A 52704-nucleotide genomic window follows, 5' to 3' on the forward strand; every position below is an offset into this window, starting at 1 on the left:
CAGCAAATCCGCCGCCGTACGTGCCGTCACGCCAGCCACAAAAAACTCAGCCAGACGATCTTGCTGTTTTTCCGTTAAACGACAGTACCTTAGGTCCATAAAACCATCCTAGATCCGCTCAGGATCTGGGACAGCCCCAAAGTTTTTGCGGCGCTTTTTTCAAAAAGCGCCTGCTTTCTTCAAATGCTTACCGAAAATCGCTCGATGTCCCGCATCCCGTCTTCCCCCGCGCGCCAAGTTTGCAAGGTCCAGACCACGGAGGGGAAGGCGATCTCCGTCCAAGGGATTTCCTCCCAGGCGAAGAGCCTGGTCTCCAATGTCTCATGTCCGGCGCTGAAATCGGGCGGGCCCTCGAAGCGGGCGCGGAAGAACATCTGCACCTGGGAGATGTGGCGGACGGTGTAGATGCCGATCAGCCCTTCCAGGGTGATGCGCGCCATGGCCTCCTCGAGCGCCTCGCGGCGCGCGCCCTCCTCAGGCTGTTCATGCGCCTCGAGAAACCCAGCCGGGAGGGTCCAGAAGCCGGCGCGCGGCTCGATGGCGCGGCGGCACAGCAGCACTTTGCCTTCATGCGCCACCACCGAACCGGCGACGATCTTCGGGTTGTCATAGGCGATGTAGCCGCACTGCGCACACACATCGCGTTCATGCGTGTCGCCTTCGGGGATCTGTTTCACGAAGTCCGCCATGGCGGAGAAAGTAGCCGCTTTTTGAAAAAAGCGGCGCAAAAACTTTTTGTTTACGCTGGGCCGGCGGCGTTGAAACCAGCACGGCCCAGTTTTTTTGCTTCTTTTTTTCAAAAAAGAAGCGCTGTCTTACCTACCCCATATTGGACAAGCCGGCGCTCAGCACTTCCACCCCTGGCAGGATCTTGCCTTCCATCCATTCCAGGAAAGCGCCGCCGGCGCTGGAGAGGTAGCTCATCCGGTGGTGCACGCCGGCTAGTTTCAGGGCTGAGACCGTGTCGCCGCCGCCGCCGACCGAGACGATCTTGCCTTCGTCGGTGGCCTTGGCGATGGCTTCGGCCAGTTCGTTGGTTGCGGCGTCGAAAGGCTTGGTCTCGAACGCGCCGAGCGGGCCGTTCCAGATGATGGTCTTGATCTCCGGCAGCCGCTTGATGAAGGCGGCGACGGTGGCGGGGCCGACATCGAGCGCCATGGAATCGGCCGGGATGGCGTCCACCCCGACCACTTCGGTCGGCACGTTGGCGGCGAAGGTTTTGGCGACCACCACATCCTGGGGCAGGATGATGTCGCAGCCTTTTTCCTTGGCGGTCTTCAGGATTTGCAGCGCGGTGGCGTGCAGGTCCTTCTCCTGCAGCGACTTGCCGACGTCATGGCCTTGCGCCGCGAGGAAGGTGTTGGCCATGGCGCCGCCGATGACCAGGATGTCCACCTTGCCGACCAGGTTGGTCAGCAGTTCGAGCTTGGTGGAGACTTTCGAGCCGGCGACGATGGCGGCGACCGGGCGGGCCGGGTTGCCGAGCGCCTGTTCCAGCGCCGTGAGTTCCGCCTGCATCAGCCTTCCGGCATAGGAGGGCAGCAGCTTGGCCACGCCCTCGGTGCTGGCATGGGCGCGGTGCGAGACGGAGAAGGCGTCGTTCACATAGATGTCGGCAAGCTGTGCCAGCGCCTTGGCGAATGCCGGGTCGTTCTCTTCTTCGCCGGGGTGGAAGCGGGTGTTTTCCAGCACCGCCACGTCGCCGCCTTGCATGGCATCGACGATTCGGGCGGCTTCCGGGCCGATGCAATCCTCGGCAAAGCCGACTGGTCTGCCGAGCACCACGCCCAGCGCCTGGGCGATGGGGCGCAGCGAGAGTTCCGGCACGATCTTGCCTTTTGGCCGGTCGAAATGGCTGAGCACGATCACCCGCGCGCCCTTGTCGGAGAGCTCGCGGATGGTGGGGACGAGGCGCTCCAACCGGGTCAGGTCGGTCACCTTGCCGTCGCGGACCGGCACATTCAGGTCCGCGCGGAGCAGCACGCGCTGCCCCGCGACTTTAAGGTCGTCGAGCGTCTGGCTCACAGCGACCCGAACAACGCGGCCGTATCGGACATCCGGCTCGAGAAGCCCCATTCATTGTCATACCAGCCCATCACCCGGGCCAGCGCGCCGTCGACCACCGTGGTCTGCGGGGCGTCGAAGCTGCAGGAGAAGGCGACGTGGTTGAAGTCCGCGCTGACCAGCTTGGCGGTGGAATAATCCAGGATGCCCTTGAGCTCGCCTTCGGAGGCAAGCTTCATCGCCGCGTTGATCTCTTCGGCCGTGGGCTGCTTCTTGAGATTCACGTCGAGCGAGACCAGCGACACGTTCGGGGTCGGCACGCGGATGGCGGTGCCGTCCAGCTTGCCCTTGAGCTCAGGCATCACCAGGCCCACGGCCTTCGCGGCGCCGGTGGTGGTCGGGATCATCGACAAAGCGGCGGCGCGGGCGCGGTGCAGGTCCTTGTGCAGCGTGTCCACGGTCTTCTGGTCGCCGGTATAGGAGTGGATGGTCACCATATAGCCGCGTTCGATGCCGAAATTCTCGTGCAGCACCTTCGCCATCGGGGCGAGGCAGTTGGTGGTGCAGGAGGCATTGGAAATGATCGTCATGTCCTTGGTCAGGATCTTCTGGTTGACGCCGTAGACGATGGTGGCGTCCACCCCTTCCGCCGGCGCGGAAACCAGCACCTTGCGCGCGCCGGCGATGAGAAGCTGGGCGGCGGCTTCACGCTTGGTGAACAGACCGGTGCATTCCAGCGCCACGTCGACGCCGCCGAGCGGCACTTTCGGCGGGTCGCGCTCGGCCGTGACCTTGATCGGCGCATAGGTGCGGCCGGCATGGGTAATGATCAGGGAATCGCCCCGCACCTCTACGGTGCCGGGGAAACGGCCATGCACGGAATCGTAGCGGAACAAATGCGCGTTGTCTTCGACGCTGCCCAGATCGTTGATCAGCACGGGCTCGACATCGGTACGGCCGCTCTCGATCATGGCGCGAAGCACCAGACGGCCGATGCGCCCGAAACCGTTAATCGCGATTTTCACTGCCACGTTTCAAATTCCTTTCGTTTTTACGGCGGCCATGATGGCCGCTTCGGTAATACCGAAATGCTCATATAGGGCGTCCGCCGGCGCACTGGCGCCGAACCCCGTCATGCCGATGAAAATTCCGTTAGGTCCCAGCCAGCGTTCCCAGCCGAAGCCAGCGGCGGCCTCGATGCCGATGCGCGGTGCGTCGCCGAGCACCGCGTTCTGATAGCTCTCATCCTGCTGCTGGAACAATTCAAAACTCGGGGCGGACACCACCGCGACCTGGATGCCCTCCTGCGCCAGCTTGGCGCGCGCCGCCATCGCCAGGGCGACTTCGGTTCCGGTGGCGATCAGGGTCGCGGCCCGTTTGCCCTCGGCCTCGGCCAGCACATAGGCGCCGCGCGCGCTCTTGCAGCCATTGGCCTGCAGGCGCAGCGCCGGCACCGCCTGGCGGGAGAGCACGAGCAGCGAGGGGCCGGAGCTGTTGCGCAGCGCCAGCTCCCAGCATTCCGCGGTTTCCATGGCGTCGGCCGGGCGCAGCACCAGCACGTTCGGCATGGCGCGGAAGCTGGCCAGATGCTCGACCGGCTGATGCGTCGGTCCGTCTTCGCCGAGGCCGATGGAATCGTGGGTCAGCACATGGATGACGCGCACCCGCATCAGCGCCGCGAGGCGCAAGGAGGGGCGCATATAGTCGGAGAAGACGAAGAACGTGCCGCCATAGGGGATGAGGCCGCCATGCAGCGCGATGCCGTTCATCGCCGCGGCCATGCCGTGTTCGCGCACGCCGTAATAAATGTAGCGGGCGGCGAAATTCTCGGCGCTGGCGCCGGCCATGCCCTTCACCAGGGTGAGGTTGGAACCGGTAAGATCGGCGGAGCCGCCGACCAGCTCAGGAATGGCGGGGGCCAGCACTTCCAGAGCCTTCTGGCTGGCCTGGCGCGTGGCGAGCTTGGGTTTCTGCTCCGCCAGAGCGGCCTTGTAGAGGGCCATGGCGTCGACCCAGCCTTCCGGCAACTGGCCTTCCATCACGCGCTCGAACTCGGCGCGTTGTGGGTGCTTGGCCAGTCGTTTCAGCCAGGCGCGGCGGGACACGGCGCCGCGGCTGCCGGCGGCGCGCCAGGGCGCATAAACCTCGTCCGGCACGGTGAAGGGCAATTGGTCCCAGCCCAAAGCGCGTTTCGTCGCCTCAGCCTCGGCGCCGCCCAGAGCTGCGCCATGGACACCGGCAGTGCCAGCCTTGCTCGGCGCGCCGAAGCCGATGATGGTCTTGCAGGCGATGATCACCGGCTTGCTCGACTTCATCGCGAAATTCAGCGCCGCCTGGAGCTGGTCGAAATCATGCCCGTCGATGCGCCGTGTCGCCCAGCCATAGCCGGCGAACCGCTTCAGCGGGTCTTCGGAGACGGAAAGGTCGGTGCCGCCGTCGATGGAAATGCTGTTATCGTCGAACAGCACCACCAGCTTGTTGAGCTTGAGATGGCCGGCGAGCGCGCCGGCTTCGTGGCTGACGCCCTCCATCAGGCAGCCGTCGCCGGCGATCACCCAGGTGCGGTGGTCGACCAGGCTCTTGCCGAATTTCGCCGCGAGGAGGCGCTCGGCGAGTGCCATGCCGACGGCGGTCGCCAGGCCCTGGCCAAGCGGGCCGGTGGTCATTTCGATCGCCGGGTGCTCGCGGTATTCCGGGTGGCCGGCGGTCACGGCATGCAGCTGGCGGAAGGATTTGAGGTCGTCGATGGCCATGCGCTCGTGCCCGGTGAGGTGCAGCAGCGCGTAGAGCAGCATGGAGCCGTGGCCGGCCGAGAGCACGAAGCGGTCGCGGTCCGCCCAGCTCGGGTTGGCGGCGTCGAATTTCAGATATTTGCGCCAGAGCGTCGTGGCGGCATCCGCCATGCCCATCGGCATGCCGGGATGGCCGGATTTGGCGGCTTCGACCGCATCGATGGCGAGGGCGCGGATGGCGTTGGCCATGATGCGGTCTTCGGTGAGGGGACGCGCCAATATCTCAGCCTGCCGTGCCAGAGCTGCTTCGTTGCCTGAAATGTCTGCCAAACTCGCCATCTTACGCCTGTTCCGTCGTGTCTGCGGCGTGCATAAAGCCAGTGCATTGAAGCGGCAACCCGGAGTTTTTCTTTTCCATGACAGTACGAACGAACCAGCGGATTGACGGCACCAGGCTGTGGGACAGTTTGATGGAGATCGCCAAGATCGGCGCGACGCCGAAAGGCGGCGTGAAGCGCCTGACGCTCAGCGAGGAGGATCGCCAGGGGCGGTTGTTGTTCCAGAGCTGGTGCGAGGCGCTGGGGCTGAAGGTCAGGGTCGACAGCATGGGCAATATGTTCGCAAGGCGCGAGGGGCGTGACCCGACGCGGCCGCCGGTGCTGATGGGTTCGCATCTCGACAGCCAGCCGACGGGCGGAAAGTTCGATGGCGCACTTGGTGTGATCGCCGGCCTGGAGGTGATGCGCACGCTGCACGACCTGAACATCGTGACGGAAGCGCCGATCGAGCTGGTGAACTGGACCGATGAGGAAGGTTGCCGCTTCGGCCGGGCGATGATGGGCAGCGCCGTGTGGTCGGGGCTGGAGCGGGAAGAGTCGATGAAGGCGCGGCGCGACGAAGACGGCGTCATCGTCGCCACGGCGTTGCAGGAGATCGGCTTCGCCGGGCCGGAGCCCTGCGCTTCCTTTCCGGCGGATGCGATGTTCGAGCTGCATATCGAACAGGGTCCGCTGCTGGAGGCGGGAGGGGAAAAAATCGGCATCGTCACCGGGGCGCAGGCGCAGATCTGGTACGAGGCGGAAGTGACCGGCTTCGATTCCCACGCCGGCACCACACCCCCGGTGGCGCGCCGGGATGCGTTGCTGACGGCGGCGCGCATCGTCGAGCTGGTGGACGCCATCATGCGCGAAGAGGGCGATACCAAAGTGACCGATCCCGGGCGCGGCACGGTCGGGCGGTTCACTGTTTACCCGAACTCGCCGAACGTGATCCCCGGCCGGGTGCGCTTCAACGTGGAGTTCCGCAATGTCTCGGAGGCGCGGATTGCCGAGATCGCGGCGACGTTCCCGGCGCGTGCCCAGGCGCTGGCCGAAGCCAACCGCACAAATCTCACGCTGAACACGGTGTTCCGCGTGCCGGCGCAGCCTTTCGATGCGGACTGCGTGGCGCTGGTGGAACAGGCCGCGGCGAAGCTCGGCTACCCCGCGCGCCGCATGGTCTCGGGCGCCGGGCACGATGCGGTGCACACCGCCTCATGCATCCCGACCGCGATGATCTTCACCCCGTGCAAGGACGGGCTCTCGCATAACGAGGCGGAATCGATCGCGCCCGATGAGGCCGAGGCGGGGGCGCAAGTCCTGTTCGAGGCGGTGCTGGCGCGGGCGAACCGGGCCATCAAATGAGGGAAGAAAGGCTACTTTTTGTGAACAAAAAGTAGCAAAAAAACTTTGATTACTCTGGGCCCGTGCGGTTTCATCGCCTCAGGCCCAGCGTAAACAAAAGTTTTTGCGGCGCTTTTTTCAAAAAGCGCCTGCTTTCTTCCTTTTCCCACGCCGCTTCCCATATGCGAGAAAAGCGAGGAGATTCGTCATGGCGAAAATCCATTATCGCGTTGTCCGGCATGACGGCGGCTGGGCCTATAAGCTGGGCGACGTGTTTTCCGAGGCATTCACCACCCGTGAGCGGGCGATGGCGGCGGCCCGGCGCGTGGCCGCCGAGCAACAGGTACCAGGCGAGAGCGGGTATATCGAATACCAGACCGAGGACGGAAAATGGCATATCGAACTCGCCTCCGGGAGCGACCGGCCGGAGGCGGATGTGGTCGAATAAGGGTTAAGCGCTAGGCGGCGCGGAGAGGTCGACTTCCACGGGCGGGACGGGGCGGCGGGCCTCGGCTTCGGCGGCGAGGCGGCGGTAGCTGCGCAGGCTGAAGGGCAGCATGATCATATAGGCCAGGCCGAGCAGCGCGCCGGCGGCATACGGGTCGGCGAAAATAATCGCCGCGAACACCACCACGCCGAGCAGCAGAGGCAGAATGCTTGGCGCCGGGATCTTGAAATTCTTGAAACTCCAGACCGGCAGCGTCGAGACGCAGAGCAGCGCCACGATGACCAGGACGGCGCCGGTGAAAAGCGGGAAGCCGGCGGCGTCGCTGAGCCAGAAGAGGTGCATCTGGTCCGCTTCGAGGCCAAGAAAAAGCGGGAACAAGGCCAGCCCGGCGCCGGCCGGAGCGGGTACGCCGGTGAAGAAATTATACGCGAAGGCGGCCTTGGGCGCGCTGTCGAGCGCGGCGTTGAAGCGCGCCAGGCGTAGCGCCATGGCCGAGGCATAGATCAGCGGCGGCAGGAAACCGATGGCGCCCCATGGTTGCAGCGACCAGACATAGATGACGATCGCCGGGGCGATGCCAAAGCAGAGGAAATCGGCCAGGCTGTCGAATTCGGCGCCGAAGCGCGAGGTCGCCTTGAGCAGGCGCGCCAGCCTTCCGTCCAGCCCGTCGATCACGCCGGAAACGGCGATCGCGATGACGGCATTGCCGAATTTGCCGTCCAGCGCCAGGCGGATGGACGACAGGCCGATGCACAGGCCGAGCAACGTCATCAGGTTCGGCAGCATGCGGTTGAAGCTTTGGCCGGAGAACCGGTGTCGGCGCGGCAGCCGCCGGGGCAGCCGGTTCATTAGAAGGCGGACGCCGGCACGGGGCGGAGCTCGGCAATGACCGTTTCGCCGCCGATCATGCGCTGACCGGGGGCGACCAGCGGCAGCGTGCCTTCCGGCAGATACAAATCGGTGCGGCTGCCGAAGCGGATGATGCCGATGCGCTGGCCGGTGACGATGGATTGGCCTTCATGAATGTCGCACAGAATGCGCCGCGCGATCAGCCCGGCGATTTGCACGACCACGACCTCCTGCCCGGTGGGCAGGCTGAGCAGGATGCTGTTGCGCTCATTGTCGTCGCTCGCTTTTTCGTCCGCGGCGCTGAGGAATTTGCCGGGGTGGTAGGCGATGCGGCTGACCAGGCCGGAGATCGGCGCGCGGTTGACGTGGACGTCCAGCACCGAGAGAAAAATCGCGACGCGCATGCGCGGCGTCTCGCCGAGGCCGAGCTCCGCCGGCGGCACGGCGGCTTCCACGCCGACCACGAGCCCGTCCGCCGGGGCGACGAACACGTTGGGGCGGGGCGGCAGAACGCGCTCAGGATCGCGGAAGAAATACAGGCAGAACAGGGTGAAAAGCAGGCCGAGCCAGGTTAGCGGATGCCACAGCAGCAGGCCGAGCACGGCCACGGCGATGCCGCCCGCAATGAAGGGGTAGCCAGCCTTATGCGGCGGCGCCAGCACCGATTTGACGCTCTCGACGATGTCCATGGATTCAGCCTTGCGGTTTCGGCAGGGCAAAGCCCTGGCCGGGGAAAATCAGATTGGGGTCGCGGATCTGCTTGGCGTTGGCATCGTAAATCACCGTGTACAGCGTGCCGCGACCGTAAACATGGCGGGCGATCAGCCAGAGATTTTCGCCCTTGGTGATGACGATATGGCCGGCGGCGAGCGCATTGGGAAGGGTTTCCAGCGCGAAGGGTGCGGTGACCGGCGGCAGCATCGCGCCGTTGGCGGCGGTGGCGGAAAGCGCCAAGGTGCCGTTGCCTTCCGGCACGCTGGCCGTGAAGCGCCAGGTGCCGTTCTGGCCGGCGGTGGCGCGGCCGATCTCTTTGCCATTGAGCGCGAGGTCGATGCGCGCGCCGGCGGGCGCGGTGCCGGAGAAGATCGCATGGCCGTTGGCGTCATAATCGACGGTGCCGATGCCGAGCGTGCCCGGGTGCGGCCCCTGACCGGAGACGACCGAGCTGCCATTCGGGCCGGACAGCACGGCCAAAGCTGGCCCCTGGCCCGCGGGCACGTTGACCGAGGCGGTTTCGCCCCCGGCGATCACGGTGCCGTTGGGCAGGGTCTCGGTGAGGGAGAGTTCCTGCGAACCCGCCGGGAGCGGCTTCGTGGGCAGGATCGTGAAAGACCCTTGGGCATCCGCCGTCGCCGTGCCCACCACCACATCGCCGCTTTTCGCGGTGATGGTGGCGCCGGGGGCGGCGCGGCCGGCGAGCACAACATCGCCATTGGGGGCGACACGGACGACGTCGAAGCGGGGCGGGCTGATCACAGGGGCGACGGCGGGCGGCGGCGGTGCGGGCGGCGTCGGCTGCAATTGCGGCCGCAGGCCGAGATAGCTCAGCCCGGCAATGGCGCAGAGCGCGAGCACGCCGAGCGCAGCCATTCCACTATATTTACGCGTCGTTTCAGCCATTTAGGCGCCCCTGTCGCATTGCCTGACGGTTGCTTGCTATGTGGCGCGTAGCCTGCCACGAACAGGGTTATACAGGAAGCGAAGCGAAACCGACACTATGGCACCTTTTTCAGTCACCGTCTTTTGCGGCTCCTCTCCAGGGGGCGATCCGGCCTATGCGGAGGCGGCTTCCGCTCTCGGGCATGGAATCGCGTCGGCGGGCATGGCGCTGGTCTTCGGCGGCGGCCATGTCGGGCTGATGGGGATCACGGCCGAAGCCGCTTTGGCCGGCGGCGGACATGTGACCGGGGTCATCCCGGACTTTTTGCGACACCGCGAGGTCGAGTTTCCGGGCCTGTCGGAATTGATCGTCACGGACTCGATGCACACGCGCAAGCGGCGGCTGTTCGCCCTGGCGGATGCGTTCGTGGTGATGCCGGGCGGGCTCGGCACGTTTGACGAGACGATCGAAATTCTCACCTGGAAGCAACTCGGCCAGCATAACAAGCCGATCATCCTGGTGGATATTCTCGGCTGGGCGCAGCCCTTTATCACGCTGGTCGAGCAGGCGATCGCCCGCGGCTTTGCCCATCACACGGCCCGCAACCTGTTCGAGGTTCGGCCGTCGGTCGAGGGGGCGCTGGCGCGGTTGGAAGAGCTGCGTCAGGCAGAAGGCAAGTAAAAAAGAAAGGCTACTTTTTGTGAACAAAAAGTAGCAAAAAAACTTTATGAATCTAGGCCTTGGGCGTTGTCGCCGACACAGCCCATGGCCCAGCGTAACAAAAGTTTTTGCGGCGCTTTTTTCAAAAAGCGCCTGCTTTCTTACTTAACTTTCCTCGTCGTCCTCGGATGCGGGGCGCGCAGGGACGACATAGCTTTCCGTCAGCCAGCGGCCGAGATCGATATCGGCGCAGCGTTTCGAGCAGAACGGGCGGTGCTGCGGATCGGTGGGTTTCTTGCAGATCGGGCAGACATTCATCGGGGGAGAACCTCGTGCAAGGGCGGGCGGATGCGCCGGCGCGTGAGTTCCGCGAAGCCAAGATGGGAAAAACCCAGAAGTTCGGGTTTCAGCGGGTCGGCTGCAAGGGCGGTGCGCAACGGGGCGGCCAGTTTGGCGCGGGCGGAGGATTTCATGCCGGCGAAATCGATCAGAATGCCGCCGGAGAGGTTGCGCAGCACGATCTGCCGGGCGATTTCCGGCAGGATCGTGGTGTTCAGCGCCAGTGCCGAGACCCCGCTGGCGGCTTTGGCGTCGAGGTCGATCAAGGTTGCCGCCGGCGCCGGGGTGATGTGCATGACCGCGCCCAGAGGCAGGGGGGCGGAAAGCTCGGAAAGGCCGGCCACCTCGTCTTCCAGCACCGCGTCGAACGCGGCGGCGTCGAAGCGCATGCGGCCTTCCAGGGCCGGGCGGAGTTCCGCGATCAGCGCGTAATCGTCGAGCAGGACCGGTTCGGCCGGGTGGCGGGCGCAGAGATCGAGCAGCGGGCCGGGGCCGCGGCGCAACAGGCCCGGGCGGTCGGCGGGCGTGCCCCCGGCGGCCGCGAGGCGCGGGCCTTTGTCGCCTTGCGCGGCGCGGGTGACAATGAAGGTGGCGAAGCTGCCTTCGGGGAGGGTTTTGCCGCCGGCGCTGTCGGGGAGAAAGCCGCTCACGCCGCCCAGCTCCACGAAACGCCCGGCCAGAGCCGGCATCACCGCCTCGACGCGGCCGGTATAGACATCGCCGACGCCGTCGGGACGGGCCCGGTCCCAGATCCAGAACTCACGCAGCACATCGCCGGCCAGCAAGGCGATGCGGACCTGTTCGGCGCGGCGGGAAACGGCAATCATGCTCTATGGTAGCCGAGGCCGCGCAGCAGGCGGGAGGTCTCACAAAGCGGCAGGCCGACCACCGCGGAATAGGAGCCGGAGAGGAAATCGATGAAGGCGGCGGCCCGGCCCTGGATGGCATAGCCGCCGGCCTTGCCCTGCCATTCGCCGCTGGCGAGATAGGCCTCGATCTCGGCATTATCGAGAGGGGCGAAACCGACCACGGACGCCACGACCCGGGAGGCGACACGGCCATCCGGCGCGCGGATGGCGAGGCCGGTAAAGACGCGGTGCCGGCGGCCGGACAGCAGTTTCAGGCATCGTTCCGCCTGCGCCGGCGTTTCCGCCTTGGGGAGAATGCGCCGCCCGGCGGCGACCACCGTGTCGGCGGCGATGGTGAAGCCATCGGCGGGGCGGAGTTTCGCGGCTGCCATGCGCGCCGCGTAGGGGCGGGGGAGTTCGGCGGGAAGGGGCGTTTCGTCGATGTCGGGCGCGAAAATCTGCGCGGGCTCGATGCCGATCTGGCGTAACAACGCCAGCCGCCGCGGACTTGCGGAGGCCAGGATCACATTCGCGGAATTCGTCATGTCGCCCTGTCGTGCCCGGCGCCGGCGTGAGGGCGCGTTATTTGAAGCGGAATGTGATCCGGCCCTTGGTCAGGTCATAGGGGGTCATCTCGACATTGACGCGGTCGCCGGCCAGGACGCGGATGCGGTTCTTGCGCATCTTGCCGCTGGTATGGGCCAGAATCACATGCTCATTGTCGAGCTTCACGCGGAACATTGCGTTGGGCAGCAGCTCGGTGACCATGCCGCTGAACTCGATCATATCTTCCTTGGACAAACAAACCTCATGAAAAGGGGGAATCAACGCCGCTCACATGGGCCGTGGCGCGGTTTTGGTCAAGTTTTACGCAAGCGGGCGGACACAGAGCGGGCATGCGCGGTGAGGCTTTCCGCCTCGGCCAACGCCACGGCGGCCGGCCCGATGGCGGCCAAAGCGCGCGGCTCGAGCGCGACCCAGCTGGTGCGCTTGAGAAAATCATACACCGCGAGTCCGGAGGCGAAGCGCGCCGTGCCGGAGGTGGGGAGCACATGGTTGGGGCCGGCGACATAATCGCCGATGGCCTCGGGGCAGTTATTGCCCAGGAACACCGCGCCGGCATGGCGGATCTTGGCGAAGAGCGATTTTGGCGCGGCGGTCATGATCTGCAGATGTTCCGGCGCGATGCTGTTGGCCAGCGCGGCCGCTTCGTCCCAGTCGCGGACCACGATGATGCCGCCATGGCGGCGCCAGCTCTCGCCGGCGATCGCCGCGCGGGGCAGGGTTTTGAGCGCCTCCGCCACCGCCTGGGCGACGGACTCGGCCAGAGCCGGGCTGTCGGTGATGAGCAGGGCCTGGGCATCCTCGTCATGTTCGGCCTGGGCCAGCAGGTCGAGGGCCAGATGCGCCGGGTCGTTCGGCGCGTCGGCGATGATCAGCACCTCCGAAGGGCCGGCGATGGAATCGATGCCGACCCGGCCGAACACCTGGCGCTTGGCCTCCGCGACATAGGCGTTGCCGGGGCCGACGATCTTGTCGACATTCGGGATCAAGGCGGTGCCATAGGCCAGGGCGGCCACGGCCTGGGCGCCGCCGATGCGGTAGATTTCGGTGACGCCGGCCAGCGCGGCGGCGGCCAGAACCAGCGGGTTCAGCACGCCGTCGGGGGAAGGAACGCACATGGCGATGCGTGACACGCCGGCGACCCTGGCCGGGATCGCGTTCATCAGCACCGAGGACGGGTAGGAGGCTTTGCCGCCGGGAACATAGATGCCGACCGCATCCAATGCGGTCCAGCGCAGGCCGAGCTCGGCGCCGGCGGAATCGGTGAACGCCAGGTCCTGCGGCAGTTGCGCGCGGTGAAAGGCTTCGATGCGGGCGGCGGCGAGCGCCAGCGCGTCACGCAACGCGGCCGGCGTGGCGGCGGTGGCGGCTTCGATTTCCGCCGCGCTCACGCGCAGATCGGCCAGACCGCAATTCACGCGGTCGAACCGGTTGGTGAGGTCGAGCACGGCCGCATCCCCCTCGTCCTGCACGCGGCGGAGAATGTCACGCACCGCGTCGGCCAGTTGTGGGGCCGTGACGGAACGCGAGAGCAGGCGCGAAAATTCCGCCTCGAATTGCGCGTCGGCGGTGGAGAGGCGACGGCTCATGCGGCCAGCGCCTTACGGAAACTCTCGATCCAGCCAGCGATTTCGTCCGGCCGGGTCTTCAGCGCGATGCGGTTGACGATCAGGCGCGAGGAGACATTGGCGATGATGTCGGTTTCCACCAGCCCATTGGCCTTCAGGGTGCTGCCGGTCTGCACCAGGTCGACGATCAGCCGAGAGAGGCCGAGGCCGGGCGCCAGTTCCATGGAGCCGTTAAGCGCGACGATCTCCGCCTGCACGCCGCGGGCGGCGAAATGCTTGCGCGCCACGTTGGGGTATTTGCTGGCGACGCGGATGCGCGACTGGGCGTTGAGGTCGGTCTGGCCGACCTCGTCGCGCGGTTCGGCGACGGAGATGCGGCAACGGCCGATATCGAGGTCGAGCGGCGCGTAGATTTCCGGATAGTCGAATTCCATCATCACGTCGCCGCCGCAAATGCCGATCTGCGCCGCCCCGAAGGCGACAAAGGTGGCGACGTCGAAGGAGCGGACGCGGATCACGTCGAGGCCCGGATGATTGGTGGGAAAGCGCAGGCGCCGGCTGGATTCGTCGGCATAGTCGGCGGCCGGCTCGATGCCGGCACGGCTGAGAAGAGGGCCGCATTCCTCGAGAATGCGGCCTTTGGGGAGCGCGAGAACGATCGACATGGCCGGGGCTTACCATCCGGGGGATATGGCGGCTAGAGCCATATTTGGCCGGGCTGGAAGTGCCCGAAACCGCCCCCATATGTCTGAGCCGAGGGAGATGAACCCATGTCCAGATACGTGATGTTCGCCTTCGGGATGGTTTTGCTGGGGGCCGTTCAGGCGCACGCGCAGGCCAGCCCCTATGGCGCGATGCCGCCGGCGCAAACCGGGCAGCCGGCGCAGACGCCCTATATGGCGGCGCCGGTGCCGGCGGCGCCGAGCGTCCAGGCGCCGGTGAATTTGCCCCCGCCGGTGGCGACGCCGAATGCCGTGCCCCTGAATCTACCGCAAATCCCTGGCTATACGGCGCCCGGCATGCCGGTCCAGCAAGGCGGGCTGAATGCACCGGCGGGCGGCGGGATGACCAGCCCAGGCACGGCGCGGCCATAAGGCAGGCGACTTTTTGTAAACAATCTGGGCCGTGCTGGTTTCACGGCCGCAGGCCCAGATTCGCGAAAATTTTTGCGCCGCTTTTTTTAAAAAAGCGGCTTCTTTCTAGCCTTAAGCGACCCGTTCGATCCGCGCGCCGCAGGCGGCGAGTTTCTGTTCCACCGCCTCGTAGCCGCGGTCCAGATGATACACCCGGTTGATGGTGGTTTCGCTTTCGGCGGCGAGGCCGGCGAGGACCAGCGAGACCGAGGCGCGCAGGTCGGTGGCCATGACCGGGGCGCCCGAGAGTTTCGGCACGCCGCGGATGATGGCCGAGGAGTTATGTGCGTTGATACGCGCTCCCATGCGGTTGAGTTCGGGCACATGCATAAAGCGGTTCTCGAAAATGGTCTCGGTGATCATGGAGGCGCCTTCCGCGACCGCCATGAGGGCCATGAACTGCGCCTGCATGTCGGTGGGGAAGCCCGGAAAGGGCTCAGTCATCACGTCGACGCCGTTCAGCCGGCCGGTACGGGTGACGCGGAAACCGTTGGCTTCCGGGGTGATGACCACGCCGGCCTCCTGGAGTGAGGCGAGCACGGCGCCGAGATCTTCGGCGCGCGCGTTCTCAAGCAGCACGTCGCCGCCGGTGATGGCGGCGGCGCAGGCATAGGTGCCGGTTTCGATGCGGTCGGGGAGAATCGCGTGGTTGGCGCCGTGCAGCGCTTTGACGCCTTCGATGACCAGCGTGTCGGTGCCGATGCCCTCGATTTTCGCGCCCATCGAAGTGAGGCAGCGGGCGAGATCGGAGATTTCCGGCTCACGCGCGGCATTTTTGAGGGTGGTAACGCCGTCCGCGAGGGTGGCGGCCATCAGCAGGTTCTCCGTGGCGCCGACCGAGACGAAGGGAAACACGATGGACGCGCCGCGCAGCCCTTGCGGCGCGGCGGCGTCGACATAGCCGCCATCGAGCTTGATGGCGGCGCCCATGGCTTCCAGCCCCTTGAGGTGCAGGTCGACCGGGCGGGTGCCGATGGCGCAGCCGCCGGGCAGGGACACCCGGGCTTCGCGGCACCGGGCCAGCAGCGGGCCGAGCACGAGAATCGAGGCGCGCATCTTGCGGACGATGTCGTAGGGCGCCTCGGTGTTGGTGATGCGGCCGCCGAGGGACAGGCTGCGGCCGTCCGGCTCCACGGCCAGGCCGTGTTGTGCCAGCAGTTCGGCCATGGTGGCGAGGTCGGCCAGTTTCGCGACATTGGAGAGCACCAGACGCTCGTCGGTGAGCAGGCCACAGGTCATCAGCGGCAGGGCGGCGTTCTTGGCGCCGGAAATGCGGATGGTACCGGAGAGCGGCACGCCGCCGACGATGCGAATCGAATCCATGGCTACATCCTCGGCAGGGCGACGCCGCGCTGGCCCATATATTTGCCGGCTTTGTCGGCGTAGGAGATCTCGCACGGCGTATCGCCACGCAGGAACAGGAACTGGCAAATGCCCTCGCCGGCGTAGATTTTGGCCGGCAGCGGCGTGGTGTTGGAAATCTCGATGGTCACCTGGCCTTCCCATTCCGGCTCCAGCGGCGTCACGTTCACGATGATGCCGCAGCGCGCGTAGGTGGACTTGCCGAGGCAGATCACCAGCACGTCGCGCGGGATGCGGAAATATTCGACCGTGTGGGTGAGGGCGAAGCTGTTCGGCGGGATGATGCAGACCGGACCGGTGCGGTCGACAAAGCTCGCCGGGTTGAATGATTTCGGGTCGACAATGGCGCTGTCGACATTAGTGAAGACCTTGAAATGATCGGCGCAGCGGGCGTCATAGCCGTAAGATGACAGGCCGTAAGAAATCACGCCGTCACGCTTCTGCGTTTCGACGAAGGGCTCGATCATCCCCGCTTCGGTGGCCTGCTGGCGGATCCAGTGGTCGGGCATCACTGGCATGAGTCGGGGGTCTCCTGTTTCTCGGCCGGGCGTTCGGCGGCGGCGCGGGCTTGCTGTTTACGGCGCAGCAGATTGGCGCGCAAAGCCGCGGCCTCGCGGGCGGCGCGTTGCGCCTGACGGGCAGCGGCCGCGAGTTGGGCCTTGGTGGGGATCTGCTGGTCTTTCATGGGAAACCACTTGAAGCCGGGGCAAGGGCGCGGCGTCAAGGCCTGTAATGTCAAGGGCGCGAATTATGCGGGGGGAGGCACGTTACCTGTTGCACATGTCGCGCAGCGGCGATATAGGGCCGACAGCCACGCGGCGCTGTCATAGCTCAGGGGTAGAGCACTTCATTGGTAATGAAGTTCCAGCCCCTTAAATTTTCCCGACAATTCAATCTGTTAGACGATTTTCGCCCGGATCCTGCACGCATGGTGCACGGATGCGATTTTCGTTGGTCTGCCCCCGCGCCAAAGCGCGGGGGCTAAGCTGCGTCAACAGCTTGAGCCGCGAGCTCGCACTCGCACGGATGAACCGCCCCGCACCTCCGGCCGGAGGCGGGGTCACAAGACTGGAAACTCTGATGGAGTCAATTCGCGCCACCACGCCCGTCGCCCCGTATCTGGGCGGCAAACGCAAGCTCGCCGCCCGTGTCATCCAGCGTCTCTCGGAGATCCGCCACGAATGCTATGTCGAGCCCTTCATCGGCATGGGTGGCATTTTTCTGCGCCGGCCGTGGCGCGCGGACATCGAGGTGATCAACGATATCAGCACCGACGTCGTGACCCTGTTTCGCATCCTGCAGCGCCATTACGTCGCCTTCCTCGACATGCTGAAATGGCAGCTAACGAGCCGAGCGGAGTTCGAGCGGCTGCGCCTGGCGGCGCCCGACACGCTGACGGATCTGGAGCGCGCTGCGCGCTTTCTCTATCTGCAGCGCACCGCCTTCGGGGGAAAGATCGCCGGCCGCACTTTTGGCGTCACCTTGAGCGGCGGGGCGCGGTTTGACATCACCCGGCTCGCCGCAGTGCTGGAAGACGTTCATGAGCGCCTCGCCGGCGTCGTCATCGAGCGCCTGCCCTATCACGAGCTGATCGCGACCTATGACCGGCCCGCGACCCTGTTCTATCTGGATCCCCCGTATTGGGGCTGCGAGACCGATTATGGCGAAGGGGTGTTCGCGCCAGCGGATTTCCAGCGCCTGGCCGAGATCCTCGCGGGCATCAAAGGCCGTTTCTTGCTCTCCCTCAACGATACGCCGGAGATTCGGGCGATCTTTGCCGCCTTCACGATCGACGCGGTAGAGGTGGGCTATTCGGTCAACGGCAAAGCCCAGAGCGTGGCAGGTGAGGTCTTGATCAGCAATCAGGGTGCCGGCGGCTCGTTATTTGGGTGAGTGCGTCCCCTTGGGTGGTTGTTGCAGATTCTGCAACAACTCATTTGGCGACCATCTCCCACTGGTCCGCATCAATGTCCGGCTTCTTCCATCCGATCACCAACCCATCGCCGCCGATCTTCATGATGATATAGTCGCCGTACCCGTTATCGTTGACGCACAGAATGGAGTTAGGGACATAATATCCCTTCCACTTAGCCAGACCTGCGCCAGAGGCATCAAGCAACCAATACCGGCCGTCGTCGCAGACCTTATAGTGAATATCCGCCGTGGTTCCGGGCGGCCAGTCGATAACGCGCCCCGTTTCCAATTCGATGACCGGGCACCATGCATCTCTCTTGCGGCGAGGTATGTTGCCATCCTCGTCAACTTCACCGTTTAGAGTGGAGCCCTCCCAGTAGCGCACGCCAGCCTCTACCTCGATATAGCGGGCTCTCTCGATGCTCATGGTGTGGACTGCCTCTCCTTGATAGCCTCGTTCAGCAGATCGCGTATCTGGACAAGATCATCTCCCGTCACGATCACAGAAGCATCCTCATTGTAGGCGAAGGTCACGCCGAAGCGGCCTATGCGAGAGACGACGAGAGTTTCGCGCTCTCCGCTCATGTTGCACGGGAAACTGAGTTTCGTTGATGTTTCGCTCATGGTATGGACTGCCTTTCATCGAGCATGACTATCTTGCAACCTTCCCTCTGCGGTGCGCGGGCGACCCAGCTCTGCTCGAACTCGGCGATCTCCTCCGGCGTCAGCCGGCGCGCCATTACGACCGCCATCTGTGGCGGAAGCACCGTACCATATAGCGCTTTCGTATAGGCGGCGATGGCATTGGCTATACGCTCTGATTTGGTCGGTTCGCTGTAGCGCTCCAGATCAAAATCGCAATCGAAGGCTTCCTCTGCCAGGCGCAGCGCCTCGGTATGCATTTCCTCGGGCGTCATGCTCAATTCTGGACCTCATTTGTCACCTGGCGCTCGATGATACGAGCGAAGTAATAGGGCACCTGTTCGATTGCGATCGTCGAGGTAACTATGGTTCCACCCCCATCCCGGCCGACCACGGGATCTGCGTCGATTATCTTGGTCGCCTCGACGGCTTCTTGCAGTGAAACGTCGCTCAGGTCAGGCATCGTGAAGCAGCCGAGCCCGTTGATAACGAAATAGCCGGCGCACAGGCGCCGATTGATATCTAGGGCACGCTTGCGGGTCATGCTCATGTGATGTCCTTTGTGTCAGGGATAATCGCATCAACCCAAGTCACAAAGCGCGCTATGCATTCATCGCGATCTTTGCGCCATTCGTCGGCAGTGAAGCCGGTAAACCATTTCTTGGTTCCATCCGGGCTTTCGGCCTGGACGGAGATGGATTTTGGGCGCTTGTCGCTTTCACTCATGATACGGACTGCCTCTCATGTTTTTGGGCCTCAAGCCCGGTCGCGAATAGAAGGCCGACATCCAGCTTCCCGGTTGCTTCGAGCATGCATTGCGCCATGACTTTCATGGACTCGTACACTCGCTCTCCGGGCTGCGGGACTTTGATTTCTTCCTCTGGTGCCGCCCACCCCATCAACTTGTGCTTAAAGAAGTCGCCCATCCTGGCCGCTACGGAACAGTTGGCCTTATCCTTGCCGTAGGTTGTCACATGCTCGCCGTGCGGCTCATGAGCTTCGCCAACCCGGCGAGCGATCACTACCACCTGGTCATAGCCGTATTCGTCAGCAATAATCTTCGCGGCTTTGATCGGTATGCGCTTCATTCGGCTCAATTGTTTTCTCCGTCTGTCAGGGCGCGCCGGTCAATCTCCGCGACAAGCGCGGCCTTGGCCAGGCGTATGGACACCTCATCAAGTCCTGTGATCTTTGCTGCGCGCTTATAGGCCGCATCATCCAACTCCCTTGGCATCAGCACGCTGTCAGACGCGGCGAGGTAGGCATCGATGGCGGCGCGGATGACCTTTCGAAGATTAAGGCGACCGTCGATAACGACCTCGGTTAGGTCATCGTCAGGCGTAAGGCTGTCGCCAGTCGGGCCTGCAATGAAGCAGTCCCCGTCGCGTTCGATCTCGGCAACCGCAGCCCGCGCCGCGCGCTCGATTATGGTCGGGATGCCGCTCATGGTGTGGACTGCCTTCCTTTTTTCATCGCCTGCCCTTCGGCCCAAACCTGCTTGAAGTGATCAAGCAGGCCGGCGCCGGCAAGATAGGTTTCCATATGATCGACATACTCAAGCACGGCAGTGATGTCGCGCTTTAGGGATCGGCTAATATCGTTTTCCTCGTCGGTCATGACAGTCTCGCGCAAACCATCTAGAATTTCGCTCATGATTTTGCCTTTCTACCAAAAATAGGTTGATCGCGCGGCCCGAGCTTCCGATAGGCCGTGGACGGGCTGATCCCGATCTTCGCCGCGGCGGCATTGCCGGTCAGCGCCGGGTCCAGCCAGATCGCCAGCGCGGCCTCCTTGGCCTTCCCCGTGAGCTTCGTAGGCGTGCCGCCCAGGCGGCCGGTTTCAGCCCGCCGGACGCGCGCCTTGGCCAGCGCAAAGCTGCGGGTCAGTGTCTCGGCCCGGTTGCAGAAATCCACCACAGCCAGCGCCTCAGGGCTCCACGGTATGGCCTGCCCTGTGCTGGCATCGAACACCGCGCCCTCGCGCCTGCCGATGGCCTGCAGCACCTCGAAGACCGCACCACGCGAACCGCCCAGGACTGCCGGCGATGCCACGGCAAGCTCATCGCCCGGTCGCATGGCGCGCAACGCCTCGGCCAGATCGGGCCGAGGTTCGGCGCCAGACTTTCGCCGCTTCTGGGCACGGTCACACCACACGGGGCCTTCGTCGCTAAAGTCATCGATGCCCGCGCCGCGCAGCGCCTCCTTCTGCTCTTTGAGGCTTGGCAAACCCGGCGCTTCGTTCATGTATCCTAGTCGCACTATCTCGCACCTGTTGTCATGTTGACAGAATGACATAACAGATGATAGATTGCAATCATGATCAAGCTCACCACCCATGCCGAAGAAATGATTGCCGACCGGGGCATCGCCCTGGCATGGGTTGTGAGCGCGATCGAGGCCCCGGACTCCCGCGCCGTTGACCCGCGCGACCCGAGCCTGACCCGTTCTTATCGGAAGATTTCTGAGGCTGATGGGCGTATTCTCCGGGTTGTTCATCGCCCGGATGGTGCCGATATTCTGGTGATCACGGCGTTTTTTGATAGAGGAATGAAGCTATGATCTCGACCAACTACGACCCCGAAGCGGACGCCCTCTATGTGCAGATCGCGCCAAAGGGAACGCCGGTTGCAGAGACCCGCGAGATTGAACCGGGCGTGATCCTGGACGTTGACGCTAAGGGCTCCGTCATCGGTATCGAGGTGTTGGGCGTGCGCGCTCGGTCCGCTGGTACGCCGGCTGCCGCTGCCTGATTCCGCTAAGTGAGGCGACGGAAGCCGGTAGGAGATAATCCGGCCCTGCTCACCGAATCGAGGGGTGGCTACGCACAGCAAGCCGAAAGGTTGTCCCGCTGCCAACGTCACAATGCCACAGCGATAGTCCATGACTGCAGCCGCACTATCTGCCGTCGCCTCGCTTAGCTGAATCGAGTCCCACAACTGCCCGGAGCCGACATGGTAACTCTTACGGACGTCAGGAACATGACCCTCTGCCAGCCGGGCGTAATCGGCGCGCGAGTTTCTGACGAGACGGCCAGGTGCATCACGGTCGAAGTATGGCTTGAAGAGGAAGCCGCAATCGAGCGCTTGCGGCAGACCTACTACAACAATTTACCTCTCGGCATTTCGCCAACTGTCCGCATTATGGATGGCCCCGTGCCTGCCGATGCGCTGCCGTCTCGGCGCGATCTTCCGGCGCCTTACATCGATGTGGCTGCTGAACCCGGGCACCAGATCGCGATCAGCGGCCCTCCTGAATCCTCCTAATCCCCGAGCTACTTTTTGTGAGCAAAAAGTAGCAAAAAACTTTTTAAAACTTTTCTTTCACATTGCGTCTCTGCACGCGAATCCCACGAACAAAAAGACTACCCGGGCGTCTATGCCTCTTTCCGAACCGGCCCGGCCGGCGTGCCGGCGAGGAACGCTTCGATCTGTGGCCGGTAGGCATCCGGCATTTTGTGCGCGTAGATCTCGACCTGGTCGACGCTCTGCCAGCCGCCTTCGTTGCGCAGCAGCAGCAGGTCCTTGTGCAGGCAATAATGCCAGGTGGCCCAGGTGTGGCGCATGTCGTGCGGGGTGAATTCAGAGGTCCAGCGGCGCTTCGGTTTTCCTGTGACGCGGTGCTTGTACTCAACCCACTGGCCGGGCAGGCCGGCATGGCGGCAGGCGATCGCCCAGCCGGTCTTGATCTGCCCGCCGGCCTGGCGGTCATTGTTGTGATAGGCAGCGGCCTTGATCACTACCCTGCCAGCCTTGTTGCGGACTTCTCGGGTCAAAAACACATTGCCGCAGCGGTGCGGAATCGCGCTCAAGCTGGCGATCGCCGCCGGCGGCAGGTCGTAATGGCGTTCACGGCCGTTCTTGGTATCGCGGAACACAACGCGGCCAGCGAATAGATCAACGTCCTCCCACTGCAGCTCGAGCGCCTCGGAAAGGCGTGCCCCGGTGAATAGGCAGAAGGCCAGCAGCGGGCGCAGATGCGGCGCCGCATGCTGGATCAGCGACGTCGCCTGGTCGGGGCGTAGGAAGGCCACACGAGAAGGCGGCTGGACGGGGATGTCGAATTTCGGGACGTCGCACCATTTGCGCTTGGCGGCATGGTTGAGCACGGCGCGCAGCGGGGCGAGCACGGTGCGCAATTTGTTGGCGTTGGACGCGTTCGCCGGCAGCAGTACCTGGTAGGCACGGTCGAGCGCTTCCTGGTCGATCTTGTCGAGTGTCGTGGTCTTGAAATGCAGCAGCAATGCCTTGAGGCGCTTCTGATCGGGTTCGGACGGCTGATGCGCCTGAATGAAGGCGGTTACGGCGCGTGGGAAGGGGACCGCAGCCTTGGTGCCAAAGACACTACTTTGCCAGAGCTCGGCCTCGCGGAGCGCGCAATAGGCTTTGGCTTGCTCGGGGTCAGCAGTGCCAGTGCTTTCGTAAACTCGCTGTCCGCGGACGGTGCCGCGGGCATAGAAGACGGACGTGCCAGGGCGCTTGACGGCTTTGATGCCTGTTGATCCGGGCATGCGAGACTCTCCACGATCCGGGCGATATCAGCCTCGGTGAACAGATATTTGGCGCCAATCCTGCGGTATGTCGGACCGCCGGCGAAACGTGGCACAGCCTTGATGTGGGCGACAAGCTTTGTCTTGCCGATCTTGCCTTTCAGCCGCTCGCACACCTGGGCAAGGGTGAGCAGTTCGTCGGTCATGAGCTGAGCGCCGTGAGGACCATGGAGACCGCAACTGCGACCAGGGTGGCGATGGCCAGGGCGCCCAGAATCATCTCGCTGGTTCCCCCGAACATCGGGCTGTCAGAAGGCGTGTGAGGTTCCTTGTCGATCATGCCAAAGCCTTCTGCGCTTCCGTAATCAAAGTTCAACATTGGCTGGCATCATCAAGAGACTTTCCTAAGAAGGCTTCGCGCTCTGTGTGGCGGCGGATAATTGCTGATGGCGACCTCGGTCTGGAGACTATTGGTCAGGCTGCGCACACTATAATTGGCGTGGTGCCAGTCGCGCAGGATGTCGGAATAGACAGTACCTCGTGCCATTGTGATCAGGACGCGACACCGCACATCTCTGAGGGCCCTGGCGAGTTCCTGATGCTCCTCATCGGTCATATTGACCGCATACATAGTCTCGTGGCCGTTCAGCGTATGACGCGGATAGGGGGGGTCGAGGAACAGCAGAGCCTCGGCTTGATCGGCGAAGGCGGCGACCAGATTGATGATGTGTCGCCGATGGATATGGCAGCGGCGAAGCCGTTGCGCGACGGACACCAACCGATCTGGAATGCCGATCCAAGTGGTGCTGAGCGACGAGCGTCCTTTATCAAGTCGCCAGCTGGCACGCCGATGTTGCTTGCCGCCGAAGCTCATCCAGGACGCGACCAGAAATTGCCATGCACGAAGAGTGGGATCTGGCGCCTGATCGGCGTCGCTGGACCAGACGAGGTCTCTGCATGTGATGAACTCTTCCTGCGCGTATGGGGTCATCTCGACCATGCGACATAATTTTGCCAATTCATCATCATCGCGCAAAACACGGAAGAGATTGACCACGTCGCCGTTCGCATCGTTTAGATGTTCGGCTGGATGCGGAGGCTTTGCCAGTGTCATGGCCGCTGTTCCAGCAAAACCCTCCACCCACACGGCCGCGTCCATGGGAAGAAAAGGCAGAAGTTCTTCAGCAACGCGTGCCTTACTGCCGAATTGCCTATGAGCTGTCGACACGCCCATCACGACACCTCGAAGCAGCCATTGCCGCCCTGCTCTTCATGCGTGAGCATGGCTGCGCGCGGCGAGTTGGGGTTTGTGCACACATGGAACTCGGCCGGCGCCGAGTAGTTGAGGAGCTGACGGAATTTGCAGCCGTCGAAGCAAAATTTCTGCCCTTCCTGGCGCTCTTCGTTAGGGGGATAGTCGGTCGGCAGTTTGGGGGTCAGCGCGTGGAAACGTGCAATCTCGGCGTTGGCCCTCTCCGCGCGTTCAAGCTGCGCTGCTTTCTGCTTGGCCTTATAGTCGGAAGTGTCGAATCTTTTTGGATCTTCCTTGGGCTTCGTCAGAAGCCCCTCATGGATCGTGACGTCATAAGACGACTTGTTGATGACGATGAACGCGCCAGCGCCATTCGCTTTGGTCTGGCCCGTCAGATACTCCCATGAGTTGAAGCGCTCGCCAGGCTCCAACACCGTCACGAAAGCCCACTTTTTTTTCAAGGCTTTGGCTTTGGCCTGTACTGCTTCCATCTGCAGCGCGATCGCCGCCTTGCGGTCGGCAAAGTATCTGCTGCCCTCAATCTCGACCAGCTCGAGGGCAGACGCCTCGACATCGAACAGCGCGTCTTCTACGTCGATCAGCGTGCCGCGCAGTTCGTACGTGATATCCTCGACAGAGATCTTTCCCGACTCATCATAATCGTCCGTCGCGCGGTCGAGGATATCGACCTGGATGTCAGCAGGCGCGGTGGTCAGCAGCCGCGCCGCCTCAATGGTTATCTTGCCAGAGGTCAGAGCCTCGCGTGCGGCCGGCGCGAGCTTGTTAGCCAATGCCAGGCGCTGGTACACATAGCGCGGCGTGCGGCCGATCTTCATGGCGATCGCCTGGGCGGTCCAGGTTTTGGGGTCGATCCGCTGCAGCTGCACGAAGGCATCGGCTTCCTCGAGCGGCGCCACGTCCTGTCGCTGCAGGTTTTCCAGCAAAGCCAGTGCAAGGTGCGTGCCGTCATCTGCCTCGATCACGCGGCAGGGAAGGGGCTGGCCCCAACGGGCTTGGTCTATTAGCAGGCCGATTGCGCGATACCGGCGCTCGCCCGCCACAAGGATATAGCGGCCCTCTGGCCCAGCGCGAACCACGAGATTCTGCAACAGGCCGTTCACGGCGATGCTCTCGGCCAGCTCCTCGAGTTCGGTCTGGTCGAACGTCTTGCGCGGGTTCAGGCTGGAACGGTCGATCAGATCATAATCGACCAGGCTTATGCCGGTGTCATTGGCAGCAGCGACGGCGGGGACATTCAGCATGACGAGCGCTTTCTTGATGCTGGTGCGGTTCAGGTTGAATTCCGCCGCCAGCATGTCTTGTGTGATGGCTGGATCTGCGCGCTTGCGCGCGCAGATCGCCTGGATCACCTCTTCGGTCAGCTTGGGAACAGCAGCCATGAGGGTGGTCCTTTCAGGCTTGATTGGCGTGGGGGAACGGCCAGCCGTCGATCACATTGACGGTGCCGGTCGGAAGGTCGGACGCAGGATCGCCGCCGCGGACGATGTCCGCCACCGCCTTATCCAGGATTTCCGTCATTACATCCTCGATGCGTAGCAGCTTGAAGCCGAGCTTCAGTTTGCCGTCGGTTAGGCGGTAGCGGAAACGCGCCGGGATTTTGAAACGGGGCGAGCCCTGGATCGGCGCGATCTGCAGCGTGAACTCCGTGGGAATCGCGATCTGGCCGGGGCCGACTTTGGCATCAACGCTCTCGATGTTCGTGAACTGAACCTGTCCGCTCGACAGGTTCAGCGCCGACTTGAAATCGACGGCGCGCGTCGCCTGCAGATAGGTGACGATCTCAAGCATCTCGGCGCCCGGGGGATTGTAAATATCCTGCAGATTTTCTTCGATGAATTCGGCGAAGGCGTCCTGCGGCAACATGGTGCCGTCGATCTTGTGCCACTTGGTCCATTCAGGGGTTTCGCGAAACTCAACATAGACCTTGAAGTCACGGTGGCCTGGCCCGGCATCGCCATTGTCGTTGAGGATCGCCACCATCCGTGGCTTCAGGATATTGGCGTCAAGATAGACGTTGGTGTTGCCGGCATCCTTGTTGTGGTAGATGAAGCTGTTCAGGGATTCGATGTTGAATACCGTGATGCTGCCGGCCTTGCGGCGCGGTGTCGCGGGCGGCCGGACGAGATCGAGATTTATGATCTCGGGTTTGCGGTTTTCCGTGCCGGGAATGAACAGCAGGTTGGCATCTGTCACCTCAACCTGGATCGGTTTCAGGGCATCCTGGGCGACCTCAATAATCGCCTGTACGTCTTGCTTGTCGGTCATAAAAATCCTCGGCTGTTAATGTGGAAGAAGGGATGAATGCCGGTCAGGCGTTGCCGACGTCGCGCAGCTCGCGGCGTTGCGAGATTTCGCTGAGCGGAAGCTTGTGCTGCTTCGGGTCTTCGCGGATCAGGTTGTTCTCCGGGCTCGCGAAGAAGATGCTGCCGCCGATCTTCGGCTTGGGCAGCTTCGTTTTCAGCTCGTCCGTAACCATCAATGCGCCAGCGCCGGCGTTGGCGTTTTTAACAGTGATGGTGAGGGTTAGTGTTGATACCCCCCCCCTCAGTCATCACGGCAGCCACGCACTCCTGTAGGGCGTCGCTCAGTTCGTCATGCAGCACGCCATTGCGCTGCTCACGTAGAAAATCCAGAAACGGGCGGGAATTCGCCATTCTTCGTCACATCCTTTGCTAATTTGGCCGTGCGTGGCCGGTGAAGAAAAAGCTCGCTGTGAACGCCGTTCACTGAGGCCGATCATCTGGCGATTGTTCCATTTCTGCCGCTGTGCGCAGGATCGAGCCTGGCGCGGACAGCGCGGCATAAAGCGTTCGTCCATCCGGGGTTTTCCACCAGCCATCGAGGCGCAGCGTTTGATGGGTGCGCGGGTCGCGGATAAGGGAACAGGGCGCGGCGGGGTGAAAGATCAGTTCGCCGGCGATGGTTGGGGGAAAAGCTCGGATGGCCGGACGGGGCAGCACATGGTTCATAGCCGCACCAGTATGATGGCGAGGATGATGACCGGCGCCCAGGTAACGAGCGCAATGGAAAGGATGACGAGCAGTCCCCATTTCGAGTGCTCGATGCGCTCTTCGGTCTCCCGCGCGACCGCTCGCTCCAGGCACAGCGACATCTCGTTCATTGGCCACCTGTCAGGAGCCAGAGAACGAGCAATGCAGCGGCGATATACTTGGCAGAAAAGGCAATGATCGCACCCCCGGCGACGGAGGCCGCGGCTTGATGCTTATGGCGCCGGATGGTCTGCCAGGGTGTCTCAGCTGTATGGGCTGACGGGAGAAAACTGGAACGCATGAACGCCTCCATCGTGCGGAACGATGGTGAGCGTTAATCCATTATGGATTAGTTTGCAATCCATAATGGCGAAAAACTGAATCCAAAATGGATTCCATCTAGGCAAAAAAACGCCTTGTCGATGCCTAAAGTTGGGTTACATCTAGGTAACACTCTCTGACATTGCGGAGGTCTAGGGCTAATGAAATGAGGATTCGGCACTATAGGAATGGGGAGCAAAACCCCGGATCGCTACACTACAAGCCGTGCGTTAAAGCCGATTGTTGTCCGTGTTCACAGCCGTGTATTGCAGCTCTTCGCTCAATTCCGGGTGCTGAACCAATAGGGCCGCCGCCAAAGCCCGGTGGCATCCCGAAACGTCGGCTCTGAAAATATAATCCATCGTCACATGAAACCGGCGGCAGAAAGCCACAAGAATATAGGGGTCGGGCGACCTGTCGCCGGCTTCCCATTTTTGCCACGCCGCCTGATTTAGGCCGAACAACTTCGCCGTCTCAGTTTGGCCTAGATTGGCGTATTCGCGCACCCAGCGGATGCGGTTTCCGACGCCTTCCATATATGCGCGAGGGGTCTTTCGGGCGGTTTTCGGCATGGGGTTCTGTAACATTACGGCCTCTGCAACGTCGAACTCCAAAATGGATTGCGAAATAATCCAATCTGGATTATTTGGCGTGTCATGGGCCATGCTGAAATCATCAAACGACTCGGTACAGAAAACGTGAGAAAATGGACGGGCGCCACGGCCGCCAACATCTCGCACTGGCGCGCGCGGGGTATTCCTTCGCGGTTTTGGGCCATAATTGTCGAAAAATCGGCGATGCTCGGCGTCGATCTGGCGGTATCCGCGTCCGATCTTCAGGACGGTTACGCTGGTAAGCGCAAACTTCCCGGAGCCGAGTCGGATGCGATTCGCCGACGCGCAGCATGAGCAACCTTTCGATGGAATCAACCGTTCGCATGGAGATGCTTGTCCTCCTTTGCGCCGCAACAGTCACCCGGATTTAGTCCGGAGGTCAAACGATTTGGAGGATTATATGACGGAGCGACAGTTCGCACCTGCCGACTACAATGCCATGAAAACGGCGATGAAGCTGGTGATCGCCGATCTCGGCGGGATCGATGCGGCGGCGAGCTGCACGCGTGTCGGGCGTAGTCAAATCGCTGATTACGGTGTGTCCGGAAAAGACACATTCGCTCCGGCTGACGTGGTCATGGACCTCGAGCGAGTGGGCGGCACGCCGCATGTCACTGCGGCACTGGCGCGCGCTCAAGGCTATATGCTTGTCCCGATAGACATGCCGCGTGAGCGCGGGGTGCTGGCATCGCTGATGGCCGAGATCGGCCGGGATGTCGGCGAGTTGTTCGCCACAGCCGCCACAGCGCTGGCCCATGACAAGCTGACCGATCAGGAACGGCAGGATCTGCTGCGTGAGCTGGACACTTTGCGCCGCGTCAGCAGCGAGGCGTTCGCATTTCTGATGTGTGTTCCGGCGTAGCGTTAATGGACTGCAGCACTGAGATCATGACGAACACTGGCACCAGGCGCCGCGGCGCCATGACTGAGGATCGCCTGAGTCTCATGGTGTTGTTGCGTGCCCGTAAAACGCCGCCGGTGTGGCTTGAGATTTTGCGCCGGCTGAATGCTCTGCCGGGCGAGAGACTGAACAGTGTAAAGCATTTGATGAACACTTATGGGCGTCTGAAACGAACCGGTCAGATCGCCCACTACCATTCGCAAGCGCTCGCGTCTGCGAATACCGCGCCTGCGGCTGCCGGATCATCTCCGGCGGCGGGTGCGCTGACTAAGGACGTTTCCTCCCTGAACTCGCCTCCGGTTCCTAAAGAGCCGGAGGCACTTTTTCTGGATGGTATGATCCTTGTCAGCTATGAACATGCCCGCAAATGGGCGTGGCGGCAGGGACTTTGCCGAAAAGGCCATGGCCTCAACCTTATCGCTGTGAATGCGGCGCGGGTGAAGATGGGGCTAATAAAATTCTCCATCATTGGTGCGCTATGAACGATGACAGTTGGCCAGATCATCTGGTGCTGAAGCTGCGCGCGTTGTGGGCAGAGGGACTTTCTTCGTCCGAAATCGGAAGCCGGCTCAATAAGTCGAAGAATTCAGTGGTGGGTAAGGCGCACCGCCTCCATTTGCCGTCCCGACCCAGTCCGATCCGGCGTTCTGGTGAAGCGCGAGCAGTAAAGCCTGTAAAACTGGTCACACCGGGTCAATCTGCGAAGAATTGTGCCGCTGCGGTGCCGCCGTCCCTGATTGTGCCGGCCGTGCCCGTCGTTGCGCTTGCGCCGGGCCTAGTGCTGAGCGGACGCGCGGTGTCGTGCCAGTTTCCAATCGGCACACCGCGACAGCCCGATTTTCGGTTCTGCGAAGCCCCGAGCGAAGCCGGCAAGCCTTACTGCCAAGACCATTGCGCCATCGCCTATGTGCGAGCACCTGAGTCAGAAAGGGACGCGGCATAATGAACGATAAACTCCAAGAGGATGTCGCTAAACTCTCTGCCGCCGCGCAGAGGATTGTCGCGGGTGTCAGGGCTGCTTCGCCTGGGGTTGCGGATATTTACCTCTACCAGGCTTTAGCCGTCGCCGCCGGAATCATCCTGGCTGACGCGCTGTATCCGGAAATGCCGACGGTCGCGGGGTCAAATGCTGCGGTGTTTCTCGTGGCTGGCGTGCAGTTCGGCAGGGAACGCCGCACCGAAGCAGAAAAAGCAAGTTGCCACGGTGTTGCATGAGCGACGTGTTCAATGTGATGCGCATTCCGCCGAGCAACGTCCCGGCGGAGCAGGCGCTGCTGGGGGCGCTGCTGGCGAATAATAAGGCGTTCGAGAGCGTTGCTGAATTTCTGCTGCCGCATCATTTTGCCGACCCGGCCAACGCCCGGGTCTACGGCGCAATCGCCAGCAGGATCGCGGCTGGGCAGGTTGCTGATCCGGTCACGCTCAAGGCGGAGTTTGAGCATGCGGCCGAACTGGATGCTGTTGGCGGTCTATCCTATTTGGGTAAGCTGCTCGCTTCCATGATTGGGATCATCAACGCTGGGGATTATGGCCGTGCGGTGCATGACGCCTGGTTGCGGCGCGAACTGATCGCGGCCTGCACCGAGGCTATCAATCAGGCTTACGTGCCGACCGGGGTTAGTGGTCAGGAGGTACTTGAGGAACTGGATGGCGCGCTGACACGCGTCGCGGACGGCGCGGGCGAGGTCAAGCCGCTTTCGACAGCCGGTGATGCTGTGTCGCGGGCAGTAGTACTCTCGACCGAAGCGGGCGAGCGCGACAGTGCGCTGGCCGGTCTCACCACGGGGTATGCGGCGCTCGATCGCCTGACGGCCGGACTGATGCCGGGGCAGATGTATCTGCTCGGCGCGCGCCCGGCGATGGGTAAGACCGGGCTTGGGCTCGGGATCGCTGCGCGCGCCGCCAGTCATGGCGCCAAGGTCCTGATGTGGTCTGGTGAGATGGATGCGCCGCAGCTCGGCACGCGTCTTGCTGCCGCGCATTCGGGCATAGAGGTTGCTTCGGTGTTTCGTGGCAAGGGCTGGGAAATGCCGCCTGATCATGGTGGCAGACCTGTCTCGCGGAAACTGACGATGGATGAGGGGAATCGTCTCGTGCGCGCCGGGCGCGATGCGTATCGCCTACCGCTCAATTTCGACGATCGACCTGGTTTGACGGTCGCGGGCTTACGTGCCCGCGCGCGGCGCATGAAGCGCGGCAAGGGGCTCGATCTGATCGTGGTCGACTATATCGCCTTGATGCGCGCGACCGCCGCGGCGGAAAAGCAGAAGCTTTATGAGCGGATGACTGAATTGAGCCGGGATCTACGCATCTTGGCGGCGGAACTTCATGTTCCGATCCTGGTTCTTGCGCAGTTGAACCGCGCCAATGAAAGTCGCGAGAATAAAATGCCGCAGCTCTCCGATCTGCGTGATACCGGCGCGCTGGAACAGGACGCTTATTGCGTGATGTTTCTGCATCGCCCGCATTATTACCTGATGCAGGCTGGCGAACCCGTCCGGGCCCAGAAAGAAAGCGCCGAGGCGTTCCAGGAACGCTCGGATCTCTGGCACCATCAGGTCGAGTCAACGCGCGGCCTGGCGCTCGTCTCGATCGCGAAAAACCGTAATGGGCCGACCGGAATCTGCCGTCTGCGCTTCGACGCGGAGACGATCTGGTTTCGGGATGAGTCTGAGGCTGACAATGAAGCTGCCTGGGGCAGCGCTTTTCTGGGGGATGCGTAATGGCGAGAAAATGTGCGAGCGCGGCGATTTTGGACACGCTGCGCGATCCACGGGTCGTCACTCTGGCGCCAACGGCGCAGCTGGTCTGGATACGTATCGTCACGGCGATGCAGAACAGCGACATTTCGGTTTTGCGGTTTGGTTCTGACATCATGAACCAAACCGAGATCGCTTTGTTTATCCAAATCGCTGAAACCGAAATCGAAACCCATTTGAAAACCATCATTGATCGCGGCCTGCTCGCGCGCGAGGGTGATGGCGCGATCGGATGTCCGATGCTTCAAAAGGCAAAAACGCGCTCGGAAATCAACAGAATCAACGGCTCAAGCGGTGGTCGGCCACGAAAGGACGGAACCCCGCCGCAGCGGCAGCAATCCTTGCTGCTGCCTATTCCTGGCGGTGACGGAAAAACCAAAAAAACCGAAAGTGAAACCGAAATGCCAACCGATGCGGCGAAAACCCCTACTTACTTACTTAAAGAGTCAAGTAATGAGGTAAAAGTAAGTACCGTCTCGCAAGCCGAGTTTGCCGAGGTCGGTTATGCCGTTCTGGACGCGATGGGCATTGATCAGGCGAAAACCTTCGTGAATTTCGGGATCGTCCGGCAATGGCTGGCAGATGGGGCTGACAAAGCGATGATCCTCGACGTCGTGACTAGGAAAATGCGGCCCGGTGTCACCACGCCGAACTATTTCAGCAAAGCCATCGCTGAGGCGATCGCCGCCAGGCCGGCGAAAAAGCCTGAATGGGAACGCCAGTACGACGCGGCCATGGCCGATTGGGAATTGTGCGGCCGTGGCTTCGCGCCAATGCCAAACCTGCGTGATTTCAAGCCGGCGGAGGTCGCATGAGCGCTGCACTGAACGTCGTTCACGAAGTTTTCGCAGATGACTGGACTGAGCGGCTGATCATCGAGCGGCTCGAGGATGCTGGCCGGACATTGATTGCGATGAAGGACACAGGGTATCGTCCCGGTCTCGCGCAGCGGCAGCATGACGTGGTTCATGACATTTGGGATGCGTATAATTGGACCATTCCTCCAGAGCTGAGGTTGCCGCGGCCGGGAATTGAAGAGATCAAGCGAATGGACGAAGCCTATGGATGGATGAAATTCATTCCGTCCGGTCAGGTGACGATGCGGCGTATCGTGCAGGCGAGATCGCTTCGGCATCCGCTATCGGATCGTTATCTGTTTTCATGGCGGCGCTTGGCAGATGTTTTGCGTCTGGACCATAAGGCGGTGCAGCGTGTTCATGCCAACGGCATCAGGAACATTTTAAAAGGGCTTTAAAAATAATTTCAAAGAGGCTTCCGAATCGCCCCAAAATATCCGATAGAAATTTCTAGTGGTTCGGAGATGCGCCACTCGATGTTGTGAAGCTTGTTGTTCAACCCGCCACCGAAAGGTCCGGCGGGTTTTTTATTGGGAAAACCTTGGCCGAGTTCATTTCCTTCAAAGGTGCGACAGATGCACTGGCAGGCGACCTGAAGAAGCAATTCAGGGATGTGCTGCCATTCGCGGCGGTCGTCGCACTGTCTCGTTCCGCCGTCATCGCGCGTGACGAAGTGAAGGATGACATGCGACGCGTGTTCAAGAACCCAACGCCGTATGCGCTCGGCGCTGCGCGCGCTAAGCCCGCAACCAAGCAAACGATGGCCAGTGCGGTCCTGCTTCGCGATTTCGGTGGTACGCCGGCGGAGAACTACCTCGGTCCTGAGATCGAAGGTGGTGATCGTCATGTGAAGGCGAGCGAGAAGGCGCTGCGGATCGTGGGCATTCTCCCGGCTGACAAGTTCATTGCGCCGGGCAAGGGTGCGAAGCTGGATCAGTACGGCAACCAGTCGGCCGGCGAGATCGTGCAGATCCTCTCGGCGCTCAAGGCATTTTCGCAGGTTGGCTATGTCGCCAACCGTTCCACACGGCAGAAGCTGGCCAAACGTCCTCGGCCCCAGCGGCAGTTCTTTGTGGCCAAGAGCCGGATTACCGGTGAACCGCTTGGGGTCTACGAGATAGTCGGGACGCACAAGGTCGCACCTGTCATGGCATTCGTACGGGCGCCGACCTATCATGAGCGGCTCGACTTTTACGGGCTGGTACAAGCCAAAGCCCAGGCCGCATTCCCCGCGCAACTCGACGCCGCGCTCACACAGTTTGGTACGAAATGATGCGGCAGTCTCTTCCATCATTGCGCAATAATATTGCGTATTTCCACGGGTCCCTTCTGCATAGGGCGCGCTCCAGGGGTAATTCGCACCCCGGTTGGGGGCGCGCTTTGCTCGGTCAAAATCCCGTTTTTGTTGGGTTTTCAGTTGGCGCTTGAAGTCAACATGAGAGAGCTGGCGCAGATGCTGCGCTGCTCGCTGCCGACGGCGCAGCGCCTGGTCGAGCAATACCCGGATCTGCCGGTGCTCGAGCGCGGCGGCCTGGGGAAGTCGTGGCGCTTTGACGGCGAGGCGGTGATCGAGTTCCTGCAGGCCAAGCGTGCCGAGGAAGAGGCCAAAGATGCCGAGCGCAATGAGGCGCTGGCGCAGCTGACGTTGCCGATCGGTCGCAAGAGCGAAGCGGGCGCACCGATCTCGCTCGATGATGAGATCAAGGCCGCGAAATTGCGCCAGCTCCAGCGCGACGAATTGCGCGAGATGCGCTTCCTCGTCCAGACGGCGGAGGTACGGACGGCGCTAGAGCAGGCGCTGCGGCGCTTCGGCCAGATGCAGGCCAGTGCGGTGACGCGGGTTTGCCGGGCGCATAATTTACCGGAGGCAGTGCAGCGCGCCCTGGAGCGCGAGTTCATGGACGTGCGCAGCGCGTTCGTGCGCGAGACCGAAGCCGCCTTGGAAACGGATGGGGCCGATGAGCCAGCCAGCCTTTTCGGTTAGCGCCGGCTACTACCCGGCGGCCCAGCTGGTCGCCGAGGCGCTCAAGGCATTGCTGCCGCCCGAGCCGGCGAACGTTGCCGACTACGCGGCCGCCCGTCGCTATCTCAGCAATGAGGGTGGTGGTTATGTTGGGCGCTGGAACCATGACCAGGCGCCCTATCTGATCAAGCCGATGGAAGAGCTTTCCAACCAGGAGTTCCTGACGGAAGTCATCGTCGGTCCTGGCCAGTGTGGGAAATCGGAGATCGGCCGTAACTGGCTGTTCACCACGGCGCTGTGCGACCCGGCGGACATGCTGTGGTATTCGGGGAGCGAGCCGCAGGTCTCCACCGAGTCGAAAATCAACATCACCCGGATGATCAACGATCATCCCGAGCTGCATGCCCTGCTGCGGGATAACAGCCTGTTCTTCAAGCGCTTCGGCTCGATGTCCGTGCAGTTCCTGGCCGGCATCATGAGCAACTTCACCATGAAGTCGGCGCCGCGGATCCTGGCAGATGAATGGGATCTGATCTGCAAGGGCGTGCCCAACGCGAAACCGCTGCTTGACGTCCGGCGCCAAACCTTCGGCGCGCAGTCCAAACTGGTCGCGCTGTCCCACCCGGATCTCGCCAACGGCTTGGAGACGAAGGATTGGAATGCCGGTATCATGGAGCTGTACCGCGACAGCGACCAGCGCAAATGGTTCTGGCAGTGCCCAAGCTGCGGCGCCTATAGCTCGCCGAATCCGACCGCGTCGCGCGTCATGACCATCGACTATGATGCCGCCGCACCGGATGACGAGATCCGCGACATGGCGCGGCTGTGCTGCCCGGTGAATGGCTGCATCATCGAGGACAGCCAGCGCTACGCGATGAACCTCACCGGCAAATGGGTCGGCAAGGGCCAGGACATCGATGAGGATGGCACCGTCACCGGGGCACTCGTGCAGCGCGACACCGCCGGCTTCTGGATCGTCGGCGCGATGTCCCCGTTCATCCTTGGGGGGATCGGCGGGCTCGCGGTGGCGCGCGCCCGGGCAGAACGGAAGTTTGCACGCGACAATGATCGCAAGGCGCTGGCCGAGGTGCTCTCCAAGCAATGGGGCATTCCACTCGCGCGCTCGCGGAGCAGCGAGACGATCGATGCGACAGTCATCGCCGAGCGGGCCGAGCCGGATCTGACCTTGGGCATCGTCGCGAACGGCGTTCGCTTCATCACGGTGATGATCGACGTCCAGATCAACCGCTTCGAGCTGCTCGCGCGCGGCTGGTGCGAGGGCGGCGGCAGTGTCGTCATCGACTTCCAAACGATCCCGGCCACGCCCGGCACCAGCGCCGCCGATTGGGATCGGGTGCTGACGATCGCCACCGAGACGGCCTGGCCGCTCGAGGATGACATGAGGCGTGGCATGAAGGCGGTCGCCGTGGGATTTGACTCCGCCGGCGCCGCCGGTGTGACGCTGCAATCCTATGAGGCGTGGAAACGGCTGAAGGCGCGGCGGGGTGCGCGGCTGCATGGCCGGATCGACGGCCGCCCCGCCTGGTCGGTACTGCCGATGAAGGGTGCGTCCACCCTACAGGCGCCGCGGCTGCAGGTGGTGTATCCGAATGCCCAGCGCACCGATCGCTTTGCCCAGGCGCGAGGCGAGGTCCCGCTCGGAATCTTCAACCCGAACAGCTTCAAGGATGACCTGGCCGCGCAGCTGATCCTCGGCGACGGCGCAAACTGGTCGGTCCGATTCCCCAAGGCGCTGGCGGCGGACGCGCCGCCCCATCCCTGGTTCGAGCAGCTGGTGGCCGAGGAGCGGGACGCGAACGGCAGGTGGAAACCACGCCAGGACGGCACGCGCAACGAAGCGACCGACCTGATGGTGGGCACGCATGTGCTGGCCTTCATGATGGGAATCAACCGCATCAAATGGGAGGCTCCGCCTGTCTGGGCGCGCGACTGGAAGAGCAACTCGCACGTGATCGCTGTGGCCGCGGCCGCCAGCGGCGAGCAACGCGCGGCGGCGGCGGCGACCACGGCAGCGTCGCCGCCGCGAGAGGCGACGCCGGCGACGGCTTCGGCGGTTAAGAGCCGCTTTAAGATGCCACCGCTGAAAATCATCAACTCCGTGCCGCTGAAGCGCTGATGTCCGGCATCAATCCTCCCGGCACCTATACGATCACGCTGATCCCGCCGATGCAGAGCATCACGCCGGGCATCGGCCGTCGCTATCGCGGGCCCTTCACGGGCTACCCGGTGGCGATGCTGCAGGCCGCGCTGACGCAGGCGCAGGACGCGCTGATCGCGGTGATGACCGGCAGCAAGCCGGTCAGCGTCAGCTACGCGGAGGGCACGGGACAGCGCCGCGTCGAGTACGGCAAGACGAACGCCACCGACCTGTATCGTCTGATCGCCGAACTTGAACGTGCCTTGGGCATCACCCGTCGTCGGCCAATTTCGTTTCGGATCTGAGCCGTATGAAAAAATCGGGCATCATTGATCAATCGGGCCGGGACATCCCGAGCTCGGTGGTGGCCGCCGTGCGGAAGCAGGCAGGACGCCCGCGCGCCGGCGTGATGGGGCCATCGCGCTCGCCTTGGCCTTACGATGCGACGATGCTCTACGGGCAGGAAGTCGGGGATTGGTTCCCCTACAACCAGTCGCCTGACAACGAGATCAACATCGACGCCGATCTTAACCGGGCCCGGCACCGCGATCTCGTCCGCAACGATGGTTGGGCCAGCGGCTCGATCGCACGGATTGCCGACGGTATGGTCGGCAGCAACTTCCATGTTGTGCCCGAGCCGAACTGGCGGGCGCTGGCATGGCAGTTCGGCCCTGCCTTTGATGCTGCCTGGGCGGCGCAGTTTCGTAGCGCGGTAATGGCAGAGTGGCGTACTTGGGCCGACGATCCGCTGTTCTTCTGCGACGTGAAGCGCTCGATGAGCATGACGCAGAATTTCTATCTGCTTGCCCGGCACAAGCTGATGGATGGCGATGCGCTTTGCATGCCGCTCTGGATGCCTGAACGTGTCGGCTACGGCGCGGCCCGCTACGCCACAGCGATCCAGGTTATCGACCCGGACCGTCTCTCGAATCCGTATGAGATGATGGACACGCACTTCATGCGGGGTGGCGTCGAGGTCGACAATTACGGCGCGCCGATCGCCTACCACATTCGCCGCGCACACCAGAACGATTACTATGACACTGGCCTATCGATGATCTGGGATCGGTTTGAGCGCGAGACGGCATGGGGCCGCCCGCTGGTCATCCATGATTGTGATCGCGATCGCGCTGACCAACACCGCGGGGTGGGCATCCTGACGCCGGTGCTGGCGCGCTTCAAGGTTCTGGCCAAGTATGACCAGGTTGCCTTGCAGGCGAAGATCATGAAGACCGTCTTAGGATTCTTCCTGAAATCGCCATTCGACTCAGAGCAGATCCGTGAGGCGATGCAATCGGGAGACGACGAGACCGAATTGCGCCTCTCTGGCTACCAGAAGATGCGCTACGCGCTCGGCCAGGAAGGTCTGCAGATCAACGGCATGGACGTGAAGACACTGGCGCCTGGGGAGGATGTGGTAACTACGTCCGTGCTTGGGGATGCGGACGATTTCGATGTCTTCGAGCATACCGTGCTGCGTAGCATCAGCGCCGCCACGGGGGAGAGTGCTGAGGAGATTTCGAAAGACTACAGCAAGACGAATTACAGCTCTGCCCGTGCGGCCATGCTGAGCGTATGGCGTACGATGCTTCGCCGGCGGGCGAACTTCACAACCGGCGTGGCGACGCCGATCTATGTCTGCCTCCTCGAGGAAATGTTCGATCAGGGCAAGCTTCCGCTGCCCGATGGGGCACCGGACTTCATTGCCATGCGCGCCGCATATGCCCGCTGTTCTTGGATCGGGCCGGGACGTGGCTGGATCGATCCGGTGAAGGAGCGTGCCGGCGAGCTCATGGGGCTCGATGGCGGGTTCGGCACGCTGAAGCGGACCAGCGCCGAGATCAACGGCGCCTGGTGGCAGGACGATGCCGACGAACGAAAGGTCGAGCAGGAATATTTTAAAGACCAGGGCATCAACCAACCCGACTGGCAGCGCGGCGGCATCGCCGAGCAGATCGCCCGGACACCGGAGCCGCAGTAGACCATGCACCATCGTTTCCCGCATCTGGCCCAGCGCATGTTCAACGTGCCGCTGGCGCTTCATCCGGCCAAGGCCGAAATCGTCATGGCGGCGCTCGCCGACCGCCTCGGCATCGCGCATCTGTTCAACGCCGGCGCGCCCGTCGCGCTCGGAAATTTCGAGATGGACGAGGACGACCGTGCGGAGGATCGGGCGTACCTGGTGCAGAACGGTGTCGCCATTATCCCGGTGGAAGGCTGTCTCGTGCAGAAATTGGGCAGCCTGCGTCCCTATTCCGGCATGACCGGCTATGACGGAATCCGCTACAATTTCCTTGACGCCTGGAACGATGATGACGTCAAGGCGATCGTCCTCGATATCGATTCCCCCGGCGGCGAAGTGGCGGGCTGCTTCGATCTCGCCGACACGATCTTCCGCGCGCGCGGCCGCAAGCCGATCTGGGCGATGCTTAACGAGAATGCTTTCAGCGCCGCCTACGCGATTGCCTCGGCCTGCGATCAGATCTCGGTGCCGCGCACCGGGGGCACCGGCTCGATCGGCGTCATCTCGATGATCGCGGACATCTCCAAGGCGCTGAGCGAAGGCGGCATCACCGTCAACATCATCCAATTCGGCGCCCGCAAGGCCGACGGCAGTGAGGTGCTGCCACTGAGCACCGAGGCGCGCGCGCGCTTTCAGGCTGATGTGAACACGATCGGCCAGCTCTTCGTGAACACCGTTGCCCGCAACCGCAAGCTCAAGGCGAGCGCCGTCGCGGCGCAGCAGGCGACGACATACCTTGGCCAGGACGGCTTGCGCGCGGGCCTGGCTGACATGGTGGCCGCACCGGATGCGGCGTTCCGCGCGCTGCTCAAATCGCTCAAAACCTGAAGGACGAGACATGGCAACAATGCGAAATAACCTGCTGGGCGGGGCGGCGAGTTTCGCCTCGTTCCTGGGGATCGGCAAAGGCACCGCGCGCCGGAACACGGCAAGCCGCCCGCGCGCCGATGATGACGATTCCGATATGCGCCGGTCGCGTAGCGCCGATCAGGATGAAACGTTCAAGGACGACGAGAACGGTGATCCCGGCAATCCGGACTCCGTGCCGGACGATGGCGGCGACGATGCCGAGGGCGATCCGGAAGAGGAGCCGGCGCGCGGCGCCCGCCGCAAGAAAGCGAAGAAAGCCAAGCGCCGTGCATCGGACCAGACCGACGACGATGACGCCAATCCGAGCGATGACGGCGCGGATGGTCCGGATGATGATGACGACAACGATGATGATCCGAACGGCGATCAGTCCGACGATCAAGACGACGATGATGCCGATGATGATGATGCGGATGCCGAGATGCGCGGCCGGGGTCCGGCGGCGGCAGCGCGGCGTCGTGAGCAGGCGCGTTGCGCCGCGATTTTTGGCTGCAAGGCCGCAGGCCGGAACATCGAATATGCCGCGCATCTGGCGTTCAACACCCGGCTCGGCCGCCGCGAGGCGATCGGCCTGCTGAAGGCGGCCCCCGCGGCTTCGTCTGGCGGGGGCCTCAGCCGGGCCATGGATCGCTACGCCGGTGCGCGTCCCGGTCCGGATCGCGTGCCAGCAAGCAATTCGGCCAAGGCGATCGCCGACAGCTGGGACAAGGTCCTCACATCAACGCAGGGCAAGCGCTAAGCGCGCCGCAGCAAGAAAGAATCAGACATGGTTTCCCCCGTGATTTACGAGCAATATTATGACGGCGCCTTTATGGTCTCCGAGGCCAACGGGCACCGCTCCCGTGACCTCGGCGACCTGAATAACTCCACCGCTTCCGACATTCTGTATGAAGGTGGTCTGGTCGTGGCCCAGCAGGGCGCCGGCATCGTGTCAGCCGCACATGGCACGAACACCGGCAACGGTACGATCGGCAGCCTCTCGGTGCTGCAGGGCGCCGAGTTCGGCACCTACACGCTGACCGCTACCAGCGCGACGGAATTCAACGTCGTGGCGCCGAGCGGTGATCTGATCGGCGAGGCGACGGTCGGCACGGCGTTCGCCGACCAGGTTGGCTTCACCCTTACCGCCGGCAGTACCGCTTTCGTGGCCGGCGATTCCTTCACACTGGACGTCACCCAGCAGATGGACATCTGGGAGAGCTGGACTGGTGGCGCGATCACCGGGGCGATGGGCATTCTCTACAACCGGGTCTGGGTCGAGGCCGGCACCTCCAAAAAGGTGACGATCGTCACCCGCGCCTGCGAGGTGAACCTGTCCGAACTGCAGTGGGATCCGGCGGTGACGAGTTCGGCCAGCGTCGCGACGCTGCAGGCTCAGGCGCTCGCCGCCCTCGCCACCATGGGCGTCATCGCCCGCTAACCCCGAACCCACCGGAGCATCTTTCCATGGTATCGTTGAACGTCTTTCGTAACGACGCCTTTTCCACGGTCCAGTTGACCGAGGGCGTTGAGCGCAATCCCTATAACCCGACCGGCATCGGCGAGCTCAACCTGTTCGATCCGTTTCCGATCCGCACCAAGGCGGTCGCCGTCGAACAGCGCCAGGGCAAGCTGATCGTTGTCCCGACCAGCGAGCGCGGCACGCCACCGACCGAGCGCACCACCGAGAAGCGCCAGGCGCGCTATTTCGAGTGTCCACGCATCGCGCATGAGGATACGGTCTACGCGGACGAAATTCAGGACGTCCGCGAGTTCGGCCAGGAATCGGTCCTGATGCAGGTGCAGAAGGAAGTCGCGCGCCGCCTCAGCGGCCCGACTGGCTTGCTTGCCTCGATGGAGTACACCAAGGAGCGCATGCGCCTCGGGGCCATCCAAGGGATCTTGCGCGACGCTGACGACACGGTCCTGTTCAACTGGTTTGAAGAGTTCGGCATCACCCCGGAGCCGGAGGTCGCCTTCAACCTGCTGGCCCAGCAGGAAAACACCCTGCGGCCGATGTGCAATGAGATTGTGCGGACGATCGCCCGTAAATCGCAGGGGGCGTTCACCTCACAATCGCGCGTGATGGCGCTCTGCGGCGACGAGTTCTGGGACGCACTGACCAACCACGTCGACGTGACCCGGACCTTCTATAACTGGGCCGCCGCCGCCGAGCTCCGCAAGGGCCAGGCATTCGAGGCGATGTCTTTCGGTGGCATCGACTGGTTCAACTATCGCGGCTCCGACGATGCCAGCACGATCTCGATCGCCACGAACAAATGCCGGTTCTTCCCGGCCAAGGCGCCGGGCGTGTTCCAGCGCGTGCTGGCGCCGGCGGAGTTCGTGCCTTGGGTCAATACGCTCGGCAAGGAGCAATATGTGCTGCCGATCTTCGACAGGGATCGCAACAGCTGGTGGAAGAATGAGGTCTATTCCTACCCCCTGTTCATCTGCAATCGCCCCGAGACGCTGATGTCGGGCACGATGGACGCGGTGCCGGATTAAGCGAACGCCGTTCACTGGAACTGTATAAGGCCGCCTCGGGCGGCCTTTTTCATGGGGAAATGACAGATGGCCACTCAACCTTCGACGACGCCGACAAACTATCAGGCGATGGTCGATATTCACTATGTTCCGGCCGGATCGCCGATGGGCACGCGCCCGCAGGTGATCAAGAAAGGGACCGTCATCGCATCCGGCGTCCTGTCGGTCAAAGACGTCAAAGCGATGCTGCAGAACGGGCACCTGCAGGTGACGTCTTCCAGCGCCGCTGTGGCTGCCAAGCTGACGGCCGAGGCGCCGGTGGAGGCCGCGCGGGTCGATCAGGCCGCCGCGGAAGCTTTGCCCAAGACCACAGCCACGAGCGCGAGCGAAGCGGCGCAGTAGCCGGTCGATGATCGATTTCGATCAACTGGTGCTGGGGCCATGCTTCGACGCGTTCGCGCAGCCGGCCACCTATCTGCCGGCGCGCGGCGCCGCCGTACCGGTGAACGGGATCTTTAATCGCTATTCGACGCTCGAGCAGATCGACAATCAGACGGCGATGATGGTGACGGTGGTGAAGCCGACGCTCGCCCTGCGGCTGTGCGATCTGCCTGGCGTGAAATTGCAGCTGCATGATCAGGTCAAGGTCGCCGGCGTCCTCTGGGAAGTCGCGGCGCCGCCCGAGTTTGATGGGCACGGCCAGGCCCTCCTGACGCTGGCGAATACCCGGGCATGAACAACGCGCCAATCCTCACTATCGATGATTTCCCGCGCGAGCTGCGTCGCCGGACGGTCGAACTGCTGAAGCAGATCGGTACTCTGGCCGAGGACCGTGTCTTCAACACACGGTCCAACCCTCTGGCGCCGGAAGAATCGCCGGTCATCCTGGTGTGGATGGATGATGTTCACGGCGAATGGCAGGGCGATGCACCGCGTCAATTCGACAGTGTCGGCAAGCTGATCGTCACGGGCTACGTGTCCGGCGCGCCAGTTGAGGATGTCGAGGACCAGACCGAGCAGCTCGCAACACAGATTCAATCGCTGCTGAACTATGTCGCCTTTGTGGCGCCGCCGCTGCAGCGCATCCGCGCCATCGATCGCAAGTTCGTCATGAAGGTCGTTTCCGAGCGCTATGAAGGCTACGTGATCTTCACCTTTGATTTGCAATGGACCGAGGTGTTTGAGCCGCTCCTTGCGCCCTTTACCGGTGCCGCGCCGTTCGGTGCTTATGGCGCGCCGCTCGCCGAGGTTCAACTCACCGCCCAGACGGCCGCCGGGGAAGATCTCATCGGCGCCACGATCACGCTTCCCCCCAACCAGGAGTCTTGAACAATGTCCGCAAGTCAGAGTGGCATTGCGTTTTCCAATATCCCGCAGGCCAATCTCGTCCCGCTCTTTTTCGTCGAATTTTCTAACGTCAATGCTGGCGTCAACCTCACCCAGCAGCCGACGTTGCTGATCGGCCAGAGCGCGAACGCGCAACCGGCGGTGCCCGTGTTCGTGCCGTCGCTCGGCGTGGCACGAAACCTGTTCGGCGCGCGCTCGATGCTGGGGCGCAAATTCTCAACCTATTCCCAGCAGGATAATTCCGGCGCCTGGTGCCTTCCAGCTCCCGATGCCGTAGGTGCCGTCGCCGCGACGGGTTCGATCGTCGTCACGGGCCCAGCGACCTTGCCGGGCGCGATCGCGCTCTATGTCGCGGGCATGAGCATTCCGGTCGGCGTGAATATCGGCGACTCCGGAACGGTGATCGCGGCGAACATTGCTGCGGCGATCAACGCGACGTTGGATCTGCCTTTGAACGCCACATCTGCGGCCGGCACGGTTACGCTGACGGCTGTGCACGGCGGTGTTCAGGGGAACAACATCGATATCCGGCTGAACTACCGCGGCCTGCAGGCGGGTGAGTCGCTCCCTCAGGGAGCCAGCGTCACCATCACGCCGATGGCGAATGGCGCGATCGATCCGGACATGGGGTTTGTCGCCAATGCAATCGGCGATGCGCCCTATGACTTCATTGCGCATCCTTATTCTGGCGTGAGCCAACTCGCCATGTTCACCTCGTTGATGAACGACGCGACCGGGCGCTGGGCATGGAACCGCCAGGATTATGGGCATATCTTCACGATGCAGCCCGGCACGATCAGCAGCCTGCTCACCACCGGCGGCACGATCAACGACCAGCACCAGACGATCGTGGGTGTTGATGGCAGCCCCAGCCCACCCTGGGACTGGGCGACTGACTGGACCGGGGCCGTGGCCGTCTCCACCCGGGCGTTGGCCTCGCGCCCGCTGCAAACGCTCTCCATGCAGACGGTGCTGGCCCCGCAGCAGGAGAATTGGTGGAATTACGCGAGCCAGCAGCAGTTGCTGAGCAACGGCATCGCGGTGCCGGGCTTCAGTTCCTACAGTAACCCCACGATCGTCCGCTCGGTCACGACGTACCAAAGGAACGCTTTTGGCGTGGCCGACCAGAGCTATCTCGACGTGGAGACGATGTTCACGCTCATGGCGATCACGCGTCAGCTCAAAGCGGCGCTCACGCAGAAATATCCGCGCGCAATCTTGGTGCCGAACGGCACGCCTGCCGGCCCGGGCAGCCCGTTCGTATCGCCGCAGGACATCAAGGCGGAGATCGGTGTGCAGTACAATCTGATGCAGGCAGCCGGCCTCGTTACCAGTGCGGCCTTTATGCTCGCCAACACCCAGGTGCAGATCAACGCCGCGAACCCGGACCGCTGCGACATCCTGTGGACGCCGGCGCTCGCGCAAGGGCTGCGCATGTTCGCGGTGAACAACCAGTTCACCCTCAACCCCAGCACCGCCTCGTAAGGGAGCAAAAACATGGCTGCGATAGTCACTGGTGGCATCGCCACGATCAAGATCGATGGCGTGCAGTACATGATGCGCGGAAGTGCGAAGGTGAAGCCCGGCACGGTCAAGCGCGCGCCGATCGTCAACCAGGATGGTTCGGTTGTCTTTACCCAGACGGCGGACGCGCCGAGCATCTCCTGCGATTTCTCCGATTGGGGAGGTCTATCGATCGTGAACATCTCACAGATCGCGGGCAGCACGATCGCGATCAGCTTGACCAACGGAAAATCCTACACGCTCACGAACGGGACCTATACGGACGCGACGGAACTCAATGCAGAGGACGGATCGTTCCCGGTCGTGTTCGTCGGATCATCTTGCAATGAACAATTGGTGGCATCATGAAACTTCGCAAAACCGTTTCCTTTCTCGGCAAGGATTATGCCGAGCTGAACTTCCGCGAGCCCAACGGTATCGCGCTCGCCGAGTGCGGCGTGCCGTTCAAATCCTCAGGCTCAGACATCGATCGCGAAGGCAAGATCGATGCCAAGGTCATGCGCAAGCTGATCGCCTGGTGCGCAGACGTGCCGGTCGAGGTGGTCGACATGATAAGCTCCAAGGATTGGCTGAGCGCCATGGAGGAAGTCATGGTTTTTTTCGGCGACACGGCGGCGGAGAAAGCCTCCTAAATCTCTACTTCAACGCAGCCCATAGCTGGGGCGACATTGCCTACATCATGTCGCTCCGCGTGAGCTTGTTGGAACTCCACGTCGAGCAGCTCCACCGGATCAGAAAAGAGCTAAAATCCAAGCATCATGGCTAAGGTCTACGAATCAGTTCTGGCAGTGGTCGACAAATGGTCGGCGCCGATTCTCAAGATGGAAGAGAATCTGAAGCACCTTGGCGCCGTCGGGGCGCACACCAACAAGATGATGACGCCGCACGAGAAACTGTTTTCGCACGCTACCGAAGGCATTCATGAACTGACGGACCGTTTCGGTGAATTCGGAAAGCAGGCTGGCGAAGTCGGCAGCAAGATCGGCGAGATTCTGGGGCCGCTCGCAGCGCTTGGCGCCGCGGGCTCAGTCGCCGGACTGGTGGAGATGACGCATAGTTTTGCCGAGGCGACCGAGCAGCTCTCGATCGGGGCGCGTATCGCCGGCATTTCTGTCCAGAGCATGCAAGCACTGAATTATGCGGCATTGCAGACGGGCGTGTCGACGGATGGCATGCAGCGCTCGATGGGTATGCTCAACCGCGTCATGGGTGCGGCGGCCACGGGGCAGAATAAGCAGGCCCTGGCGCTATTTCAGCACCTGCATATCGCGCTGCGCAACTCGCACGGCCAGATCCTTGGAGCTGCGGATGTGCTGCCGAAACTGGCCGATGCCTTCGCGAAAACCAGCAGCCCAGCCATGAAGGCCTTGATGGCGCAGCAGCTGTTCGGTCGCGCGGGCCTTGAGCTTCTGCCGATGCTGGAGCAGGGCAGTGCTGGCCTCGCGAAATATCAGGACGCCTTCCAAAAATACGGCTACACGCTCAGCGAACAGGACGTTTCCGCGGCAGAGAAGTTCAACGAGTCGTGGAAGAATATGCAGACCTCGATCTCCGGTCTGACGGACGATATCAGCGCCAAGCTTGCGCCAGTCTTGACGCCGATCATTACTGCCGTCGCCGACTGGACGGCCGCCAATCGGGATTGGATCGCCACCAACGTCCAGAAGGCCATCGCAAGCCTTTCCGACACGCTCTCCCAGGTTGATTTCAAGGGCGTTCTCTCCGGTGCCATGCAGTTCGCGGATAGCACGGGAAAACTCGTCGATGACCTGGGGGGGCTGAAGACCGTGATGATCGGTGCAGCCGTGGTGATGGGCGCGCCTTTTCTGGCACCGCTTGCCAGCCTCGCGACTGGCTTCGCGCGGCTCAGCTTTGCCGTTGCTGGTCCAATCGTGAAGTCCATCGCAATGTTTGGCTTCGAACTGGTCGAATTGGTGCCGGCGATGACATCGGTCCGCAACGCCATGGCGGCGCTGGATCTGGTGATTTCGGCCAATCCCCTTGGCGCCATCGCCATCGCCGCCATCGCGGCAGGTGCCGCGGCCTATGAGCTGTATGAGCACTGGAACACGGTCGCGAAGGAACTTGGCGCGGTCTGGGGTGTGATCGATAGCGGGTTCCATCGCGTGTTCGACCCGATCGGCAATACGATCGGCGGACTCGAATCGCGGCTAACGTCCTTCACCTCCATGTTGGGGATGGGCGGCGGGCATGGTGCGGCACACGGCGGCGCCCCGACGAGCACCTCCAATGCCGCCAGCGGCGCGCTGCCGTGGCTGCCGCCCAGCGCGCCTCTGGCTGTGCCCGGCGCAGCCGGCGACAGCAGCAAGCTCGACGTCACGATCCATATTCCGGCGGCGCCAGCCGGGACGCGCGCGGTGGTGCAGAGCAGTGGTTCGGCACCCAAACCGAAGGTCAATCTCGGTCACTCCAGCATGGCGACGGGCGTCCTATGAGCTGGTTCGATGATCTTCTGCCGGCGTCGTTCAACGGCGTCCCGTTCCTGATTGAGGGTACGGACCGTGAGTCGGGGCGCCGGCTGGTTGCCCACGAGTTCCCGCTCAGGAACGATCCGAGCCAGGAAGATCTCGGCCGGCTGCCGCGCGTCTTTTCCATCAAGGCTTATGTGGCCGGAGATCTGTGGGTCCTCGAGCGCTCCCTGCTCGAGACCGCTCTGGAGAACAGCTCGACGGTCGGGACGCTGATCCATCCGACCTATGGCATTCTCAATGTTTGGGTCGGGAAGATCCGCTCGAGTGAGACGCGGACCGTCGGCGGCTATGCGACGATCGATATCGAATTCTCCTTGGATGGTGGCACAGCCTCACCGCTCTCGATCACCGACGCCGTATCGACCTTGCTCGCTGGGCTCAATAGCCTGGTGCCCTTTCTGGAAGATGCCTACATCGCCAGCGTCGGTCTTGAGATCCTGTCTGGCGTTGTCGCCACTTTGGTCGGCAACCAGCTCAGCAACGCCGATGCGCAGTTTAACGCGATGGCGCAATCGACGGTCTCGGGCATCACGTCGGGCTTTGCGGCCAATCCGACCGACAGCACGACGACGGCCTCGGCGGTGACAGCTGCCTTTGCTGCAGCCGCCAACAATGTGATCGCCGCGCAGCCGGTGCAACCGGCCTTGGAAGATCCGGTTGCGGGCGTGACCTCGACACAGCCGCTTTCCGCCGACCCCTCCGGCGGCCTGCTCGCGCTGGCGAGTTTCGGATCAACGCTGCCGACGCAGCCCTCCACCGCCGTGCCGGCGCTGGGTGTGGCACAGGCCGCCTTGATCTCATTGATCCAGGGCGCGGCGCTGGTCGCCGTGTTAACGGTCTACGCGCAGATTGACTGGCAATCGGCGAACCAGGCGCAGGCCGCCGCCGAGCAGCTGCAGTGCCTGCTCGATGTGCAGGTGGCGGCCGCGGCAGACGCCGGCAATTTCGATCTGTTCCGCGCCTGGCGCGCGATTTCTGCGCAAGCAAGGGCGCAGATGGCGCAGGACGCGCAGAACCTGCCGAGCCTGGCAACCTATTCGGTTGCAGGTGTGATGCCAGCGCTGGCGCTGGCGCAACGCCTCTATCAGGACGGCACCCAGGCGCCCGGCCTGGTGGCGCTCAATGACGTGCCCCACCCGATCTTCATGCCGCCAACCGGCAGCTGGTTGCGGCCCGCAGCATGACCGACATTCCGGTTTTGACCGTGAATGGCCAGAATTACTCTGGCTGGACGGCCGTGTCGTGGGGGCGCGGGCTCGATCGCTGCGTCAGCGATTTCGACCTCGAGGTCACAGAGCGGTGGCCGGACAGCACGAGGCCGATCCTGCCCCTCGCGCCAGCGACGATCAGCGTCGGCGGTGAGCAGGTGTTCGCAGGCTATGTCGACAGCTATCTGCCAAGCCTGCAGGCCGACGAACACTCGGTGCGGATCACCGGCCGCGGCAAGACGCAGGACCTGGTGGATTGCTCGCCGAATGTCGCGGCGGGGCAGTTCTCCGGCTACACGGTTGCGGCTGTAGCGCGTGCACTCTGCCAGATGTTCGGGATCGGCTGCGACGTGCAAACGGATCTCGCCAACGTCGTCATCCCGGACGTGACGATCCAGCCCGCTGAATCCGCCTTCAATTTCCTCGACCGGCTGTGCGTCGTCGCCGGCGTGATCGCGATCGACGATGCAAACGGCAATTTGCTCCTGGTGACAGCCGGCACCACCAAGTCGAGCACGGTGCTGATGCAGGGCGTGAATCTCAAGGCTGTCTCGGCGGAGATCACCTCCACAGACCGCTTCAGTGAGTACATCGTCAAAGGCCAGGCCGGCTTGAGTGCCCAACTTGGGGCATCAGGCCAGACGACACCAGCCGGTGCACAAGTGCAGACGGCGCAGGTCGCCAGCGTCACGGATAGCTCGGTAACGCGGTTCCGGCCGAAGGTGTTTATGGCCGAATCCGCCACCGGGCAGGCGTCCCTGCTGACACAGGCGCAATGGCATCTGAATTACGCGCTGGGCCGCTCCACCAAGGCCACGGCGACCGTGGTGGGGTGGCGCCAGGATGATGGCACGTTCTGGGCGCCAAACCTGATGGTGACGATCATCGCGCCGGTTATCGGCGTCAATGAGGATCTGCTGATCTATTCGGTGTTGTTCCGCCTCACGGCGAATGGCGGTCACGAGACAGTGCTGACACTGACGCCGGTGCAAGCCGCGCAGCCGAATCCGCGCGAACTTCGCCAGAAGAAAGGCAAGAAAGGTCGCAAGGGCTCGGGCATAGATTGGACGGGCGCCGGTGGATTTTAACCGTTTTGCGAACGCCGTTCGCATGATGCTCACCCGTGCGAAGGTCGCCGGTGCCGTGATCTCAGGCCGGACCTTGATGCAGGTGACGCGCTACGACACCGAAGTTTTCAATTCGGTCGAGCTGCTGCTACCGCCTGGCTATGTTGCCAACCCGTCGATCGACTCGGACGTACTGGTGATCCAGGTCGGTTCGCTCGCCGACCACAAGGTAGCTTTGGGCGGAGATAATACCGCGGACGCGGTCGCCGATCTGCAGCCGGGCGAGGGTGGCATGTCCCGCCAGCAAGGGCAGCGCCAGCTGATCCAACGCCTGGGCTGGACAGAGATCATCGATCCCGCCGAGGTGCGCATCATCGCGCCGGCGATGCTGTGGAGCCCTGACGGCGGCAAGACCTTCCTCCGTCTGGCCACGGAACAGCACACGCACGGCGGCGTCCAGACCGGCGATTTCCAGACCGAAACACCAAGCGAGGGACTCACATGACCGATCTCGCACTGATCTGGAATGGCGCGATCTCCGGCTACGACGTGGCGATGAACGCGCCGGATCTGCTGGTTGATCAGGGGCTGAAAACCGCGGTCATTTTGAGTCTGCTGCTCGATGCCGCGGCGCAGCCGGGTGACGCGCTTCCGGATCCGAATTCGACGGATCACCGCGGCTGGTGGGGCGATGCGTTCCTGCCGCCGGTCAATGGCAAGCCCGACCGGATCGGCTCGCGGCTCTGGCTGCTGAAGCGCTCGGTGCAGAACAATGCCACGCTGATCGCAGCGCAGAATTACGCCACGGAAGCGCTCGGCTGGCTGCTGGCGGACGGTGTGGTCGGCAGCCTGAGCGTCACCTGCACCTACCCTGCGATCGGGCAGATCAACATCAGTCCGAACTTTGGCCAGAAGGGCGGCTCGCCCCTTTACGATGTTCTCTGGAGCTTTTCCTGATGCCGTTCCCGCGTCCGTCCTTCCAGGACCTGATCAACTCGGCACAGGCAGATCTCGCGCGCCTGCCGAACGCGGATCCAACGCTGCGGCGTAGCCTGCTGCTCGTGCTGGCCTACATGTCAGCGGCGCTCGCGAGTGGAGAATACGATTACCTCGATTGGATGGTGATCAACGTTTTGCTGCCTGACACAGCAACGGGTGAATATCTCGATCGCTGGGCGAACATGCTTAAGCTGCAGCGCGAAGGTGCAACGTCGTCAGCGGGTAACATTATTTTCACTGGGACGGTCGGTAGATCGATTCCGGTCCGCACGCAGGTCCAGTCGAGCAATGCTGCCGTTATTTTGACGACAACGGCGGAGGGAACCATCGGGCCCAGCGGGACGGTAACGATCCCGGTGATCGCCACCGTGCCGGTCACGGGCGGCAATCCGCTCCCCAGCGGTTCGGCCGGAAATCTTTTGCCGAACTCGCCGGTGACATTGATGGTCGCGATCGCCGGTGTCCTTGGCACGGCCGTTGTGGACAGCAACGGTCTAAGCGGCGGCGAGGATGAGGAGACGGACGCGGCGCTCCGCGTTCGCGTGCTGCAGCGCCTTTCAAGTCCGCCACAAGGCGGTGCGGCATTTGATTATGTCACCTGGGCCGAGGAAGTCGCCGGCGTCACGCGTGTCTGGGTGTATCCGCTACTCTTTGGCGCCGGGACTGTCGGCGTCACCTTTGTGATGGATGGTCGAGCGGATATTGTCCCGCTCTCGCCCGATATCACGAACGTGCAAAACTCGATCGATGCCTCGTGCCCGGTCACAGCGGCGCCAACGGCATTCGCGCCGACGCAGTCGCCTGTCGCGATTACCATCAATAACCTTGTGCCTGCACCGGGTTTCACAGAGGCAACAGCGCAAGCGAACATCATGACAGCGCTGGCGCAACTCTTTGCGACGACGACACCAGGCGGCACAGGCTGGGACAGCACACAGCGCGCATTTGTGGCCGGCGGTTCGCTCAGCCTGAGCCAGATCTATGGCGCGATCACTGGGGCGCCGGGCGTGTTCTCGTTCGATCTCGCGGCGCCGACGGCGGATCAGATCGCCGGCTTTGGCATCATGCTCAGCCTCGGCCAGGTGACCTCGTGACAAACACCATCGCCGGTCTCGGCGCGGCCGATTTTCTGAGTGGTGGGCAAGGATTGCTGCCGCCAGGTGATGCGCTGCCCCGAGATGTTGAGGCGTTGCTGACGACGCTGCTGTCCGGTCTCACCGGTCGCATGGTCGACGTGCATGCTCAGGCATCCTTGCTCAGTGAGATCGAGAGCGACCCACGTGAGACGACGCTGCTGCTGCCAGATTGGGAAGCGAGCTTTGGTCTACCGGATCCGTGCCTGGGCGCGAGTCCGTCTTACGCGCAGCGCCGTCAGCAGCTGGTGTCGCGTATCGCCGCTCGGGGTGGCCAGAGCCCGGACTATATGATCAGCGTCGCGGCGACGCTGGGCTATCCGATTACCATTACGCAATTTCGGCCGTTCACATTCGGTCAGCCCTTCGGTTCGCTGATGTACGGACAGCCTTGGGCCTACGTCTGGCAGGTCAACGCACCGACTTTCACGGTCGATTTCTTCGAATTTGGCCAGAACAATTTCGGCGATTCTTTCTCGAGCTTCGGCAACACGGCTCTGCAGTGTGAACTGCAGCGCATTTGCCCGGCCCATACCCAGCTTCTCTTCTCCTTCTCCCAGGGGTAACCATGGACGCGATCATTGCACCAAACACCGTTCCGCTTTCTGAGGCAGATGGACCTCCCGCCACGGGCACACCGCAATATGCGGTAAACGGAGTGCCTGGGTCGACGGTGCCGACGCAGTTCCCGGCGTACCATTACAATGGGATTGTCCAGGAAATTTTAGCCCTGCAGGGGGGTGCCGGCCTTACGAATAATCGGCAGGCTCTGAACCAGGTATTGCAGGCGGTTAAAAGATTTGCCGGAGGAAATGTCACCACGGTCACCGCCAGCGCCACACTCACGGCCGATAATGCCGGCCTGGTGCTGGTGAACGCGGCGGACAGCAACATCACGATCACGATGCCGGCCGCCGCTAGTGCGAATGGAAT

The 52704-nt window shown here is 62.7% G+C and carries 73 protein-coding genes and 1 pseudogene (1 of these 74 only partly in view); 39 read left to right on the forward strand and 35 right to left on the reverse strand.

Going from position 1 to position 52704, the window contains the following annotated elements:
* From VNC39_RS01325 to tkt, 5 genes and pseudogenes are all read right to left on the reverse strand, one after another.
* Positions 1-99: pseudogene (locus tag VNC39_RS01325) on the reverse strand (IS1595 family transposase); the annotation flags it as partial.
* Between the two features lie 80 nt (positions 100-179).
* Complete coding sequence (locus tag VNC39_RS01330) at positions 180-677, reverse strand: NUDIX hydrolase (protein ID WP_325395409.1); 498 nt, start codon at positions 675-677, stop codon at positions 180-182.
* Positions 678-819: 142 nt separating this feature from the next.
* Positions 820-2076: a phosphoglycerate kinase gene (locus tag VNC39_RS01335; protein ID WP_325395411.1), complete on the reverse strand. Its 1257-nt coding sequence runs from the start codon at positions 2074-2076 to the stop codon at positions 820-822.
* Positions 2022-3035 (reverse strand): type I glyceraldehyde-3-phosphate dehydrogenase, encoded by a 1014-nt coding sequence (gene gap / locus VNC39_RS01340; RefSeq protein WP_325395413.1) that lies wholly within the window; start codon positions 3033-3035, stop codon positions 2022-2024. Before gap ends, VNC39_RS01335 begins: the two co-directional genes overlap by 55 nt.
* Before the next feature lie 3 nt (positions 3036-3038).
* A complete protein-coding gene (gene tkt, locus VNC39_RS01345) occupies positions 3039-5075 on the reverse strand; it encodes a transketolase (RefSeq protein WP_325395415.1) in 2037 nt (678 codons plus the stop codon).
* Between the two features lie 77 nt (positions 5076-5152).
* Between tkt and VNC39_RS01350 the strand changes: the two genes are divergently transcribed.
* Both VNC39_RS01350 and VNC39_RS01355 read left to right on the forward strand, forming a co-directional pair.
* Entirely contained in the window at positions 5153-6418 is a 1266-nt protein-coding gene (locus VNC39_RS01350; protein WP_325395417.1) for a M20 family metallo-hydrolase, read from the forward strand.
* A gap of 187 nt (positions 6419-6605) precedes the next feature.
* Positions 6606-6845 carry a DUF2188 domain-containing protein gene (locus VNC39_RS01355; RefSeq protein WP_325395419.1) on the forward strand — a complete coding sequence of 80 codons (240 nt, stop codon included), beginning with the start codon at positions 6606-6608 and terminating at the stop codon, positions 6843-6845.
* A gap of 3 nt (positions 6846-6848) precedes the next feature.
* On the opposite strand, the gene VNC39_RS01360 is transcribed toward VNC39_RS01355, so the two are convergent.
* Genes VNC39_RS01360 through VNC39_RS01370 form a run of 3 tightly spaced genes read right to left on the reverse strand, consistent with a single transcriptional unit; the run spans position 6849 to position 9314 of the window.
* On the reverse strand, positions 6849-7694 hold the full coding sequence (locus VNC39_RS01360) for a CDP-alcohol phosphatidyltransferase family protein (RefSeq protein WP_325395421.1): 846 nt from the start codon (positions 7692-7694) through the stop codon (positions 6849-6851).
* Entirely contained in the window at positions 7694-8383 is a 690-nt protein-coding gene (locus tag VNC39_RS01365) for a phosphatidylserine decarboxylase (protein WP_325395422.1), read from the reverse strand. The genes VNC39_RS01360 and VNC39_RS01365 overlap by 1 nt, the downstream gene beginning before the upstream one ends.
* Before the next feature lie 4 nt (positions 8384-8387).
* Positions 8388-9314: an Ig-like domain-containing protein gene (locus VNC39_RS01370; protein WP_325395424.1), complete on the reverse strand. Its 927-nt coding sequence runs from the start codon at positions 9312-9314 to the stop codon at positions 8388-8390.
* Between the two features lie 97 nt (positions 9315-9411).
* On the opposite strand from VNC39_RS01370, the gene VNC39_RS01375 reads away from it, so the two are divergent.
* Positions 9412-9975, forward strand: coding sequence for a TIGR00730 family Rossman fold protein (locus tag VNC39_RS01375; RefSeq protein WP_325395426.1), 564 nt, complete (start codon positions 9412-9414; stop codon positions 9973-9975).
* A 144-nt stretch (positions 9976-10119) separates the two neighbouring features.
* Here the strand turns inward: VNC39_RS01375 and VNC39_RS01380 are convergent, their stop codons facing one another.
* From VNC39_RS01380 to hisG, 6 genes are all read right to left on the reverse strand, one after another.
* On the reverse strand, positions 10120-10272 hold the full coding sequence (locus tag VNC39_RS01380; RefSeq protein WP_325395427.1) for a DNA gyrase inhibitor YacG: 153 nt from the start codon (positions 10270-10272) through the stop codon (positions 10120-10122).
* Positions 10269-11120, reverse strand: a complete 852-nt coding sequence (locus VNC39_RS01385; RefSeq protein ID WP_325395429.1) for a ribonuclease E/G — start codon at positions 11118-11120, stop codon at positions 10269-10271. Before VNC39_RS01385 ends, VNC39_RS01380 begins: the two co-directional genes overlap by 4 nt.
* Entirely contained in the window at positions 11117-11686 is a 570-nt protein-coding gene (locus VNC39_RS01390; protein ID WP_325395431.1) for a Maf family protein, read from the reverse strand. The genes VNC39_RS01385 and VNC39_RS01390 overlap by 4 nt, the downstream gene beginning before the upstream one ends.
* Positions 11687-11723: 37 nt before the next feature.
* Positions 11724-11927 carry a translation initiation factor IF-1 gene (gene infA / locus VNC39_RS01395; RefSeq protein ID WP_408840003.1) on the reverse strand — a complete coding sequence of 68 codons (204 nt, stop codon included), beginning with the start codon at positions 11925-11927 and terminating at the stop codon, positions 11724-11726.
* A gap of 74 nt (positions 11928-12001) precedes the next feature.
* A complete protein-coding gene (gene hisD, locus VNC39_RS01400; RefSeq protein WP_325395436.1) occupies positions 12002-13294 on the reverse strand; it encodes a histidinol dehydrogenase in 1293 nt (430 codons plus the stop codon).
* Positions 13291-13938, reverse strand: coding sequence for an ATP phosphoribosyltransferase (hisG, locus tag VNC39_RS01405; protein WP_325395438.1), 648 nt, complete (start codon positions 13936-13938; stop codon positions 13291-13293). The genes hisD and hisG overlap by 4 nt, the downstream gene beginning before the upstream one ends.
* A gap of 105 nt (positions 13939-14043) precedes the next feature.
* Between hisG and VNC39_RS01410 the strand changes: the two genes are divergently transcribed.
* Positions 14044-14367, forward strand: a complete 324-nt coding sequence (locus tag VNC39_RS01410; protein ID WP_325395440.1) for a hypothetical protein — start codon at positions 14044-14046, stop codon at positions 14365-14367.
* A 111-nt stretch (positions 14368-14478) separates the two neighbouring features.
* Here VNC39_RS01410 and murA read toward each other — a convergent pair whose 3' ends face one another.
* Genes murA through VNC39_RS01425 form a run of 3 tightly spaced genes read right to left on the reverse strand, consistent with a single transcriptional unit; the run spans position 14479 to position 16453 of the window.
* Positions 14479-15729 carry a UDP-N-acetylglucosamine 1-carboxyvinyltransferase gene (gene murA / locus VNC39_RS01415; protein ID WP_325395442.1) on the reverse strand — a complete coding sequence of 417 codons (1251 nt, stop codon included), beginning with the start codon at positions 15727-15729 and terminating at the stop codon, positions 14479-14481.
* Positions 15730-15731: 2 nt separating this feature from the next.
* Complete coding sequence (gene dcd / locus VNC39_RS01420; RefSeq protein ID WP_325395444.1) at positions 15732-16286, reverse strand: dCTP deaminase; 555 nt, start codon at positions 16284-16286, stop codon at positions 15732-15734.
* On the reverse strand, positions 16277-16453 hold the full coding sequence (locus VNC39_RS01425; protein WP_325395446.1) for a hypothetical protein: 177 nt from the start codon (positions 16451-16453) through the stop codon (positions 16277-16279). Before VNC39_RS01425 ends, dcd begins: the two co-directional genes overlap by 10 nt.
* A gap of 395 nt (positions 16454-16848) precedes the next feature.
* Here VNC39_RS01425 and VNC39_RS01430 point away from each other — a divergent pair, with 395 nt between their 5' ends.
* Positions 16849-17661 (forward strand): DNA adenine methylase, encoded by an 813-nt coding sequence (locus VNC39_RS01430; RefSeq protein WP_325395448.1) that lies wholly within the window; start codon positions 16849-16851, stop codon positions 17659-17661.
* 40 nt (positions 17662-17701) lie between these two features.
* Here VNC39_RS01430 and VNC39_RS01435 read toward each other — a convergent pair whose 3' ends face one another.
* The 9 genes from VNC39_RS01435 to VNC39_RS01475 are packed head-to-tail and all read right to left on the reverse strand — an operon-like array spanning position 17702 to position 20567.
* Positions 17702-18109, reverse strand: a complete 408-nt coding sequence (locus VNC39_RS01435; protein WP_325395450.1) for a hypothetical protein — start codon at positions 18107-18109, stop codon at positions 17702-17704.
* On the reverse strand, positions 18106-18306 hold the full coding sequence (locus tag VNC39_RS01440) for a hypothetical protein (protein ID WP_325395452.1): 201 nt from the start codon (positions 18304-18306) through the stop codon (positions 18106-18108). The genes VNC39_RS01435 and VNC39_RS01440 overlap by 4 nt, the downstream gene beginning before the upstream one ends.
* A complete protein-coding gene (locus tag VNC39_RS01445; protein ID WP_325395454.1) occupies positions 18303-18605 on the reverse strand; it encodes a hypothetical protein in 303 nt (100 codons plus the stop codon). The genes VNC39_RS01440 and VNC39_RS01445 overlap by 4 nt, the downstream gene beginning before the upstream one ends.
* Positions 18602-18874, reverse strand: a complete 273-nt coding sequence (locus VNC39_RS01450; RefSeq protein ID WP_325395456.1) for a hypothetical protein — start codon at positions 18872-18874, stop codon at positions 18602-18604. Before VNC39_RS01450 ends, VNC39_RS01445 begins: the two co-directional genes overlap by 4 nt.
* Complete coding sequence (locus VNC39_RS01455) at positions 18871-19050, reverse strand: hypothetical protein (RefSeq protein WP_325395458.1); 180 nt, start codon at positions 19048-19050, stop codon at positions 18871-18873. The genes VNC39_RS01450 and VNC39_RS01455 overlap by 4 nt, the downstream gene beginning before the upstream one ends.
* The gene (locus tag VNC39_RS01460) at positions 19047-19421 is read right to left on the reverse strand and encodes a hypothetical protein (RefSeq protein ID WP_325395460.1); all 375 of its coding nucleotides are present in this window, start codon (positions 19419-19421) and stop codon (positions 19047-19049) included. Before VNC39_RS01460 ends, VNC39_RS01455 begins: the two co-directional genes overlap by 4 nt.
* Positions 19418-19771 (reverse strand): hypothetical protein, encoded by a 354-nt coding sequence (locus VNC39_RS01465; protein ID WP_325395462.1) that lies wholly within the window; start codon positions 19769-19771, stop codon positions 19418-19420. The genes VNC39_RS01460 and VNC39_RS01465 overlap by 4 nt, the downstream gene beginning before the upstream one ends.
* A complete protein-coding gene (locus VNC39_RS01470; protein WP_325395463.1) occupies positions 19768-19977 on the reverse strand; it encodes a hypothetical protein in 210 nt (69 codons plus the stop codon). Before VNC39_RS01470 ends, VNC39_RS01465 begins: the two co-directional genes overlap by 4 nt.
* A complete protein-coding gene (locus VNC39_RS01475) occupies positions 19974-20567 on the reverse strand; it encodes a hypothetical protein (protein ID WP_325395465.1) in 594 nt (197 codons plus the stop codon). Before VNC39_RS01475 ends, VNC39_RS01470 begins: the two co-directional genes overlap by 4 nt.
* Before the next feature lie 72 nt (positions 20568-20639).
* Here VNC39_RS01475 and VNC39_RS01480 point away from each other — a divergent pair, with 72 nt between their 5' ends.
* From VNC39_RS01480 to VNC39_RS01490, 3 genes are all read left to right on the forward strand, one after another.
* Positions 20640-20882 (forward strand): DUF4258 domain-containing protein, encoded by a 243-nt coding sequence (locus VNC39_RS01480; protein ID WP_325395466.1) that lies wholly within the window; start codon positions 20640-20642, stop codon positions 20880-20882.
* Entirely contained in the window at positions 20879-21073 is a 195-nt protein-coding gene (locus tag VNC39_RS01485) for a DUF2283 domain-containing protein (RefSeq protein ID WP_325395467.1), read from the forward strand. Before VNC39_RS01480 ends, VNC39_RS01485 begins: the two co-directional genes overlap by 4 nt.
* 228 nt (positions 21074-21301) lie before the next feature.
* The gene (locus VNC39_RS01490; RefSeq protein WP_325395468.1) at positions 21302-21586 is read left to right on the forward strand and encodes a hypothetical protein; all 285 of its coding nucleotides are present in this window, start codon (positions 21302-21304) and stop codon (positions 21584-21586) included.
* A 110-nt stretch (positions 21587-21696) separates the two neighbouring features.
* Here the strand turns inward: VNC39_RS01490 and VNC39_RS01495 are convergent, their stop codons facing one another.
* From VNC39_RS01495 to VNC39_RS01535, 9 genes are all read right to left on the reverse strand, one after another.
* Entirely contained in the window at positions 21697-22830 is a 1134-nt protein-coding gene (locus tag VNC39_RS01495; protein ID WP_325395470.1) for a tyrosine-type recombinase/integrase, read from the reverse strand.
* A 181-nt stretch (positions 22831-23011) separates the two neighbouring features.
* Entirely contained in the window at positions 23012-23149 is a 138-nt protein-coding gene (locus tag VNC39_RS01500) for a hypothetical protein (protein ID WP_325395472.1), read from the reverse strand.
* 51 nt (positions 23150-23200) lie between these two features.
* Positions 23201-24043 carry a DNA adenine methylase gene (locus VNC39_RS01505; RefSeq protein ID WP_325395474.1) on the reverse strand — a complete coding sequence of 281 codons (843 nt, stop codon included), beginning with the start codon at positions 24041-24043 and terminating at the stop codon, positions 23201-23203.
* Positions 24043-25461 carry a ParB/RepB/Spo0J family partition protein gene (locus VNC39_RS01510; RefSeq protein ID WP_325395476.1) on the reverse strand — a complete coding sequence of 473 codons (1419 nt, stop codon included), beginning with the start codon at positions 25459-25461 and terminating at the stop codon, positions 24043-24045. The genes VNC39_RS01505 and VNC39_RS01510 overlap by 1 nt, the downstream gene beginning before the upstream one ends.
* Positions 25462-25474: 13 nt before the next feature.
* Positions 25475-26347 carry a DUF2303 family protein gene (locus tag VNC39_RS01515; RefSeq protein WP_325395478.1) on the reverse strand — a complete coding sequence of 291 codons (873 nt, stop codon included), beginning with the start codon at positions 26345-26347 and terminating at the stop codon, positions 25475-25477.
* A gap of 43 nt (positions 26348-26390) precedes the next feature.
* On the reverse strand, positions 26391-26558 hold the full coding sequence (locus tag VNC39_RS01520; protein ID WP_325395480.1) for a hypothetical protein: 168 nt from the start codon (positions 26556-26558) through the stop codon (positions 26391-26393).
* Positions 26559-26805: 247 nt separating this feature from the next.
* Complete coding sequence (locus VNC39_RS01525; RefSeq protein WP_325395482.1) at positions 26806-27051, reverse strand: hypothetical protein; 246 nt, start codon at positions 27049-27051, stop codon at positions 26806-26808.
* Positions 27048-27203: a hypothetical protein gene (locus tag VNC39_RS01530; protein WP_325395484.1), complete on the reverse strand. Its 156-nt coding sequence runs from the start codon at positions 27201-27203 to the stop codon at positions 27048-27050. Before VNC39_RS01530 ends, VNC39_RS01525 begins: the two co-directional genes overlap by 4 nt.
* A gap of 420 nt (positions 27204-27623) precedes the next feature.
* The gene (locus VNC39_RS01535; RefSeq protein WP_325395486.1) at positions 27624-28058 is read right to left on the reverse strand and encodes a helix-turn-helix domain-containing protein; all 435 of its coding nucleotides are present in this window, start codon (positions 28056-28058) and stop codon (positions 27624-27626) included.
* Here VNC39_RS01535 and VNC39_RS01540 point away from each other — a divergent pair.
* The 31 genes from VNC39_RS01540 to VNC39_RS01690 all read left to right on the forward strand — a co-directional run.
* Entirely contained in the window at positions 28050-28301 is a 252-nt protein-coding gene (locus VNC39_RS01540; protein ID WP_325395488.1) for a hypothetical protein, read from the forward strand. The genes VNC39_RS01535 and VNC39_RS01540 overlap by 9 nt on opposite strands.
* Before the next feature lie 106 nt (positions 28302-28407).
* On the forward strand, positions 28408-28869 hold the full coding sequence (locus tag VNC39_RS01545; protein WP_325395490.1) for a hypothetical protein: 462 nt from the start codon (positions 28408-28410) through the stop codon (positions 28867-28869).
* A 59-nt stretch (positions 28870-28928) separates the two neighbouring features.
* Positions 28929-29390 carry a hypothetical protein gene (locus VNC39_RS01550; protein ID WP_325395491.1) on the forward strand — a complete coding sequence of 154 codons (462 nt, stop codon included), beginning with the start codon at positions 28929-28931 and terminating at the stop codon, positions 29388-29390.
* Positions 29387-29851 (forward strand): GcrA family cell cycle regulator, encoded by a 465-nt coding sequence (locus tag VNC39_RS01555; RefSeq protein ID WP_325395493.1) that lies wholly within the window; start codon positions 29387-29389, stop codon positions 29849-29851. The genes VNC39_RS01550 and VNC39_RS01555 overlap by 4 nt, the downstream gene beginning before the upstream one ends.
* Positions 29851-30123 carry a hypothetical protein gene (locus VNC39_RS01560; protein WP_325395495.1) on the forward strand — a complete coding sequence of 91 codons (273 nt, stop codon included), beginning with the start codon at positions 29851-29853 and terminating at the stop codon, positions 30121-30123. Before VNC39_RS01555 ends, VNC39_RS01560 begins: the two co-directional genes overlap by 1 nt.
* Complete coding sequence (locus VNC39_RS01565) at positions 30120-31631, forward strand: replicative DNA helicase (RefSeq protein WP_325395497.1); 1512 nt, start codon at positions 30120-30122, stop codon at positions 31629-31631. Before VNC39_RS01560 ends, VNC39_RS01565 begins: the two co-directional genes overlap by 4 nt.
* Positions 31631-32482: a hypothetical protein gene (locus VNC39_RS01570; RefSeq protein WP_325395499.1), complete on the forward strand. Its 852-nt coding sequence runs from the start codon at positions 31631-31633 to the stop codon at positions 32480-32482. Before VNC39_RS01565 ends, VNC39_RS01570 begins: the two co-directional genes overlap by 1 nt.
* A complete protein-coding gene (locus VNC39_RS01575; protein WP_325395501.1) occupies positions 32479-32922 on the forward strand; it encodes a DUF6362 family protein in 444 nt (147 codons plus the stop codon). The genes VNC39_RS01570 and VNC39_RS01575 overlap by 4 nt, the downstream gene beginning before the upstream one ends.
* A gap of 143 nt (positions 32923-33065) precedes the next feature.
* On the forward strand, positions 33066-33797 hold the full coding sequence (locus VNC39_RS01580; RefSeq protein WP_325395502.1) for a hypothetical protein: 732 nt from the start codon (positions 33066-33068) through the stop codon (positions 33795-33797).
* Positions 33798-33959: 162 nt separating this feature from the next.
* The gene (locus VNC39_RS01585; RefSeq protein ID WP_325395504.1) at positions 33960-34508 is read left to right on the forward strand and encodes a helix-turn-helix domain-containing protein; all 549 of its coding nucleotides are present in this window, start codon (positions 33960-33962) and stop codon (positions 34506-34508) included.
* Positions 34483-36624: a terminase gpA endonuclease subunit gene (locus VNC39_RS01590; RefSeq protein WP_325395506.1), complete on the forward strand. Its 2142-nt coding sequence runs from the start codon at positions 34483-34485 to the stop codon at positions 36622-36624. The genes VNC39_RS01585 and VNC39_RS01590 overlap by 26 nt, the downstream gene beginning before the upstream one ends.
* The gene (gene gpW, locus VNC39_RS01595) at positions 36624-36950 is read left to right on the forward strand and encodes a gpW family head-tail joining protein (RefSeq protein WP_325395508.1); all 327 of its coding nucleotides are present in this window, start codon (positions 36624-36626) and stop codon (positions 36948-36950) included. Before VNC39_RS01590 ends, gpW begins: the two co-directional genes overlap by 1 nt.
* Positions 36951-36955: 5 nt before the next feature.
* Positions 36956-38626: a phage portal protein gene (locus VNC39_RS01600; protein WP_325395510.1), complete on the forward strand. Its 1671-nt coding sequence runs from the start codon at positions 36956-36958 to the stop codon at positions 38624-38626.
* A 3-nt stretch (positions 38627-38629) separates the two neighbouring features.
* Positions 38630-39496 (forward strand): S49 family peptidase, encoded by an 867-nt coding sequence (locus VNC39_RS01605; RefSeq protein ID WP_325395511.1) that lies wholly within the window; start codon positions 38630-38632, stop codon positions 39494-39496.
* A 10-nt stretch (positions 39497-39506) separates the two neighbouring features.
* On the forward strand, positions 39507-40277 hold the full coding sequence (locus VNC39_RS01610; protein ID WP_325395513.1) for a hypothetical protein: 771 nt from the start codon (positions 39507-39509) through the stop codon (positions 40275-40277).
* Positions 40278-40304: 27 nt separating this feature from the next.
* Positions 40305-40958 carry a head decoration protein gene (locus VNC39_RS01615; RefSeq protein WP_325395515.1) on the forward strand — a complete coding sequence of 218 codons (654 nt, stop codon included), beginning with the start codon at positions 40305-40307 and terminating at the stop codon, positions 40956-40958.
* 26 nt (positions 40959-40984) lie between these two features.
* On the forward strand, positions 40985-42022 hold the full coding sequence (locus VNC39_RS01620) for a major capsid protein (protein WP_325395517.1): 1038 nt from the start codon (positions 40985-40987) through the stop codon (positions 42020-42022).
* Between the two features lie 66 nt (positions 42023-42088).
* Complete coding sequence (locus VNC39_RS01625; RefSeq protein WP_325395519.1) at positions 42089-42403, forward strand: hypothetical protein; 315 nt, start codon at positions 42089-42091, stop codon at positions 42401-42403.
* 7 nt (positions 42404-42410) lie between these two features.
* A complete protein-coding gene (locus tag VNC39_RS01630) occupies positions 42411-42737 on the forward strand; it encodes a head-tail joining protein (protein WP_325395521.1) in 327 nt (108 codons plus the stop codon).
* The gene (locus VNC39_RS01635; RefSeq protein ID WP_325395523.1) at positions 42734-43330 is read left to right on the forward strand and encodes a hypothetical protein; all 597 of its coding nucleotides are present in this window, start codon (positions 42734-42736) and stop codon (positions 43328-43330) included. Before VNC39_RS01630 ends, VNC39_RS01635 begins: the two co-directional genes overlap by 4 nt.
* 3 nt (positions 43331-43333) lie before the next feature.
* A complete protein-coding gene (locus tag VNC39_RS01640; RefSeq protein WP_325395525.1) occupies positions 43334-44833 on the forward strand; it encodes a phage tail sheath C-terminal domain-containing protein in 1500 nt (499 codons plus the stop codon).
* Between the two features lie 12 nt (positions 44834-44845).
* A complete protein-coding gene (locus tag VNC39_RS01645) occupies positions 44846-45220 on the forward strand; it encodes a phage tail tube protein (protein ID WP_325395527.1) in 375 nt (124 codons plus the stop codon).
* Entirely contained in the window at positions 45217-45504 is a 288-nt protein-coding gene (locus VNC39_RS01650) for a phage tail assembly protein (RefSeq protein ID WP_325395528.1), read from the forward strand. The genes VNC39_RS01645 and VNC39_RS01650 overlap by 4 nt, the downstream gene beginning before the upstream one ends.
* Before the next feature lie 156 nt (positions 45505-45660).
* Positions 45661-47328, forward strand: a complete 1668-nt coding sequence (locus VNC39_RS01655) for a hypothetical protein (protein WP_325395530.1) — start codon at positions 45661-45663, stop codon at positions 47326-47328.
* Complete coding sequence (locus VNC39_RS01660; RefSeq protein ID WP_325395532.1) at positions 47325-48548, forward strand: DNA circularization protein; 1224 nt, start codon at positions 47325-47327, stop codon at positions 48546-48548. The genes VNC39_RS01655 and VNC39_RS01660 overlap by 4 nt, the downstream gene beginning before the upstream one ends.
* Complete coding sequence (locus tag VNC39_RS01665) at positions 48545-49660, forward strand: phage baseplate assembly protein (protein ID WP_325395534.1); 1116 nt, start codon at positions 48545-48547, stop codon at positions 49658-49660. Before VNC39_RS01660 ends, VNC39_RS01665 begins: the two co-directional genes overlap by 4 nt.
* A 22-nt stretch (positions 49661-49682) precedes the next feature.
* The gene (locus tag VNC39_RS01670) at positions 49683-50144 is read left to right on the forward strand and encodes a phage baseplate assembly protein domain-containing protein (protein ID WP_325395536.1); all 462 of its coding nucleotides are present in this window, start codon (positions 49683-49685) and stop codon (positions 50142-50144) included.
* On the forward strand, positions 50141-50596 hold the full coding sequence (locus tag VNC39_RS01675; protein ID WP_325395538.1) for a phage GP46 family protein: 456 nt from the start codon (positions 50141-50143) through the stop codon (positions 50594-50596). The genes VNC39_RS01670 and VNC39_RS01675 overlap by 4 nt, the downstream gene beginning before the upstream one ends.
* Positions 50596-51732: a baseplate J/gp47 family protein gene (locus VNC39_RS01680; RefSeq protein ID WP_325395540.1), complete on the forward strand. Its 1137-nt coding sequence runs from the start codon at positions 50596-50598 to the stop codon at positions 51730-51732. Before VNC39_RS01675 ends, VNC39_RS01680 begins: the two co-directional genes overlap by 1 nt.
* Positions 51729-52337, forward strand: a complete 609-nt coding sequence (locus VNC39_RS01685; RefSeq protein ID WP_325395542.1) for a YmfQ family protein — start codon at positions 51729-51731, stop codon at positions 52335-52337. Before VNC39_RS01680 ends, VNC39_RS01685 begins: the two co-directional genes overlap by 4 nt.
* Positions 52338-52339: 2 nt before the next feature.
* Positions 52340-52704, forward strand: the 5' portion of a protein-coding gene (locus VNC39_RS01690) for a hypothetical protein (protein ID WP_325395544.1). It continues 796 nt past the right edge of the window; only the first 365 of its 1161 coding nucleotides appear in the window; its start codon is at positions 52340-52342; its stop codon lies off the right edge, out of view.

The sequence above is a fragment of the Acidocella sp. genome (assembly GCF_035535915.1).
Classification (GTDB): Bacteria; Pseudomonadota; Alphaproteobacteria; order Acetobacterales; family Acetobacteraceae; genus Acidocella.

Coding starts and splice junctions, on each gene's coding strand:
- VNC39_RS01605 (WP_325395511.1), top strand. CDS start 38,630: ATGCACCATCGTTTCCCGCATCTGGCCCAGCGCATGTTCAACGTGCCG.
- VNC39_RS01410 (WP_325395440.1), top strand. CDS start 14,044: ATGTCCAGATACGTGATGTTCGCCTTCGGGATGGTTTTGCTGGGGGCC.
- VNC39_RS01425 (WP_325395446.1), bottom strand. CDS start 16,453: ATGAAAGACCAGCAGATCCCCACCAAGGCCCAACTCGCGGCCGCTGCC.
- VNC39_RS01635 (WP_325395523.1), top strand. CDS start 42,734: ATGAACAACGCGCCAATCCTCACTATCGATGATTTCCCGCGCGAGCTG.
- VNC39_RS01650 (WP_325395528.1), top strand. CDS start 45,217: ATGAAACTTCGCAAAACCGTTTCCTTTCTCGGCAAGGATTATGCCGAG.
- VNC39_RS01630 (WP_325395521.1), top strand. CDS start 42,411: ATGATCGATTTCGATCAACTGGTGCTGGGGCCATGCTTCGACGCGTTC.
- VNC39_RS01435 (WP_325395450.1), bottom strand. CDS start 18,109: ATGAGCATCGAGAGAGCCCGCTATATCGAGGTAGAGGCTGGCGTGCGC.
- VNC39_RS01500 (WP_325395472.1), bottom strand. CDS start 23,149: ATGATCGACAAGGAACCTCACACGCCTTCTGACAGCCCGATGTTCGGG.
- VNC39_RS01360 (WP_325395421.1), bottom strand. CDS start 7,694: ATGAACCGGCTGCCCCGGCGGCTGCCGCGCCGACACCGGTTCTCCGGC.
- VNC39_RS01525 (WP_325395482.1), bottom strand. CDS start 27,051: ATGAACCATGTGCTGCCCCGTCCGGCCATCCGAGCTTTTCCCCCAACC.
- VNC39_RS01610 (WP_325395513.1), top strand. CDS start 39,507: ATGGCAACAATGCGAAATAACCTGCTGGGCGGGGCGGCGAGTTTCGCC.
- tkt (WP_325395415.1), bottom strand. CDS start 5,075: ATGGCGAGTTTGGCAGACATTTCAGGCAACGAAGCAGCTCTGGCACGG.
- VNC39_RS01485 (WP_325395467.1), top strand. CDS start 20,879: ATGATCTCGACCAACTACGACCCCGAAGCGGACGCCCTCTATGTGCAG.
- murA (WP_325395442.1), bottom strand. CDS start 15,729: ATGGATTCGATTCGCATCGTCGGCGGCGTGCCGCTCTCCGGTACCATC.
- hisD (WP_325395436.1), bottom strand. CDS start 13,294: ATGAGCCGTCGCCTCTCCACCGCCGACGCGCAATTCGAGGCGGAATTT.
- VNC39_RS01560 (WP_325395495.1), top strand. CDS start 29,851: ATGAACGATAAACTCCAAGAGGATGTCGCTAAACTCTCTGCCGCCGCG.
- VNC39_RS01615 (WP_325395515.1), top strand. CDS start 40,305: ATGGTTTCCCCCGTGATTTACGAGCAATATTATGACGGCGCCTTTATG.
- VNC39_RS01370 (WP_325395424.1), bottom strand. CDS start 9,314: ATGGCTGAAACGACGCGTAAATATAGTGGAATGGCTGCGCTCGGCGTG.
- VNC39_RS01430 (WP_325395448.1), top strand. CDS start 16,849: ATGGAGTCAATTCGCGCCACCACGCCCGTCGCCCCGTATCTGGGCGGC.
- VNC39_RS01545 (WP_325395490.1), top strand. CDS start 28,408: ATGACGGAGCGACAGTTCGCACCTGCCGACTACAATGCCATGAAAACG.
- VNC39_RS01660 (WP_325395532.1), top strand. CDS start 47,325: ATGAGCTGGTTCGATGATCTTCTGCCGGCGTCGTTCAACGGCGTCCCG.
- VNC39_RS01530 (WP_325395484.1), bottom strand. CDS start 27,203: ATGAACGAGATGTCGCTGTGCCTGGAGCGAGCGGTCGCGCGGGAGACC.
- VNC39_RS01565 (WP_325395497.1), top strand. CDS start 30,120: ATGAGCGACGTGTTCAATGTGATGCGCATTCCGCCGAGCAACGTCCCG.
- VNC39_RS01540 (WP_325395488.1), top strand. CDS start 28,050: ATGGGCCATGCTGAAATCATCAAACGACTCGGTACAGAAAACGTGAGA.
- VNC39_RS01570 (WP_325395499.1), top strand. CDS start 31,631: ATGGCGAGAAAATGTGCGAGCGCGGCGATTTTGGACACGCTGCGCGAT.
- VNC39_RS01555 (WP_325395493.1), top strand. CDS start 29,387: ATGAACGATGACAGTTGGCCAGATCATCTGGTGCTGAAGCTGCGCGCG.
- dcd (WP_325395444.1), bottom strand. CDS start 16,286: ATGCCAGTGATGCCCGACCACTGGATCCGCCAGCAGGCCACCGAAGCG.
- VNC39_RS01585 (WP_325395504.1), top strand. CDS start 33,960: ATGAGAGAGCTGGCGCAGATGCTGCGCTGCTCGCTGCCGACGGCGCAG.
- VNC39_RS01380 (WP_325395427.1), bottom strand. CDS start 10,272: ATGAATGTCTGCCCGATCTGCAAGAAACCCACCGATCCGCAGCACCGC.
- VNC39_RS01575 (WP_325395501.1), top strand. CDS start 32,479: ATGAGCGCTGCACTGAACGTCGTTCACGAAGTTTTCGCAGATGACTGG.
- VNC39_RS01390 (WP_325395431.1), bottom strand. CDS start 11,686: ATGACGAATTCCGCGAATGTGATCCTGGCCTCCGCAAGTCCGCGGCGG.
- VNC39_RS01465 (WP_325395462.1), bottom strand. CDS start 19,771: ATGAGCGGCATCCCGACCATAATCGAGCGCGCGGCGCGGGCTGCGGTT.
- VNC39_RS01680 (WP_325395540.1), top strand. CDS start 50,596: ATGCCGTTCCCGCGTCCGTCCTTCCAGGACCTGATCAACTCGGCACAG.
- VNC39_RS01375 (WP_325395426.1), top strand. CDS start 9,412: ATGGCACCTTTTTCAGTCACCGTCTTTTGCGGCTCCTCTCCAGGGGGC.
- VNC39_RS01645 (WP_325395527.1), top strand. CDS start 44,846: ATGGCTGCGATAGTCACTGGTGGCATCGCCACGATCAAGATCGATGGC.
- VNC39_RS01520 (WP_325395480.1), bottom strand. CDS start 26,558: ATGGTTACGGACGAGCTGAAAACGAAGCTGCCCAAGCCGAAGATCGGC.
- VNC39_RS01670 (WP_325395536.1), top strand. CDS start 49,683: ATGATGCTCACCCGTGCGAAGGTCGCCGGTGCCGTGATCTCAGGCCGG.
- hisG (WP_325395438.1), bottom strand. CDS start 13,938: ATGTCGATCGTTCTCGCGCTCCCCAAAGGCCGCATTCTCGAGGAATGC.
- VNC39_RS01440 (WP_325395452.1), bottom strand. CDS start 18,306: ATGAGCGAAACATCAACGAAACTCAGTTTCCCGTGCAACATGAGCGGA.
- VNC39_RS01385 (WP_325395429.1), bottom strand. CDS start 11,120: ATGATTGCCGTTTCCCGCCGCGCCGAACAGGTCCGCATCGCCTTGCTG.
- gpW (WP_325395508.1), top strand. CDS start 36,624: ATGTCCGGCATCAATCCTCCCGGCACCTATACGATCACGCTGATCCCG.
- VNC39_RS01365 (WP_325395422.1), bottom strand. CDS start 8,383: ATGGACATCGTCGAGAGCGTCAAATCGGTGCTGGCGCCGCCGCATAAG.
- VNC39_RS01515 (WP_325395478.1), bottom strand. CDS start 26,347: ATGACCGACAAGCAAGACGTACAGGCGATTATTGAGGTCGCCCAGGAT.
- VNC39_RS01665 (WP_325395534.1), top strand. CDS start 48,545: ATGACCGACATTCCGGTTTTGACCGTGAATGGCCAGAATTACTCTGGC.
- VNC39_RS01625 (WP_325395519.1), top strand. CDS start 42,089: ATGGCCACTCAACCTTCGACGACGCCGACAAACTATCAGGCGATGGTC.
- VNC39_RS01475 (WP_325395465.1), bottom strand. CDS start 20,567: ATGAACGAAGCGCCGGGTTTGCCAAGCCTCAAAGAGCAGAAGGAGGCG.
- VNC39_RS01505 (WP_325395474.1), bottom strand. CDS start 24,043: ATGGGCGTGTCGACAGCTCATAGGCAATTCGGCAGTAAGGCACGCGTT.
- VNC39_RS01350 (WP_325395417.1), top strand. CDS start 5,153: ATGACAGTACGAACGAACCAGCGGATTGACGGCACCAGGCTGTGGGAC.
- VNC39_RS01510 (WP_325395476.1), bottom strand. CDS start 25,461: ATGGCTGCTGTTCCCAAGCTGACCGAAGAGGTGATCCAGGCGATCTGC.
- infA (WP_408840003.1), bottom strand. CDS start 11,927: ATGATCGAGTTCAGCGGCATGGTCACCGAGCTGCTGCCCAACGCAATG.
- VNC39_RS01590 (WP_325395506.1), top strand. CDS start 34,483: ATGAGCCAGCCAGCCTTTTCGGTTAGCGCCGGCTACTACCCGGCGGCC.
- VNC39_RS01490 (WP_325395468.1), top strand. CDS start 21,302: ATGACCCTCTGCCAGCCGGGCGTAATCGGCGCGCGAGTTTCTGACGAG.
- VNC39_RS01495 (WP_325395470.1), bottom strand. CDS start 22,830: ATGCCCGGATCAACAGGCATCAAAGCCGTCAAGCGCCCTGGCACGTCC.
- VNC39_RS01675 (WP_325395538.1), top strand. CDS start 50,141: ATGACCGATCTCGCACTGATCTGGAATGGCGCGATCTCCGGCTACGAC.
- VNC39_RS01450 (WP_325395456.1), bottom strand. CDS start 18,874: ATGAGCATGACCCGCAAGCGTGCCCTAGATATCAATCGGCGCCTGTGC.
- VNC39_RS01335 (WP_325395411.1), bottom strand. CDS start 2,076: ATGGGGCTTCTCGAGCCGGATGTCCGATACGGCCGCGTTGTTCGGGTC.
- VNC39_RS01550 (WP_325395491.1), top strand. CDS start 28,929: ATGACTGAGGATCGCCTGAGTCTCATGGTGTTGTTGCGTGCCCGTAAA.
- VNC39_RS01640 (WP_325395525.1), top strand. CDS start 43,334: ATGTCCGCAAGTCAGAGTGGCATTGCGTTTTCCAATATCCCGCAGGCC.
- VNC39_RS01620 (WP_325395517.1), top strand. CDS start 40,985: ATGGTATCGTTGAACGTCTTTCGTAACGACGCCTTTTCCACGGTCCAG.
- VNC39_RS01355 (WP_325395419.1), top strand. CDS start 6,606: ATGGCGAAAATCCATTATCGCGTTGTCCGGCATGACGGCGGCTGGGCC.
- VNC39_RS01535 (WP_325395486.1), bottom strand. CDS start 28,058: ATGGCCCATGACACGCCAAATAATCCAGATTGGATTATTTCGCAATCC.
- VNC39_RS01600 (WP_325395510.1), top strand. CDS start 36,956: ATGAAAAAATCGGGCATCATTGATCAATCGGGCCGGGACATCCCGAGC.
- VNC39_RS01480 (WP_325395466.1), top strand. CDS start 20,640: ATGATCAAGCTCACCACCCATGCCGAAGAAATGATTGCCGACCGGGGC.
- VNC39_RS01470 (WP_325395463.1), bottom strand. CDS start 19,977: ATGAGCGAAATTCTAGATGGTTTGCGCGAGACTGTCATGACCGACGAG.
- VNC39_RS01455 (WP_325395458.1), bottom strand. CDS start 19,050: ATGAGTGAAAGCGACAAGCGCCCAAAATCCATCTCCGTCCAGGCCGAA.